Source organism: Ectopseudomonas toyotomiensis, from assembly GCF_017167985.1.
GTDB classification, from domain to species: domain Bacteria; phylum Pseudomonadota; class Gammaproteobacteria; order Pseudomonadales; family Pseudomonadaceae; genus Aquipseudomonas; species Aquipseudomonas toyotomiensis.
The window spans coordinates 3,281,246-3,336,352 of the sequence record NZ_CP070505.1; the positions used below are offsets into that span (position 1 = coordinate 3,281,246).

General features: G+C 64.1%; 51 protein-coding genes (2 of these 51 only partly in view). 24 read left to right on the forward strand and 27 right to left on the reverse strand.

Features of this window, described 5'->3' with window-relative positions; all coding sequences use genetic code 11:
* From JWV26_RS14990 to JWV26_RS15030, 9 genes are all read left to right on the forward strand, one after another.
* On the forward strand, window positions 1–542 hold the 3' end of the coding sequence (locus tag JWV26_RS14990; protein WP_206417219.1) for a PepSY domain-containing protein. Its footprint begins 1,987 nt before the window's first position; the window shows 542 of its 2,529 coding nt (coding positions 1,988–2,529); its start codon lies beyond the left edge, outside the window; the stop codon is at window positions 540–542.
* An 88-nt stretch (window positions 543–630) separates the two neighbouring features.
* Window positions 631–1,329: a response regulator transcription factor gene (locus JWV26_RS14995; RefSeq protein WP_206417220.1), complete on the forward strand. Its 699-nt coding sequence runs from the start codon at window positions 631–633 to the stop codon at window positions 1,327–1,329.
* Entirely contained in the window at window positions 1,326–2,660 is a 1,335-nt protein-coding gene (locus JWV26_RS15000) for a sensor histidine kinase (RefSeq protein ID WP_206417221.1), read from the forward strand. The genes JWV26_RS14995 and JWV26_RS15000 overlap by 4 nt, the downstream gene beginning before the upstream one ends.
* Window positions 2,661–2,748: 88 nt before the next feature.
* Window positions 2,749–4,698, forward strand: coding sequence for a TonB-dependent receptor domain-containing protein (locus JWV26_RS15005; RefSeq protein ID WP_206417222.1), 1,950 nt, complete (start codon window positions 2,749–2,751; stop codon window positions 4,696–4,698).
* Window positions 4,698–5,801: an ABC transporter substrate-binding protein gene (locus tag JWV26_RS15010; protein WP_206417223.1), complete on the forward strand. Its 1,104-nt coding sequence runs from the start codon at window positions 4,698–4,700 to the stop codon at window positions 5,799–5,801. The genes JWV26_RS15005 and JWV26_RS15010 overlap by 1 nt, the downstream gene beginning before the upstream one ends.
* Window positions 5,798–6,844: a FecCD family ABC transporter permease gene (locus tag JWV26_RS15015; RefSeq protein WP_241201223.1), complete on the forward strand. Its 1,047-nt coding sequence runs from the start codon at window positions 5,798–5,800 to the stop codon at window positions 6,842–6,844. The genes JWV26_RS15010 and JWV26_RS15015 overlap by 4 nt, the downstream gene beginning before the upstream one ends.
* Complete coding sequence (locus JWV26_RS15020; RefSeq protein WP_079784592.1) at window positions 6,841–7,638, forward strand: ABC transporter ATP-binding protein; 798 nt, start codon at window positions 6,841–6,843, stop codon at window positions 7,636–7,638. The genes JWV26_RS15015 and JWV26_RS15020 overlap by 4 nt, the downstream gene beginning before the upstream one ends.
* Complete coding sequence (locus JWV26_RS15025; RefSeq protein ID WP_206417224.1) at window positions 7,628–7,906, forward strand: DUF2218 domain-containing protein; 279 nt, start codon at window positions 7,628–7,630, stop codon at window positions 7,904–7,906. Before JWV26_RS15020 ends, JWV26_RS15025 begins: the two co-directional genes overlap by 11 nt.
* Before the next feature lie 382 nt (window positions 7,907–8,288).
* Window positions 8,289–9,452 (forward strand): type III PLP-dependent enzyme, encoded by a 1,164-nt coding sequence (locus JWV26_RS15030; protein WP_179545773.1) that lies wholly within the window; start codon window positions 8,289–8,291, stop codon window positions 9,450–9,452.
* Window positions 9,453–9,582: 130 nt separating this feature from the next.
* Here JWV26_RS15030 and JWV26_RS15035 read toward each other — a convergent pair whose 3' ends face one another.
* A complete protein-coding gene (locus JWV26_RS15035) occupies window positions 9,583–11,814 on the reverse strand; it encodes a TonB-dependent receptor domain-containing protein (RefSeq protein ID WP_206417225.1) in 2,232 nt (743 codons plus the stop codon).
* Between the two features lie 228 nt (window positions 11,815–12,042).
* On the opposite strand from JWV26_RS15035, the gene JWV26_RS15040 reads away from it, so the two are divergent.
* Window positions 12,043–12,786, forward strand: coding sequence for a 5-oxoprolinase subunit PxpA (locus tag JWV26_RS15040; RefSeq protein ID WP_206417226.1), 744 nt, complete (start codon window positions 12,043–12,045; stop codon window positions 12,784–12,786).
* Window positions 12,787–12,789: 3 nt separating this feature from the next.
* On the opposite strand, the gene JWV26_RS15045 is transcribed toward JWV26_RS15040, so the two are convergent.
* Entirely contained in the window at window positions 12,790–13,080 is a 291-nt protein-coding gene (locus JWV26_RS15045) for a DUF2218 domain-containing protein (protein WP_074918395.1), read from the reverse strand.
* A gap of 62 nt (window positions 13,081–13,142) precedes the next feature.
* Window positions 13,143–13,784 carry an NAD(P)-dependent oxidoreductase gene (locus JWV26_RS15050; RefSeq protein ID WP_206417227.1) on the reverse strand — a complete coding sequence of 214 codons (642 nt, stop codon included), beginning with the start codon at window positions 13,782–13,784 and terminating at the stop codon, window positions 13,143–13,145.
* A gap of 100 nt (window positions 13,785–13,884) precedes the next feature.
* On the opposite strand from JWV26_RS15050, the gene JWV26_RS15055 reads away from it, so the two are divergent.
* A complete protein-coding gene (locus tag JWV26_RS15055; protein WP_206417228.1) occupies window positions 13,885–14,772 on the forward strand; it encodes a LysR family transcriptional regulator in 888 nt (295 codons plus the stop codon).
* A gap of 87 nt (window positions 14,773–14,859) precedes the next feature.
* Complete coding sequence (locus JWV26_RS15060; RefSeq protein WP_017678870.1) at window positions 14,860–15,747, forward strand: PA4780 family RIO1-like protein kinase; 888 nt, start codon at window positions 14,860–14,862, stop codon at window positions 15,745–15,747.
* A 97-nt stretch (window positions 15,748–15,844) separates the two neighbouring features.
* Here JWV26_RS15060 and cueR read toward each other — a convergent pair whose 3' ends face one another.
* From cueR to JWV26_RS15075, 3 genes are all read right to left on the reverse strand, one after another.
* On the reverse strand, window positions 15,845–16,282 hold the full coding sequence (gene cueR / locus JWV26_RS15065; protein WP_206417229.1) for a Cu(I)-responsive transcriptional regulator: 438 nt from the start codon (window positions 16,280–16,282) through the stop codon (window positions 15,845–15,847).
* Complete coding sequence (locus JWV26_RS15070) at window positions 16,279–18,648, reverse strand: heavy metal translocating P-type ATPase (protein ID WP_206417230.1); 2,370 nt, start codon at window positions 18,646–18,648, stop codon at window positions 16,279–16,281. The genes cueR and JWV26_RS15070 overlap by 4 nt, the downstream gene beginning before the upstream one ends.
* 64 nt (window positions 18,649–18,712) lie before the next feature.
* A complete protein-coding gene (locus JWV26_RS15075) occupies window positions 18,713–19,105 on the reverse strand; it encodes a hypothetical protein (RefSeq protein WP_072423105.1) in 393 nt (130 codons plus the stop codon).
* Between the two features lie 112 nt (window positions 19,106–19,217).
* On the opposite strand from JWV26_RS15075, the gene JWV26_RS15080 reads away from it, so the two are divergent.
* Window positions 19,218–19,415, forward strand: a complete 198-nt coding sequence (locus JWV26_RS15080) for a heavy-metal-associated domain-containing protein (RefSeq protein ID WP_196446721.1) — start codon at window positions 19,218–19,220, stop codon at window positions 19,413–19,415.
* A gap of 12 nt (window positions 19,416–19,427) precedes the next feature.
* Here JWV26_RS15080 and JWV26_RS15085 read toward each other — a convergent pair whose 3' ends face one another.
* Entirely contained in the window at window positions 19,428–20,048 is a 621-nt protein-coding gene (locus tag JWV26_RS15085; RefSeq protein WP_072423103.1) for a TetR family transcriptional regulator, read from the reverse strand.
* A gap of 124 nt (window positions 20,049–20,172) precedes the next feature.
* Here JWV26_RS15085 and JWV26_RS15090 point away from each other — a divergent pair, with 124 nt between their 5' ends.
* The 3 genes from JWV26_RS15090 (at window position 20,173) to JWV26_RS15100 (ending at window position 25,727) form a co-directional block, all read left to right on the forward strand.
* Window positions 20,173–21,324 (forward strand): efflux RND transporter periplasmic adaptor subunit, encoded by a 1,152-nt coding sequence (locus JWV26_RS15090; protein ID WP_074918420.1) that lies wholly within the window; start codon window positions 20,173–20,175, stop codon window positions 21,322–21,324.
* A gap of 5 nt (window positions 21,325–21,329) precedes the next feature.
* On the forward strand, window positions 21,330–24,467 hold the full coding sequence (locus tag JWV26_RS15095; protein ID WP_196446723.1) for an efflux RND transporter permease subunit: 3,138 nt from the start codon (window positions 21,330–21,332) through the stop codon (window positions 24,465–24,467).
* A gap of 90 nt (window positions 24,468–24,557) precedes the next feature.
* A complete protein-coding gene (locus JWV26_RS15100; protein WP_196446724.1) occupies window positions 24,558–25,727 on the forward strand; it encodes a multidrug effflux MFS transporter in 1,170 nt (389 codons plus the stop codon).
* A 9-nt stretch (window positions 25,728–25,736) separates the two neighbouring features.
* Here the strand turns inward: JWV26_RS15100 and ypfJ are convergent, their stop codons facing one another.
* Window positions 25,737–26,597 carry a KPN_02809 family neutral zinc metallopeptidase gene (gene ypfJ, locus JWV26_RS15105; RefSeq protein ID WP_017678885.1) on the reverse strand — a complete coding sequence of 287 codons (861 nt, stop codon included), beginning with the start codon at window positions 26,595–26,597 and terminating at the stop codon, window positions 25,737–25,739.
* Between the two features lie 54 nt (window positions 26,598–26,651).
* Window positions 26,652–27,086 (reverse strand): DUF411 domain-containing protein, encoded by a 435-nt coding sequence (locus JWV26_RS15110; protein WP_074918426.1) that lies wholly within the window; start codon window positions 27,084–27,086, stop codon window positions 26,652–26,654.
* 129 nt (window positions 27,087–27,215) lie between these two features.
* Between JWV26_RS15110 and JWV26_RS15115 the strand changes: the two genes are divergently transcribed.
* A complete protein-coding gene (locus JWV26_RS15115; RefSeq protein ID WP_045734105.1) occupies window positions 27,216–27,599 on the forward strand; it encodes a DUF4345 family protein in 384 nt (127 codons plus the stop codon).
* A 59-nt stretch (window positions 27,600–27,658) separates the two neighbouring features.
* On the opposite strand, the gene trmA is transcribed toward JWV26_RS15115, so the two are convergent.
* A complete protein-coding gene (gene trmA / locus JWV26_RS15120; protein ID WP_206417231.1) occupies window positions 27,659–28,747 on the reverse strand; it encodes a tRNA (uridine(54)-C5)-methyltransferase TrmA in 1,089 nt (362 codons plus the stop codon).
* Window positions 28,748–28,993: 246 nt separating this feature from the next.
* Window positions 28,994–30,286, reverse strand: coding sequence for an NCS2 family permease (locus tag JWV26_RS15125; RefSeq protein WP_206417232.1), 1,293 nt, complete (start codon window positions 30,284–30,286; stop codon window positions 28,994–28,996).
* Window positions 30,287–30,485: 199 nt separating this feature from the next.
* On the opposite strand from JWV26_RS15125, the gene JWV26_RS15130 reads away from it, so the two are divergent.
* Window positions 30,486–31,037: a DJ-1 family glyoxalase III gene (locus JWV26_RS15130; protein WP_206417233.1), complete on the forward strand. Its 552-nt coding sequence runs from the start codon at window positions 30,486–30,488 to the stop codon at window positions 31,035–31,037.
* Window positions 31,038–31,133: 96 nt separating this feature from the next.
* Here the strand turns inward: JWV26_RS15130 and ada are convergent, their stop codons facing one another.
* On the reverse strand, window positions 31,134–32,156 hold the full coding sequence (gene ada / locus JWV26_RS15135; RefSeq protein WP_206419224.1) for a bifunctional DNA-binding transcriptional regulator/O6-methylguanine-DNA methyltransferase Ada: 1,023 nt from the start codon (window positions 32,154–32,156) through the stop codon (window positions 31,134–31,136).
* Window positions 32,157–32,327: 171 nt separating this feature from the next.
* Between ada and JWV26_RS15140 the strand changes: the two genes are divergently transcribed.
* Window positions 32,328–33,500 (forward strand): HD domain-containing phosphohydrolase, encoded by a 1,173-nt coding sequence (locus JWV26_RS15140; RefSeq protein WP_074918442.1) that lies wholly within the window; start codon window positions 32,328–32,330, stop codon window positions 33,498–33,500.
* Window positions 33,501–33,595: 95 nt separating this feature from the next.
* Here the strand turns inward: JWV26_RS15140 and JWV26_RS15145 are convergent, their stop codons facing one another.
* From JWV26_RS15145 to JWV26_RS15170, 6 genes are all read right to left on the reverse strand, one after another.
* Window positions 33,596–34,567 carry a peptide ABC transporter ATP-binding protein gene (locus JWV26_RS15145; protein ID WP_196456552.1) on the reverse strand — a complete coding sequence of 324 codons (972 nt, stop codon included), beginning with the start codon at window positions 34,565–34,567 and terminating at the stop codon, window positions 33,596–33,598.
* Window positions 34,567–35,541 carry an ABC transporter ATP-binding protein gene (locus JWV26_RS15150; protein ID WP_206417234.1) on the reverse strand — a complete coding sequence of 325 codons (975 nt, stop codon included), beginning with the start codon at window positions 35,539–35,541 and terminating at the stop codon, window positions 34,567–34,569. The genes JWV26_RS15145 and JWV26_RS15150 overlap by 1 nt, the downstream gene beginning before the upstream one ends.
* 102 nt (window positions 35,542–35,643) lie before the next feature.
* On the reverse strand, window positions 35,644–36,546 hold the full coding sequence (locus tag JWV26_RS15155; RefSeq protein WP_206417235.1) for an ABC transporter permease subunit: 903 nt from the start codon (window positions 36,544–36,546) through the stop codon (window positions 35,644–35,646).
* A gap of 117 nt (window positions 36,547–36,663) precedes the next feature.
* Window positions 36,664–37,674: an ABC transporter permease subunit gene (locus tag JWV26_RS15160; protein ID WP_055984019.1), complete on the reverse strand. Its 1,011-nt coding sequence runs from the start codon at window positions 37,672–37,674 to the stop codon at window positions 36,664–36,666.
* A 162-nt stretch (window positions 37,675–37,836) separates the two neighbouring features.
* Window positions 37,837–39,426, reverse strand: coding sequence for an ABC transporter substrate-binding protein (locus JWV26_RS15165; RefSeq protein ID WP_420890300.1), 1,590 nt, complete (start codon window positions 39,424–39,426; stop codon window positions 37,837–37,839).
* A 178-nt stretch (window positions 39,427–39,604) separates the two neighbouring features.
* Entirely contained in the window at window positions 39,605–40,171 is a 567-nt protein-coding gene (locus JWV26_RS15170; protein ID WP_021488045.1) for a cupin domain-containing protein, read from the reverse strand.
* Between the two features lie 187 nt (window positions 40,172–40,358).
* On the opposite strand from JWV26_RS15170, the gene JWV26_RS15175 reads away from it, so the two are divergent.
* On the forward strand, window positions 40,359–41,588 hold the full coding sequence (locus JWV26_RS15175) for a M24 family metallopeptidase (RefSeq protein ID WP_206417237.1): 1,230 nt from the start codon (window positions 40,359–40,361) through the stop codon (window positions 41,586–41,588).
* A 53-nt stretch (window positions 41,589–41,641) separates the two neighbouring features.
* Here the strand turns inward: JWV26_RS15175 and JWV26_RS15180 are convergent, their stop codons facing one another.
* The 3 genes from JWV26_RS15180 to JWV26_RS15190 all read right to left on the reverse strand — a co-directional run bounded on the left by JWV26_RS15180 (window position 41,642) and on the right by JWV26_RS15190 (window position 45,835).
* Window positions 41,642–43,237: an ABC transporter substrate-binding protein gene (locus JWV26_RS15180; RefSeq protein ID WP_206417238.1), complete on the reverse strand. Its 1,596-nt coding sequence runs from the start codon at window positions 43,235–43,237 to the stop codon at window positions 41,642–41,644.
* Window positions 43,238–43,297: 60 nt separating this feature from the next.
* Window positions 43,298–44,896: an ABC transporter substrate-binding protein gene (locus JWV26_RS15185; RefSeq protein ID WP_072423088.1), complete on the reverse strand. Its 1,599-nt coding sequence runs from the start codon at window positions 44,894–44,896 to the stop codon at window positions 43,298–43,300.
* Window positions 44,897–45,121: 225 nt separating this feature from the next.
* Window positions 45,122–45,835 (reverse strand): SIMPL domain-containing protein, encoded by a 714-nt coding sequence (locus JWV26_RS15190; protein WP_206417239.1) that lies wholly within the window; start codon window positions 45,833–45,835, stop codon window positions 45,122–45,124.
* A 186-nt stretch (window positions 45,836–46,021) separates the two neighbouring features.
* Between JWV26_RS15190 and JWV26_RS15195 the strand changes: the two genes are divergently transcribed.
* The 3 genes from JWV26_RS15195 to JWV26_RS15205 all read left to right on the forward strand — a co-directional run bounded on the left by JWV26_RS15195 (window position 46,022) and on the right by JWV26_RS15205 (window position 48,928).
* Window positions 46,022–47,275 carry an ATP-binding protein gene (locus JWV26_RS15195; protein ID WP_017678902.1) on the forward strand — a complete coding sequence of 418 codons (1,254 nt, stop codon included), beginning with the start codon at window positions 46,022–46,024 and terminating at the stop codon, window positions 47,273–47,275.
* Between the two features lie 15 nt (window positions 47,276–47,290).
* Window positions 47,291–47,851: a response regulator transcription factor gene (locus JWV26_RS15200; RefSeq protein ID WP_004424835.1), complete on the forward strand. Its 561-nt coding sequence runs from the start codon at window positions 47,291–47,293 to the stop codon at window positions 47,849–47,851.
* Between the two features lie 135 nt (window positions 47,852–47,986).
* Window positions 47,987–48,928, forward strand: coding sequence for an AEC family transporter (locus tag JWV26_RS15205; RefSeq protein WP_206417240.1), 942 nt, complete (start codon window positions 47,987–47,989; stop codon window positions 48,926–48,928).
* Window positions 48,929–49,004: 76 nt separating this feature from the next.
* Here the strand turns inward: JWV26_RS15205 and JWV26_RS15210 are convergent, their stop codons facing one another.
* The 6 genes from JWV26_RS15210 to gatC form a co-directional block, all read right to left on the reverse strand.
* Window positions 49,005–49,391, reverse strand: coding sequence for a carboxymuconolactone decarboxylase family protein (locus JWV26_RS15210; RefSeq protein WP_206417241.1), 387 nt, complete (start codon window positions 49,389–49,391; stop codon window positions 49,005–49,007).
* Between the two features lie 2 nt (window positions 49,392–49,393).
* On the reverse strand, window positions 49,394–50,488 hold the full coding sequence (locus JWV26_RS15215) for a calcium/sodium antiporter (RefSeq protein ID WP_072423084.1): 1,095 nt from the start codon (window positions 50,486–50,488) through the stop codon (window positions 49,394–49,396).
* A gap of 91 nt (window positions 50,489–50,579) precedes the next feature.
* On the reverse strand, window positions 50,580–50,954 hold the full coding sequence (locus JWV26_RS15220; protein WP_394327915.1) for a septal ring lytic transglycosylase RlpA family protein: 375 nt from the start codon (window positions 50,952–50,954) through the stop codon (window positions 50,580–50,582).
* A gap of 120 nt (window positions 50,955–51,074) precedes the next feature.
* Window positions 51,075–52,523, reverse strand: a complete 1,449-nt coding sequence (gene gatB, locus JWV26_RS15225; protein ID WP_021488052.1) for an Asp-tRNA(Asn)/Glu-tRNA(Gln) amidotransferase subunit GatB — start codon at window positions 52,521–52,523, stop codon at window positions 51,075–51,077.
* A 14-nt stretch (window positions 52,524–52,537) separates the two neighbouring features.
* On the reverse strand, window positions 52,538–53,989 hold the full coding sequence (gene gatA, locus JWV26_RS15230; protein WP_196456570.1) for an Asp-tRNA(Asn)/Glu-tRNA(Gln) amidotransferase subunit GatA: 1,452 nt from the start codon (window positions 53,987–53,989) through the stop codon (window positions 52,538–52,540).
* Between the two features lie 15 nt (window positions 53,990–54,004).
* Window positions 54,005–54,292: an Asp-tRNA(Asn)/Glu-tRNA(Gln) amidotransferase subunit GatC gene (gene gatC / locus JWV26_RS15235; protein ID WP_021488054.1), complete on the reverse strand. Its 288-nt coding sequence runs from the start codon at window positions 54,290–54,292 to the stop codon at window positions 54,005–54,007.
* A 239-nt stretch (window positions 54,293–54,531) separates the two neighbouring features.
* Between gatC and mreB the strand changes: the two genes are divergently transcribed.
* On the forward strand, window positions 54,532–55,107 hold the 5' portion of the coding sequence (gene mreB / locus JWV26_RS15240) for a rod shape-determining protein MreB (RefSeq protein ID WP_013714086.1). 462 nt of this gene lie beyond the right edge of the window; the window shows 576 of its 1,038 coding nt (coding positions 1–576); the start codon lies at window positions 54,532–54,534; the stop codon falls past the right edge of the window.

The following is a 55,107-nucleotide window of genomic DNA, read 5'->3' on the forward strand; positions in this document are numbered from 1 at the left end:
TGCGTCAGGCCGTGCAGGCCGACGGCAGTCTTGGCCTCGGTTCCGGCTGGCTGACCGAGCATCTGCCTGCAGGCGGGCAACTGCTGGCGCGGGTGCGGCGCAACGGCGGCTTTCATCTGCCGGACGACGACCGCCCGCTGATCCTGATCGGCAACGGCACCGGCCTGGCCGGACTGCGCTCGCTGCTGCGCGCAAGGGCGCTGGCCGGGCAGGGGCGCAACTGGCTGCTGTTCGGCGAGCGCAACCGCGCTTGCGACTTCTTCTGTGGCGACGAGCTGCAGGCGGCGCATGCCGCAGGCGAGCTACAGCATCTGGATCTGGTGTTCTCCCGCGATCAGGCGGAGAAACGCTATGTTCAGGATCTGCTGCGTGAGCAGAGCGAGCGCCTGCGTGCCTGGCTGGCCGAGGGCGCGGCGATCTATGTCTGTGGCAGCCTGCAAGGCATGGCCGGTGGCGTGGATGCGGTGCTGCGTGAGCTACTTGGCGATGAGGCGGTGGACGATCTGGTCGAGGAAGGGCGTTACCGCCGCGACGTGTATTGAGGGTGATCGACCGGGCCGCGCGGGCAGCAGTTGCCGAAGTGATTTTTATATATGAGAATCATTCGCCTTAATTGCCTGGGTAACCCACATGACCGCCAGCCTGGCTCGCATCCTGATCGTCGAGGACGATCGCACCCTGGCCGCCCAGCTCGGCGAGCTGCTGCGTGGTCAGGGTTATGCCACCAGCGCCTGTCACCTGGGTGAGGCGGGGCTGGAGACGGCGCTGCGCGAGGCGCCGGACCTGCTCCTGCTTGACGTAATGCTGCCGGACGTCAACGGCTTTTCCGTGCTGCGCCGCCTGCGCGAGCAACAGCAGACTCCGGTGATCATGCTCACCGCATGCGGGGCTGAGGAGGAGCGCATTCGCGGCCTGCGCCATGGTGCAGACGATTACCTGCCCAAGCCTTTCAACATCACCGAACTGCAATTGCGCATCGACGCCGTGTTGCGCCGCACGCGCCCGCAGGAGAGTGCGCGCGTCGGCCAGGCGGTCCAGTTGCAGGTCGACGAACTGCAACTGGACCGCCACGCCCAGCAGGCGCGTGTCGCAGGCTGCGACCTGGCGCTGACGCCACTGCAGTTCCGCCTGCTCTGGTTGCTGGTCAGCCATCGCGGTGAGGCGCTGAGCAAACCCTACCTGTACCGCATGGCGCTGGAGCGTGAGTACAGCCAGTACGACCGCAGCCTGGACATGCACATCAGCCGTATCCGTCGCCGTCTGGGCGAGGCTGGCCTGGGCGCCGACCGGCTGCAGACTCTGCACGGCCGTGGTTACGCCTTCACATGAATAACCGTCTGTTCTGGAAGCTGTGCCTGGTCATCGGCCTGGGCAGCGTACTGCTGTTCTGGATCATCGCCCGCGTAGCCTGGCAGACCGAGGAGCGCATGAGCTTCATCGATGCCGAGCACCAGCGCACCTTGCGTCACTACGGCGAGCAGGCCGAGGCGATGTACCGCGCTGGCGATCATGAAGCCCTGGCGCGCTGGCTTACTACCCTGCAGCAGCAAGAGCAGACCTGGGCGGCAGTGGTCGAATCCGAGGTGCGACCGTTGGCTGGCAGCGTGCTCAACGAGCGCTTCTACGAGGGCTTCGGCCTGGGCCGCGACGTGAGCTGGAAGATTCACCTCTACTTCCAGGAAAACCCCATCATGGATCTGCCGTTCGCCGACGGCCGGACCCATTTCCTGATCATCCTGCCGCAGCGCATGCGCCCCGGACTCAACTGGCATTACGCCAAGCTGCTGCTGCAACTGGTGGTGCCGCTGGTGCTGATGCTGATCGTCTGCCTGGTGCTCTACCACCATCTGATGCAGCCGCTCGGTCGTCTGGAGCAGGCCACCCGGCAGTTCAGCGATGGTCGCCTGGATGTGCGCGTGCGCTCGCTGCTGGGCTCGCGCAACGACGAGCTGGCGCGCCTGGCCGAAACCTTCGACGCCATGGCCGCGCGCACCGGGCAACTGATCATCGACCAGCGTCAGCGTCTCGCGGATATGTCCCACGAGCTGCGCACGCCGCTGACGCGCATCGAGATGGCGGTGAGCCTGGCCGAGCAGGATGGCGGCCAGCGCCAGTTGCTCGAACGTATCCGCGACGACTGCGCCGGCATGCGCCGTTTGGTCGAGGATGCCCTGACCCTGAGCTGGCTGGAGAACGAGCGACCCGAGCTGCGTGACGAGAACCTGGACCTGTCCGAACTGCTCGACAGCATCCTCGACGATGCGCGTTTCGAGTACCCGGATCGGCAGATTCTCTGCCAGATGCCCGACAGCGCGCCGCTGCATGGCAGCAGCAATCGGGCGCTGGGCCAGGCCATCGAGAACGTGGTGCGCAATGCGCTGGACCACACCCCGGCGGGCGGCCAGGTGCAGGTGAGCCTGAGCGAGGAGGGCGATGCCTGGTTGTTGCAGGTTGCCGACCAGGGCCCGGGCGTAGCCGAGCAATGGCTGGAGCGCATCTTCCAGCCGTTCTTCCGTGGTGGCAGCGAGCGTGCCGGTTTCGGCCTTGGCTTGGCGCTGGCGCAGCGCCAGGTCAGTGCCACCGGCGGCAGCATTCGCGCGAGCAATCGCGCCGGTGGCGGTTTGCTCATGGACATCCGTCTGCCACGCACGGCGATGTAACAGTTGTAAAAGTGATTCCCTGCTCAGGTGCTTGTGATGAGAATTCGCAAATGCGAAATATTCACATCTTTCCTGGGGAGGATCGATCATGCCGCACTGCCCTTATCGCCTGAGTCTGCTCGGCGCCATTACCTTCGGTAGTCTGCTCGCCGCGCAGGCGCATGGCGCCGATGCCGCGCTGGAGTTGCAGGCGCAGGAGATCACCGCCGCTGCCATCGACCGCAACGAAAGCGTCGAGGCCGAGCAGCTGCAGCGCTACCAGGCCAGCGACCTGCAGGAAGTATTCGAGTCCAACCCCGAGGTGTCCGTGGCCGGCGGCCCTGGCGTGGCGCAGAAGCTCTACCTGCGCGGCCTGGAAGACACCCTGCTGAACATCAGCATCGATGGCGCCAGCCAACCCGGGCAGACCTTCCACCACACCGGCCGCATCGGCATCGAGCCGGAGCTGCTCAAGCGCGCCGAAGTGCAGGCCGGCACTGGCGATGCCACTGCCGGGCCCGGTGCGCTGGGTGGCGCGATCCGCTTCGTCACCAAGGACCCGGACGACCTGCTGCGCGAAGGCGAGCAACTCGGTGCGCTGCTCAAGACCGGCTATTTCAGCAATGGCGAAGGCTACAAGAGCAGCGCCAGCGTGTTCGGTCGCTTCAATGAAAACTGGTCGGCGCTGGCCATGACCACCTACCAGGATCAGAACGACTTTGAGGACGGCAACAACGACGACGTGCTGGGTACGGCGGCACGGCAGAAGCTCGGCTTCGCCAAGCTGGTGGGCAAGCTGACGGACGAGCAGACCCTGCGCCTGAGCTACGAAAAGCGCATCGACGAGGGCGAGCGCAGTCAGCGCCCGCAGTGGATACCGAGCAGCTTCAACCGTCTGTATCCGCTGAGTACCGAACGTGAGACTTGGACGCTCAACTATGCCTGGCAGCCGGTGAACAACGATCTGCTGGATGTCGAGCTGACCACCTACCACACCACCAACGAGCTGGAGCAGGACGGCCGCTTCGGTCTTTACTTCGGCGATACCCGCAGCACCGGCTTCGATCTGCGCAACACCAGTCGCCTCGGCGCGCATCAGCTGACCTATGGCGTCGACTACCGTGATGATCGCACCACCCTCGGTCCAGAAGGTGATCGAGAGCTGGATCACGAAGACGGCGAAGTGCTCGGCGTCTACCTGCAGGACCGCTACCAGATCACCTCGCGTCTGCAGCTCGACGCCGGACTGCGTTACGACCGCTACAAGCTCGATGACCGCGACAAGCAGAACTTCACCGAGGAAGGCATCAGCCCCAACCTGGGGCTGCGCTACCAGTTGACACCTGAACTGGCCGTTTTCGCCGGCCAGGCGCGGGCACTGCGCGGCCCGCAGGTGCGTGATGCCTTCAAGCTCGATGTGTCCGGCAACGACCCGGATCTGAAGGCGGAGAAGGCGCGTACCGACGAGGTCGGGTTCGACTACCGCGACGGTGGCTGGGAGCTGAGCGGCAAGGCCTACGTCACCCGGATCAAGGATGCCATCGCCGATCCCATCGGCCGGCCCAATCTGTATGAGAACTTCGGCGACCTGAAGAGCAAGGGTGTGCTGCTCAGCACCGCCTACCACTGGCAGCAGCTCAGCCTGGGCTTGAGCTACCACCGCAACGACGCGCGTCTGGATGGCGAGCGCCTCAACGTCTACGAATACAACGGTCTGGGCACTAGCCTCGGCGACACCTGGACCAGCTTCGCCGACTACCGCGCCAGCGATAACCTCACTCTCGGCTGGCAGGGCCGTTTCGTGCGCGGCATCGACACCCTGCATACCGGTGTCGGTGATGTGTCCAAGCCTGGCTATGGCGTGCATGACCTGTATGCCGAATGGCAGGCCGTGCCTGAGAGCCTGACGGTGACCCTGACGCTGAAGAACCTGCTGGACAAGCAGTATCTGGATCACGCCAGCAACGAGGACTTCGAGCACATTCCGGACTACGAGGGTATCCGTGGTTCCTACGAGCCAGGTCGTGAGCTGCGTCTGGGCCTGGCATGGCGAATCTGATGGGGCGAGCAGTCGTTGCAGTACTGCTGGGGCTGGCGCTGCTGGCCCCGGTGCAGGCGCAGGTGTTGACCGATCTGGCCGGGCGTGAGGTGCGGGTACCCGAGCGTGCCGAGCGCATCGTGTTGGGCGAGGGCCGTCTGCTGCCGGTGCTGGCCATTCTCGAAGGCGAGCAGTTGCTGGAGCGCCTGGTGGGCATGCCTGCCGATCTGGCGCTGGTCGATCCCGGCAGCGCGCGGCAATACCAGCAGGCCTTTCCCGCGCTGGCCAAGGTGCCGCGTATCGGCCAGGGCGCGGCCGATAGCTTCAGCCTGGAGCAGGTACTGACGCTGCGCCCGGACCTGGCCATCTTCAGCCTGTCCGGGCATGGCCCGGACAGCACCCAGGGTCGGCTGATCGAGCAGTTGCAGCGCGCCGGAGTGGCGGTGCTGTTCGTCGACTTTCGCGAGCAGCCGCTGACCAATACGCCGCGCAGCATGACCCTGCTCGGCCAGGCGCTGGGTCGTGAGGTGCGTGCCGAGGCGTTCAACGCGGCGCATGCCGAGGCGCTGGCTGCGGTGCGTGAACGCTTGCCACAAGGCGCCGCGCCCAAGGTGTTTCTGCACAGTCGCGCCGGCCTCGGCGATGGCTGCTGTGAGAGCATGGCGCGCGGTATGTTCGCCGATCTGCTGGCCGAGGCCGGTGGCGACAATATCGCCCGCGAGCGCCTGCCGGGTCATGCCGGCACTATCAGTCTGGAACTGTTGCTCAGCCAGCCGCCTGAGCTGTATATCGCCAGCGCCGTGGGCTCGGCCGACAGCCTGGCCGAGGGCGCGACCTATATCGCCCTGGGGCCGGGCGTGGCGGCGGATGCGGCGCAGGCCTCGCTCAGGCGCCTGCTTGGGCGTGGCGGTCTGCAGCATCTGAGCTCCGTGCGCGAGGGCAGGGCGCATGCCATCTGGCACGGCTTCTACAACAGCCCGTTCAACGTGGTGGCGGTGCAGGTATTCGCCAAGTGGCTGCATCCCGAAGCCTTTGCCGATCTCGATCCGCAGCGCACGCTGGAGCGCTTCTACGGTGAGTTCCAGCCAGTGGCGCTGGACGGCCAGTACTGGATCAGCCTGTGAGTGCGCAGCAGGTGTTACGTCTCGGTTATCGGCGTGCCGTGCTGCGGCGTTGGGCCTGCCTGGGCGCGTTGGCGGCATTGCTGCTGGCCAGTTTCATCGCCGATCTGGCTACCGGCCCGGCTGGCCTGAGCTGGTGGGACGTGGCGCGCGGCCTGTTGCAGCCGCAGCGCCTGGACGCCGCGCAGGCGGTGATCATCCTGGAGATCCGCGTGCCCTACGCCTTGATGGCGCTGGTGGTGGGCGCCAGCCTGGGCCTGGCCGGCGCGGAGATGCAGACGGCACTGAACAACCCCCTGGCCAGCCCCTTTACCCTCGGCGTCGGCGCGGCGGCGACCCTCGGCGCGGCGCTGGTGATCCTGCTGCGGCCCAACCTGGCCGGGCTCGGCGCCGACTTGCTGCTGCCGCTGGCGGCTTTCGTCTGCGCCTTCATCTCCTGCCTGCTGCTGCTTCTGGTGGCGCGGGTGCTGGGCGAGGCGCTGCATACCCTGGTGCTATTCGGTATCGCCATGCTGTTCGGGCTCAATGCGCTGGTCGGGCTGCTGCAGTTTCTCGCCGATGCCGATGCACTGCAGCAGATCGTGTTCTGGACCCTGGGCAGTCTGGCGCGTGCCGATCTGCAGCGGGTGGCGTTGGTGACGGTGGTGCTTGCCCTGTGCCTGACCCTGGCGCTGCGCCAGGCCTGGGCCATGACCAGCCTGCGCGGCGGCGAGGAGCAGGCGCGCAGCCTGGGCATTCGCGTCGGCCGCCTGCGCACCTTCGTGCTGCTACGGGTCAGCCTGTTGACTGGCGTTGCCACGGCCTTCGTTGGCGAGGTCGGCTTTATCGGTCTGGTCGGCCCGCACGTGGCGCGTCTGTTACTGGGCGAGGATCACCGCTTCTATTTGCCCGGCAGTGCGCTGGCTGGCGCCTTGCTGTTGTCGCTGGCGTCCCTTGCCAGCCGCGCGCTGCTGCCCGGGGTGATCCTGCCGGTGGGGCTGGTCACTGCGGTGGTCGGTGTGCCGCTGTTTATCGGCCTGATCCTGGCTCGGGGGCGCAGCCTATGAGCCTGTTGATCGAGGGGCTGGGGCTGAGCTATGGCGCGCGCAGCATCCTGCAGGATCTGACCCTGCCGGCCGTGGAAGCCGGCAGCCTGGTGGGCGTGCTCGGCCCGAACGGCGTCGGCAAGTCCTCGCTACTGCGCGCCATTGCCGGTTTGCAGGCGTGCCAGGGAAAAGCGCGGTTGGGTGATGCAACGCTGAGCGGCGTGCCGCCCTGGCGTCAGCAGGCGCAGGTGGCCTACCTGCCGCAGCAATTGCCGCAGGCGGTGTCGCTGCTGGCCTACGAAAGTCTGCTGGCGGCGGCGCGGGCGCGTTGTCCACAACTTGCGTCGCACGAGCTGACTGCGCGGGTCGAAGCGATTCTGCAGCGCCTGGGCATCGAGCATCTGGCCCTGCAGCGCATGGATCGTCTATCCGGCGGTCAGCGGCAACTGCTCGGCCTGGCGCAGGCGCTGGTAGGCGAGCCGCAACTGTTGCTGCTCGACGAGCCCACCAGCGCGCTCGACCTGCACTGGCAGCTGCGCGTACTCGATTGCGTTGCCGAGCGCTGCCGTAACGAGCAGGCGATTGCCTTGGTGGCTTGTCATGATCTCAATCTGGCGCTGCGCTTCTGCACTCACCTGCTGTTGCTGGCGCCCGGCGGCGCTTACCGCTTCGGCACGCCCGCCGAGGTGCTGGACGCGGCCTGGCTGCGCCGCGCCTACGCCATCGAAGCACGTATTGAACACTGCTCGCTCGGCCAGCCGTTGGTGCTGGCCGATAGCCCTCTGCTCAAGGAAGCCCCACCTCATGCCCAATAGCCACAGCCGTTTCCCCAGCAGCCAGGCGCCACGTCTGCTTGGCCGCCTGTGCAAGCACTTCTCGCACAAGATCGAGGCGCGCTGGAGCGAGCATGAGGGCCTGCTGCGTTTCTCCATTGGCGAGTGCGTGCTGCAGGCCGATGAGCATGCCTTGCATCTGGCCTGCACCGCGCCGAGCGCAGCCGAACTGGACGAGTTGCAGGAGGTGATCCGGCGCCATCTGCAGGGCTTCGCCCAGGTGGACGAACTGGTGCTGCAATGGCACTGAAACACGGCTGCGCCAAACTGGCTGAAAGGCCCGCCTGTTCAGCATTTCAGAACGTTTTGTGTGATATCCGGAACGAGATGAAATTAGGAAGAATTTCCGGTTGATCTGAGGGGCGCATGGTCTTAAAGTCCGCGCCCGAACGTCCATGCTGGAAACGATCCATCCGGCTCAAGTACTGACGACGAGAGGTTGCCGGCCGGCGAATGGTCGGTACCGGTGATGCTCGGCGACATGCCTTGGGAAGTAGGCGAACCAAAGTGGGGAAACTGTCAGACGTTCAGGCCAGCGTTTAGCGCGGCCAGCCCCGACACGTAGCGGAACCTGTAAGCGGTTCTGCTGCCCGAATCAATGTGTTCCCGGTTTTGCCATTGGAGTCCCCAGCATGTCGATCAAGGTCGAAGACTATTACGCACCCGCCACTTTCCAGCGCATGAAGGCGTTCGCCGATCAACACGAAACCCCATTCGTGGTGATCGACCGACAGATCATCGCCGATGCCTACGATCAACTGGGCAACTGCTTCCCGTTCGCCAAGATCTACTACGCGGTCAAGGCCAACCCGGCCACCGAGATCATCGAGCTGCTGCGCGACAAGGGCTCGAGCTTCGACATCGCCTCGATCTACGAGCTGGACAAGGTGATGGCCACCGGCGTTGGACCGGAGCGCATCAGTTACGGCAACACCATCAAGAAATCCCGCGATATCCGCTATTTCTTCGACAAGGGCGTGCGCCTGTTCGCCACCGACTCCGAGGCCGACCTGCGCAACATCGCCAAGGCCGCGCCGGGCTCGAAGATCTACGTGCGCATCCTCACCGAAGGCTCCACCAGCGCCGACTGGCCGCTGTCGCGCAAGTTTGGCTGTCAGCCGGACATGGCCCTGGACCTGCTGATCCTGGCCAAGCAACTGGGCCTGGTGCCTTATGGCATCTCCTTCCATGTCGGCTCGCAGCAGCGCGATATCGACGTATGGGATGCGGCCGTCGCCAAGGTCAAGGTAATCTTCGAGCGCCTCAAGGAAGAAGACGGCATCACCCTGCAGATGATCAACATGGGCGGCGGCTTCCCGGCCAACTACATCCAGCGCACCAATGATCTGGAAACCTACGCCGAGGAAATCACCCGCTTCCTCAAGGAAGACTTCGGCGACGAACTGCCGGAAATCATCCTCGAGCCGGGCCGTTCGCTGATCGCCAACGCCGGCGTGCTGGTCTCGGAAGTGGTGCTGGTGGCGCGCAAGTCGCGCACTGCAGTCGAGCGCTGGGTGTATGCCGACGTCGGCAAGTTCAGTGGCCTGATCGAAACCATGGACGAAGCCATCAAGTTCCCGATCTGGACCGAGAAGAAGGGCGAGATGGAAGAAGTGGTGATCGCCGGGCCGACCTGCGACAGCGCCGACATCATGTACGAGAACTACAAGTACGGCCTGCCGCTCAACCTGGCCAGCGGCGACCGACTGTACTGGCTGTCCACCGGCGCCTACACCACCAGCTACAGCGCGGTGGAATTCAACGGCTTCCCGCCGCTGAAGTCCTACTACCTGTAAGGCAGCTAGAGGGGCCAGGGTGCATTTGCCTCGTCCCATCCTGCGTACCACTCGATAGTTCTGGTGCGCACGGCGGTCCAGAAACAAAACGCCAGCCCTAGGGCTGGCGTTTTGCTTTACGCGGTTGTGGTCAGAACTCGATAACCGTCGACAGCCACAGGCGTCGGCCTTCTTCGAGGGTGCCGCTGGTGGACTGCGCGATCTGCGTGTAGTCGGAAGCCCAGCCGGTAGCACCGGTGTTGGTGGTGTAGTAGCTGCCGCTCGTGAAGTCCTTGTCGAACAGGTTGTAGATCGTGGCGCTGAACGTCACGTTCTCCGAGGCCTTGAACGAGCCACCGAGGTGGAAGACCTCATAGGCCTTCAGGTCGCCAGCGGCGTCATACAGGACCTTGTTTGCCGCCGTCAGGTTTTCGTAGCGGTCGGTAAAGCGAGCACGTTCGCCGCGGTATTCCCCCTTGAACCACAGCGTCAGGCGATCATTGGCTGCCCAGCTCAGGCGGGCGTGAGCCATGTGCTCCGGTGTATTGGTCAGTGGCGCGCCCTTGTTGATGCCACTCTTCTGCTCGCTGTCGGTGTAGGTGTAGTTGACGGCCAGTGCCCAGGCCGGGGCGAATTCCCAGCGACCTGCAACCTCGACACCCTTGGTGACGGCTTCGCCGATGTTCACGCTCTGGGCGAAGTTCTCCTGAGTGAAGCCCGAGCCATAGCTGACGCAGCCTGGCTGGTTCGGATTAGCAGCGTAGAAGCAGTTGGCCAACGGCGTGCCGTCGTCGATCTTGTCCTTGAACTTGTTGTGGAACAGGGTGACGTTGGCGTTGAAGTCGGAGAGGTTGTCGTAGTACGCACCAATCTCGGTGTTGGTGGTGATTTCCGGATCCAGGTCGGGGCTGCCGATGGTAATGGTCGAGCCCTGGCCGGTCACGCCGTTGATGCCACTATGCAGTTGATTGAGTGTCGGGGTCTTGTAACCGCGGCTTACGCCGCCCTTCAGGGTCCAGGTGTTTGTTGTGTTCCACACCAGGTAGGCGCGCGGGCTGACATGGCCACCAAAGGCTTCATGATCCTCGTAGCGCGCGCCCAGGGTGAGCGCCAGGTCTTCACGCAGGCGCCACTCATCTTCGGCGAACAGCGCCCAGGACGTCTGCTGGAAATCTTCATCGGCGATGCCGTCGGTGACCTTGGCATCCCACCACTGCGCGCCGACGGTGGCGATATGAGCGTCGCCCACCGGGGCTACCAATTTGGTGTCGACGACCAGGTCGGTCGACTTCAGCTTGCGGTCGTCTCCGATGATGATCGACGGGAAACCGGTGTAAGCGTTGCCAATCGGGTTGCCTGGAATGGTACGGCCGAAGGTTTCCGTGGTGTTGTGGGTGATGCTGCTTTCCAGCGTACCGAAGCTCAAACGCCCAATATGGCTGAGGGCGATCTGATCACGCTCGAAGCGCAGTTCATCCTTGTAGCCATTGGCACGTAACGGGGCGTTGGTGGTGCAGCCGTCGGTGGCGCTGCCACCATTCTTGCCGTCGAGATTGCCCAGCTGGCAGTCGTCATTGTTGTAGACCTGGCGGCCTCGCTCGAAATCGAGAACGAAGTCATGGGCGTCATTCGGGGTCAGTGTCAGGCGGGTGCCGAAGGTGGTGTTGCGCCCCTCGACAGGTGATGCACCGCGCTTGCTGACGGTACTGTCGTTGTCGAACTGCAGGTTCGACTCGCCGCGGTCATACAGGCTGCCACGCACGGCGAGGCCCAGCAGACCGTCGATCAGCGGGCCGCTGGCATAGAGGCTGGTGTTGCTGGCTTCACCGTAATCGCGGTTTTCCTGGAAGGTATGGTCCAGGCTCAGGCTGGCGCCCCATTCCTTGGCCACCTTGCGGGTGATGATGTTGACTACGCCCCCCATGGCGTCGGAGCCGTAGAGCGTGGACATCGGCCCGCGGATCACTTCGATACGCTCGATCGCGGACATCGGCGGCATGAAGCTGGTGGCAGTTTCGTTGAAGCCATTTGGCGTGACGTTGCCTGCCGTGTTCTGGCGACGGCCGTCGATCAGAATCAGGGTGTAGTCGCTGGGCATGCCGCGAATGCTGATATTCAGACCGCCAGTCTTGCCGGTGCCCTGGCGTACGTCGATGCCTTCCACGTCTTCCAGTGCCTGCGCCAGGTTGCTGTAACGCTTCTGCTGGAGTTCTTCGCGGCTGATCACGCTGATGCTGGCCGGGGCTTCGGTGATCTTCTGTTCGAAGCCGGAAGCACTGACTACCACATCGCCCAGGGCGATAGGCTCGTTGGCCTGGGCGCCGAAACTGGCGGCCAGAGCAATGGCGCTGGCCAAAGCGGTGCGGGAATTGAGGGCGGACATCGATCTACTCCTGGCAGTAAGAGGGTGCAGGCGGAACGGTTGCAAACGGCCGGGATGATAGTGATTTGCATATAAGGTTCAATTGCGGATGATATCGATGGGCATGGCAACCGGCTGGAGAGGCCGCGGTGGTTGGGCTGCAGGCAGGTGTAAATTTTGTAAATGCGATTAATTCTCGAGTGTTGCTCGGGCTTTACGCAGGCTTTCCAGGCGCTCTAAGCTGCCGGCATGAACCCTATTCTTCTCAACTGCGACATGGGCGAGGGCTTCGGTGCCTGGCGCATGGGCGACGATGAACTGGCCATGCCGCTGATCGATCAGGCCAACCTGGCGTGCGGCTTCCATGCCGGCGATCCGCTGATCATGGCGCGCAGCGTCGAGCTAGCGGTGGCGCATGGCGTGAGCATTGGCGCGCATCCTTCCTATCCGGATCTGCAGGGCTTTGGTCGGCGCCATCTGCAGTGCTCGCCGGAAGAGGTTCGCGCGCTGGTGCTGTATCAGGTGGGGGCGCTGGATGCCTTTTGCCGAGCGCGCGGCTGTCAGCTGGCTTACGTCAAACCGCATGGTGCGCTGTACAACGATCTGGTTCGTGATGATGCGCTGCTCACCGCAGTACTCGATGCCTGTGCCAGCTACCGCAAGGGCTTGCCGCTGATGGTGCTGGCGCTGGCTGACAACGATCGGGAGTTGCGTCTGGCCGACGAGGCCGATGTGCCGCTGATGTTCGAGGCGTTCGCCGACCGCGCCTATCTGTCAGATGGGCAACTGGCGCCGCGCCGGCTCAGCGGCGCGGTGCACCATGATCTCGAGCGAATTCTGGACCAGGCGTTGGCCATTGCCAGCGGCGAGTCCTTTGCCGACATCGATGGCAAGCCGCTGCGGCTGCGGGCTGACAGCCTCTGCGTGCATGGCGACAATCCCGAGTCGCTGGCGGTGTTGCGCCGTTTGCGCGCTCGGCTGGATGCGCTTTGAGGGTCAGATTGGCTGCCAGTCCAGGGTCAGCTCCTCCTGCCAGGCGAAGCGCTCGAAGTGACTGCCGACCACGCCCTCCAGGCGTTGCAGGTCTTCGCTGCTGGCGCTTTCCACCTGTAGGCGCAAGCCCTGGTTCTCTGCCTTCAAGGTCGCCACACCGGCGCCGAACTCGATACGGCCCTGGTGCTCGTCGAAGCTGACTGGAATCTTGTGTGCGAAGTGCTTGCACAGACGACTGATATAGCGCGCCGGGGTATCGGTAGCGACGAAGGCACTGCTGCTGAATAGGGTCATGCAAAATCCTCTTGGGCTGTGTATTTCCGTGTGGCTGCCGTGTTGCGACAGCGCGGCGTGGTTCAGTACGCCAGGGTAAAGCGTTGGCGAATGTGCTGCGGCTGCTCGACTTCGTCCAGCAGTGCTACGGCCAGGTCGGCCACCGAAATGCTGCCCGGCTCATTACCGTTCATCAGCAACTCGTCCCGGCCCAGGCGGAACTTGCCGGTACGTGGGCCTGGTACGAGCAGCGCGGCTGGTGAGAGAAAGGTCCACTCCAGATCCTGTTCGCCGCGCAGGATTTCCAGCGTCTGGCGCGCACCCTCGGCGCCTTCCTTGTACTCGGCCGGAAAGTCCGGTGTATCGATCAATTGCACGTTGGGGGCGACGTACAGACTGCCGGCACCACCGACCACCAGCAGACGTTTGACGCCTGCCTGCTTGCTCGCCGCGATGATCGAGCGGCTGCCGGCGATGAACTGCTCGCGAATCTCCGCCACGCCCCAGCCTGGGTTGAAGGCGCTGATTACCGCGTCGTGGCCGTGCAACTGCTGGGTCAGTGCTGCGCTGTCGTGAACGTCCGCCTCAACGACGGTGAGTTGCGGGTGTGCGTTCAGCTTTTTTGGCTGGCGTACCAGTGCGGTGACCTGATGACCGCGACTCAGTGCTTCTTGCAGCAGCGGCGCGCCGACATAACCAGTGGCACCGATCAGTGCGATTTTCATTGGGGTAATCTCCAATAGTGACGATGAACACATGATCGCTGCTGGATAAACCCCGGAAAAAGTGGCCTGATGCACATAGATAATTAAGTGGGGCTTCATAATGGAGCAGCTAAAGCGCATGGCGTTGTTCGCCACCGTGGTGCAGAAGGGCTCGATGGTCGCGGCTGCCGAAGCCATGGGCATGACGGCTTCGGCGGTCAGTCAGCAGATACGTCGACTGGAGGAGGCTACTGGCGTCACGCTGCTGCATCGCACCACCCGCAAGCTGACCCTTAGCGAGGCGGGTGCGCAGTTCTATGAAAGCTGCCGACAGATAGTCGAACTGGCCGAGCAAGCCGAGCAGCGCCTGGCAGAGCAGCGTGATGCGCCGGTAGGCGAGTTGCGTGTCGCTGCCCCGGTCGGGTTTTCCGGACCGCTGCTGAGCGAAGCGCTGGCGCCATTGCTCAGTGCTCATCCGGGGTTGAGCCTGAGCCTGTTCTTTCACGATGAACAGATCGACCTGATCGAGTTGCGCATCGATCTCGCCATCCGTGTCGGCCGCCAGGAGGACTCCAGCCTGGTAGCCCGTTACGTGACCGATTGGCGGATGATCCTGTGCGCCGCTCCGGCCTACCTGGCACGCGTCGGTTTGCCAATCGAACCGTCGCAATTGCTCAAGCTCGACTGGATCGGCCTACATCTGGAACGCAGCCAGCACCTGACCTTGCTTGGCCCCGGTGGAGTGCAGCAGCGCCTGCGGCTGGAGACACGCATCAGCTGCAACAACATCCTGGCCGCGCGTCAATTCACCCTGGCGGGTATGGGCGTGTCGCTGCAGCCGGAGCCGGAAGTCCGTGAACTGCTGGCTCGCGGCGAACTGTTGCCGCTGCTGCCGGATTGGCAACTCGAGCCTATCGGCCTGCATATCGTCACGCCACGGCGCGATGCGCAACCGGCCAAAGTGCGCTATGCCATCGAGGCGCTCAGGCGTCATCTGGTCAGTGCATGATGATCAATTGTCGGCATACGCCTCTGGCTATGCGAGGATGGCGCCATAATCATTTTCTCCGTCAGAAAGGACCCGTGATCCACACCGATGAAGACGCCCAAACGTATTGAACCCCTGGTCGAGGATGGCCTGGTGGATGAGGTGCTGCGACCACTGATGAGTGGCAAGGAAGCAGCGGTCTATGTGGTGAGGTGTGGCGACGAGCTGCGCTGTGCCAAGGTCTACAAGGAAGCCAATAAACGTAGTTTTCGCCAGGCTTCCGAGTATCAGGAAGGCCGCAAGGTGCGTGGCAGCCGTCAGGCGAGGGCCATGGCCAAGGGCAGCAAGTATGGGCGCAAGGAGCAGGAGCAGGCCTGGCAGAATGCCGAGGTCGCTGCGTTGTTTCGCCTGGCCAATGCCGGTGTGCGTGTTCCCAAGCCCTACGACTTTCTCGACGGCGTGCTGCTGATGGAGCTGGTGGGTGATGGCGAGGGCGATGTTGCGCCGCGGCTCAATGACGTCGACCTGCACCCGGATGACGCGCGTGAATTTCACGCTTTCATGATCCAGGAGATCGTCAAGATGCTCTGCGCCGGCCTGGTGCACGGTGACTTGTCGGAGTTCAATGTGCTGCTCGGCCCCGAAGGCCCGGTGATCATCGATCTGCCGCAAGCCGTGGATGCCGCCGCCAACAACCATGCCTTCAGCATGCTCGAACGTGACGTACGCAACATGGCCGAGTACTTCGGCCAGTTTGCCCCGGAGCTCAAGTACACCAAGTACGCCAAGGAAATGTGGGCGCTGTACGAGGCTGGCAAACTGCTGCCCGATACGGCGTTGACCGGCGAGTTCGCTGAGCCCGAGGACGCTGCCGACATCGACGCGGTGATGCGCGAGATCAAGGCCGCTCTGGCCGAGGAAGCGAAAAAGCAGGCCCTGCTCAACGCCGAAGACGAACCCAAGGACGCCGAACCGATACCGCCCTGGATGCGCTGAGAGGGCTCCACTCCGTAGGGTGCGCCGCGCGCACCTGGCTTTGTGGGCCTCGCTGCGCCCGAAAATGACGCTCGCATTCCCCCGGATTGCATCCGGGCTACGAAACGCCCTCACTCCCATGCGAGCAGCTTGGTGCGCCACAGCTTATGCCCTGCTCGATGCCCTTCAGGATCGGGCAGTCTGGCCGGTTGTCGCCCTGGCAACTGTTCGCCAGATCCACCAGCGTATCTCGCAAGGCGCTCATCTCGGCGATCTTGCGTGAAAGCATGGCGATATGCTCCTCGGCCAGCGCCTTCACATCGGCACTGGCGCGCTGCTTGTCCTGCCACAGCGCCAGCAGCTTGCCGACTTCTTCCAAAGAAAAGCCCAGATCCCGCGCCCGCTTGATAAAGGCCAGGCGGTGCAGATCACCCGCGTTGTACTGCCGGTAACCACTCTCCGACCGCCCAGCATGGGGCAGCAGGTCGATGGACTCGTAGTAGCGAATCATCTTGGCACTGAGGCCGGTGTGCTTGGCGGCTTGGCCGATGTTCATGCTCGCGGTCTCCAGCGATTGAGCAGCAACGCATTGCTCACCACACTGACGCTGGACAGCGCCATGGCGGCGCCGGCGAACATCGGGTTGAGCAGGCCAGCGGCAGCCAGGGGGATGCCGATCAGGTTGTAGATGAAGGCCCAGAACAGGTTCTGGCGGATCTTGGCATAGGTGCGCCGGCTGATCTCCAGCGCGGCCGGTACCAGACGCGGGTCACCGCGCATCAGGGTGATGCCGGCCGCGTGCATGGCGGCATCGGTGCCGCCGCCCATGGCGATGCCGACATCCGCAGCGGCCAGCGCCGGTGCGTCGTTGATGCCGTCGCCGACCATGGCCACGGTACCGTGCTGGCGTAGTTCACCGATCAGCTGCGCCTTGTCCGCTGGTAGCACCTGGGCGTGTGGCTTATCGATGCCCAGAACGCCAGCCACTGTTGCAACGCTGCCCTGGTTATCGCCACTGATCAGGTGGCTGGTGATGCCCTGCTCGCGCAGCTCGGCGATGGCTTCGGCGGCGCCGTCCTTGAGTTGATCACCGAACGCCAGCAGGCCAAGCAGGCGTGGCGTGCTGCCGGTTTCGATCAGCCAGGACAGCGTGCGGCCTTCGGCTTCCCAGGTGTGCGCGGATGCAGTCAGCGCGTCGGCCTGCAATTGGTTTTCCTCCAGCAGGCGGCTGCTACCCAGTTGCAGGGAGCGACCCTCGATTTCGCCGGCGATACCGCGCCCGGCCAGCGCGCGGCTGTCGCTCAGCGCCGGCAGCGTGATGTGCTGTTCGGTGCAGCGCTGCAGCACGGCCTTGGCCAGCGGGTGCTCGCTGCCCTGTTGCAGACCGCCGGCCAGGCGCAGCAGTTCGTCCTCGTCGGCTGCGCCCAGGCCGATATGGACGATGCGCGGCTTGCCTTCGGTGAGAGTGCCGGTCTTGTCGAAGGCGATGTGCCGCACGGCGTGCGCCACTTCCAGTGCTTCGGCGTCCTTGATCAGGATGCCATGACGCGCGGCGACTCCAGTGCCGGCCATGATCGCGGTCGGCGTGGCCAGGCCCAGCGCGCAGGGGCAGGCGATGACAAGTACGGCGACGGCGTTGAGCAGGGCGTTTTCCAGTGATGCGCCGAACGCCAGCCAGCCCAGCAGCGTGGCCAGGGCGACCAGTAGCACCGCCGGGACGAACACCTGACTGACCTTGTCCACCAGTTTCTGGATCGGCGCCTTGGCAGCCTGGGCGTCTTCGACCAGGCGGATGATTCGTGACAGCACGGTTTCGGCGCCGAGGGCAGTGGTTTCCACCAGCAGGCGACCTTCACCGTTGATGGCGCCAGCCGTGACCTTGTCGCCTGGCTGTTTGGCCACCGGCAGGCTTTCACCGCTGATCAGCGCTTCGTCGGCATGGCTGTTGCCTTCCAGCACCTGGCCGTCGACCGGGAAGCGTTCGCCGGGCTTGACCAGAATCCGGTCGCCCAGTGCCAGCGCGTCGATGCCGACGCGTTCTTCACGACCCTCCACCAGGCGCACTGCGTGATCGGGGCGCAGTGCCTGCAACGCGCGGATGGCGCTGGCGGTCTGGCGCTTGGCGCGGCTTTCCAGGTACTTGCCGAGCAGGATCAGGCTGATGATCACCGCTGAGGCCTCGAAATACAGGTGTGGCATCTGCCCGGCTGGTGTCACGGCCCATTGGTACAGGCTCAGGCCGTAACCGGCGCTGGTGCCGATGGCCACCAGTTGATCCATGTTGCCGGCACGGGCCTTCAGCGCCTGCCAGGCGGCGCGGTAAAAACGCGCGCCGAAAATGAATTGCACCGGCGTGGCGAGCAGGAATTGCACCCAGGCCGGCAGCATCCAGTGCAGGCCGAAGGGCTCGACCAGCATCGGCAGCACCAGCGGCAGAGTCAGGGTGATAGCGGCCAGCAGCGTCAGGCGTTCCCGCTGTAAACGGCGTTGTGCCCGATCCGCGGCCGGGCTGTTGTCCAGCAGGCTGGCCTTGTAACCGGCGGCGGTCACCGCCTTCAGCGCCTGTTGCGGATCGAAACCGGCGAATACCTGCAGGCGCGCCTTCTCATCGGCGAGATTGACGGCGACCTGGCTGATACCCGGCAGTTTGCCCAGCGCGCGTTCGATACGACCGACGCAGCTGGCGCAGGTCATGCCCTCGATGGCCAACTCCAGCGGCTGGCTGGGCACGCTGTAACCGGCTCCTTCGATGGCGCTGATCAGCAGGGGCAGACTGGCTGCGGGGGCTTCGACGCGTGCCTGCTCGTTGGCCAGGTTGACGCTGGCGCTGCTTACCTGCGGCAGCTTGTTCAGCGCGCGCTCGACACGACCGGCGCAACTGGCGCAGGTCATGCCCTGGATGGGTAGGTCGAAGGTGGTCATGGTTTGGTTCCCTGTAGCGTCGTGGCTACAGGATCAACCTTGCCCCCATGGCAAGGTCAAGTCTTCAGTTCAGCATCGGCGCGGCATGCAGTCGCAGGCCATCGCTGCCCATGGCGATGCGATAGCGGCGCACCTCGCCGGCCTGCAGTTCCAGCGACTGACCGGCGAGCTGGTTGATACCGTCCTGACAGGGACCGGTGCCGGTCAGGCCAAGGCGCAGTGAGACGCGGCCAGGCGGCAGGTTGAAGGACACCGACTGGCCCTGATGCAGGCGGGCGGCCATCTGATCGTGCACATACAGCGCCACCTCACAGGTGGTGGCCACCTCCAGGCGTTCGCGCGAGACGATCAGCACCGCGTAGCCTTCTCCCTGGCTGGTCGAGGGCAGCGGTGCCAGTGGTTCTGCCTGAGCCAGAGGCACCAGCAGCAGGGCAAGGGCGGGGCAGAGCAGGCGCATGGCAAGGTCCTCATGCAGAAAACGGCGCGGGTGACATGAAGCAAGGGCTTGACCTTGCCATCGTGGCAAGGTCGAGACTACGCCCATCGACCACTGATTCAAGGAGTCAGCAATGCAACAATTCAAGGTTAGCGGAATGTCATGCGGTCATTGCGTGCGGGCTGTCACCCAGGCGATCCAGGCGCTGGAGCAGACGGCCAGAGTCGAAGTCGATCTGGCCGCGGGCCTGGTGCGAGTGGAGGGCAACCTGGATGCCGCGCAGATACAGGCCACCATTCGTGAAGAGGGTTACGAGGTTGCCCCCGCGTAGAGCTCGGGCCTGCTAAGGCCACTGCCGCAGCAGGCCGCGAAAGCAGCTGTCGATCATCGCCGGGGTATCGGTCTGGGCATCGAACAGATTGGGATCGCGCAGCCAGTCACTGAACAGGCCGACGAGTAGTGCATGCAAGGTGCGTGAGGCCAGGCGCGGGGTGATGCCCGGCTGCAGGTATGGCTGCACGGTCGACAGGGCGAACTGCTGTTCGCACAGGTCGATGAACTGATTGACGAAGGTCTCATGACGCTCCTCGGCCTCGCGCAGTTCCTCGGTGAACTCGCAGCGGCGCAGCAGCACGGTGAGGATGCGCCGGCGCTGTTCGTCGAGCACCAGATTGGCCATGGCTTCTATGCACAGATCGCGCAGCAGCTGCAGCGATGACAGGCCATCGACCGCCGCCAGTTGCTGGGCCAGCGGCTCCAGCGGCAGGCGTACCTGATTGAGCATTTCGTGGAACAGGTGCGCCTTGTTCTGGAAGTGCCAATAAACCGCGCCGCGCGTAACCCCGGCATGTCTGGCGATATGCTCGAGGCTGGTATGGGCGACCCCACGCTCGAGGAACAACTGTTCCGCAGCAGCGAGGATGGCGCAGCGGGTTTTCTCCGCATCTTCTTTGGTTCTACGCATGGCGATCCGGTTAATTGGAACTAGGCTCAGATTGTGCCGAGTTTACCGATTTTGCCCCGCCTGCTGGTGGCGGGCTTGGTTGTCCTGCTTCTGTCCCGTGTCTAGCCAAGGAGAGGAATGCCTCATGCCCTTCGTTCGTCTGGTCGGTTTCTGCCTGCCCTTCAGCCTGGTCCTGCTGGCCGCGAGCATCGAGGCTGCCGACGCGCCACCAACAGCGGTGACGGTCGAGCAGATCAAGGCCGGCGAACTGCCCATCGTGCTGGAATATCCAGCGCGAACCACCGGTTACCGAGAGGTGCAGGTTCGGGCCCAGGTCGGCGGCATCCTGCAGGAACGCACCTATCAGGAGGGTAGTCGGGTGCAGAAGGATCAGGTGCTGTTTCGCATCGATCCACGCCCTTACGAGGCTGCCCTGGCCCGTGCCAAGGGCGCGCTGGCGCAGGAACAGGCGCGTTTTCGCCAGACCGATCGCGACCTCAAACGCATCCGTGAACTGCAGAAGAAGGGCTTCGCCAGCGAGAGCGAACTGGACAATGCCATCTCCAATTTCGAGCAGAGCAAGGCCAATATCGAGGCGGCCCAGGCCGAGGTTCAGTCGCGCCAGATCGACCTCGACTACACCACGGTCAAGGCGCCGATCACCGGCATCACCAGCAAGGAAAGCGTCTCCGAAGGCAGCCTGATCGTCGCCGGCGACCCTAGTGCCAGCCTGCTGACGCAGATCACCCAGCTCGACCCGATCTTCGTCAACTTCGCCTACCCGGACGCCGAGGCCGAGCGCCTGCGCCGTGAACTGTCCGAAGGCAGCCTGGTGCCACCGAGCAGCGGCAAACTCAGTGTCGAGGTGTATTTCGGTGATGGCTCGGCCTATCCGACAGCGGGCGAAGTGGATTTCACCGACAGCCTGATCGACCGCGGTACCGGCACCGTCAGCGCCCGGGGCGTGGTGCCGAACCCCGAGCAGAAGCTGCTGCCCGGGCAGTTTGTGCGCGTGCAGGTCAAGGGCTTGACCCGTCCCAACGCCATCACCGTACCGGAGCGCTCCGTCGCTCAGGGGCCGCGTGGCACCTTCGTCTATGTGGTGGACGAGCAGAGCGTCGCGCGCATGCGCCAGGTCACCACGGGCGATACGGCTGGCGGCCGCTGGGTGATTCTGGCCGGTGTCAGCGATGGTGAGCGGGTGATAGTTGACGGTCTGGCCAAGGTACGACCGGACAGCCCGGTGCAGGTCGAGGAGGCGAAGGCAGCCACGCCAGCCAGTCCGGCGCAGGAGTAACGACCATGATCTCGCGCTTCTTCATCGACCGTCCGGTGTTCGCTACCGTCATCTCCATCGTCATCGTGCTCGCCGGCCTGGCTGCGATGCGCGCGTTGCCCATTGCTCAGTACCCGGAAATCCTGCCGCCGCAGGTGTCGGTGAGCGCCGCTTACCCTGGCGCCAGTTCGCAGGTCATCGCTGAAACCGTGGCGGCGCCGCTGGAGCAGGCGATCAACGGCGTCGAGGACATGATCTACCAGCTGTCCAACTCCTCCAGCAGCGGGGCGATGAGTCTTACGGTGTACTTCGCGGTCGGCACCGACCCGGACCAGGCCACCATCAACGTCAACAACAAGGTGCAGGCGGCATTGGCCAAGCTGCCCGAGGAAGTGCGCCGCCAGGGTGTGAAGGTGGAGAAGAAGTCGTCCGACATTCTTCAGGTGATCACACTCTATTCGCCGGATGATTCGCGCGACCCGATCTTCATCAGCAACTACGCGCTGATCAACGTCATTGACGAGCTCAAGCGCCTCAAGGGCGTTGGCGATGCCAGCCAGTTCGGTTCCAAGGACTATTCCATGCGCATCTGGCTGCGCCCGGACAAGCTGGCGCAGTACAACCTGACACCGACCGATGTGGTCAACGCCATTCGCGAGCAGAATTCGCAGTTCGCCGCCGGCAGTTTCGGCCAGCAACCGTTGAAGGAACCGCAGGACTTCACATACACAGTCACCACGCAAGGGCGATTCACCGATCCGAAGGAGTTCGAGAGCGTCATCCTGCGTACCGACGATACCGGTGCCAGCCTGCTGCTCAAGGACGTGGCGCGGGTCGAGCTGGGTGCGCAGGACTACTCGCTGGTCACCACCCTCAATGGCCAGCAGAACGCCGCTTTCGGCATCTACCTGCAGCCCGGCGCCAACGCCCTGGACACCGCCGAGGCGGTCGAACGCACCATGCAGCGCTTGGCCAAGCGCTTCCCCGAGGGCATCGCCTACAAGATCCCCTATGACACCACCAAGTTCGTCCAGGTCTCGATCACAGAGGTGATCCACACCTTCTTCGAGGCGCTGGTGCTGGTGGTGCTGGTGGTGTTCATCTTCCTGCAGAACTGGCGCGCCACGCTGATTCCGGTGCTGGCCATTCCGGTGTCGCTGGTTGGCACTTTCGCCGGCATGTACATGCTGGGTTTCTCCATCAACCTGCTGACCCTGTTCGGCATGGTGCTGGCCATCGGCATCGTGGTGGACGATGCCATCGTGGTGATCGAGAACGTCGAGCGGGTGATGCGCACTCAGGGGCTGAATGCGCGCGAGGCCTCGATCAAGGCGATGGAGGAGGTCACTGGGCCGATCATCGCCATCGTCCTGGTGCTCTGCGCGGTGTTCGTGCCGGTGGGTTTTCTCGGCGGCCTGGCGGGGCAGATGTACAAGCAGTTCGCGATCACCATCGCGGTGTCGGTGGTGATTTCCGGCATCGTCGCCCTGACGCTTTCGCCCGCACTCTGCGCCTTGTTGCTCAAACCTGGCCACCATGAACCGGCTGCGCCATTTCGCGCCTTCAACCGCTTCTTCGACAGGGCCACCGAGGGCTATGGCGCGGGGGTGCGTTTCTTCCTCAAGCGTTCGCTGGTCGGCCTGCTGCTGTTCGGCGGCATGATCGCGCTGATCATGCTGCTGTTCTCACGGGTGCCCGGCTCGCTGGTGCCCGATGAGGATCAGGGCTATGTGATCAACGCCTATTACCTGCCGCCGGCCGCCTCGCTCAATCGCACCGAGGCGCTGAGTGGGGCGGTGAGTCAGCAGCTGATGGAGCATCCGGCAGTCGAAGACGTAGTGACCTTCGCCGGTTTCGATGTGCTCACCTTCGGCGTGCGCAGCAACGCCGGGGTGTCCTTCGTGCCGCTCAAGGACTGGAGCGAGCGCACCACGCCCGAGCTCGATGCGCGCAATCTGACGCGCGAGTTCATGGGTATGGGCGCCGCGCAGAAGGATGGCCTGGTGTTGTCGTTCAACCCACCGCCGATCACCGGCATGAGTACCACCGGTGGCTTCGAGTCCTTCATTCAGGATCGTTCCGGTGGCAGCGTCGAGCAGCTCGGCGAGAAGGTCCAAGCCTTCGTCGAGGCCGCCAGCAAGCGACCGGAGCTGGCCGGCATTCAGAGTACCTTCAGCGCCAACGTGCCGCAGTACTACATCGATCTGGATCGGACCAAGACGCGGGCACTGGGCGTCAGCGTCAGCGATGTGTTCACCGCGATGCAGGCCACCTTCGGCAGTTACTACGTCAACGATTTCACCCTTTACGGACGTACCTGGCAGGTCAGCCTGCAGTCGGAATCGGAGTTCCGCCGCAAGCCGGAAGATCTTGGCCAGGTCTACGTACGCTCCAGCAGTGGCGATCTGGTGCCGCTGTCGACCCTGTTGCGCGTGCGGCGCATCCTCGGGCCGGACTCCTATGACCGTTTCAACGTCTATCCCTCGGCCAAGGTCCTCGGTGGCCCGGCACCGGGTTACAGCTCCGGGCAGGCACTGGCGGCGATGCAGGAAGTGGCCGATGAGGTGCTGGGTGAGGACTACAGCCTGGGCTGGATCGGCTCGGCCTACCAGGAACTGGCGACTCAGGGTTCGGGCACCCAGGCCTTCGTCTTCGGCCTGATTCTGGTCTTCCTGATTCTTGCCGCGCAGTACGAGCGCTGGACGCTGCCGTTGGCGGTGGTCACCGCCGTGCCGTTCGCGGTGTTCGGGGCGATTCTCGCAGTGTGGCTGCGCGGCATTCAGAACGACGTGTACTTCCAGGTCGGCCTGGTCACCCTGATCGGTCTGGCGGCGAAGAACGCCATCCTTATCGTCGAGTTCGCCGTGCTGCTGCGCGCCGAAGGCAAGGGCATCTTCGACTCGGCGCTGGAGGCGGCCAAGCTGCGTTTCCGCCCCATCGTGATGACTTCGCTGGCCTTCATCCTCGGTTGCGTGCCGCTGGCCATCAGCTCCGGTGCGGGTTCGGCCAGTCGCCACTCCATCGGCACCGGGGTGATCGGCGGCATGCTCGCGGCCACGCTGTTGGCCACCTTCCTCATCCCGATGTTCTACCTGCTGGTGGAGTCGGCGGCGCAGCGGGTGAGCCAGCGCGGCAAGGCCAGGGAAGAACAGCCGCCGCATTGATAAGCGCGAACCGTCGTTCGGCGATCCGCGCTTTCATCTGCGGCCTGGTCGGTGAGATGATTAGCCGGCTAACAATTTTGCGGATTATTCATGAACCTGCGAACCCTGCTGATCCTGGGCGCGCTGTGCGCCTTTGGCCCCTTGGCCATCGATTTCTACCTGCCAAGTTTCCCCACGCTGGCCCAGCAATTCGGCACCGACGTCGAACATATTCAACTGTCGCTGGCGGCCTATTTCGTCGGTATCGCCATTGGCCAGCTGTTCTACGGGCCGTTGGCGGATCGTTTCGGTCGCCGCGTGCCGCTGTTGGTCGGGGTGGCGTTGTTCACCGTGGCATCGCTGGCTTGTGCCCTGGCACCGAACCTGGAATGGCTGGTGACGGCACGCTTCGTCCAGGCCCTCGGCGGCTGCGCCGGGATGGTGATCACCCGTGCGGTGGTGCGCGACCTGTGCGATCCACTGGCTTCGGCCAAGGTGTTCTCGCAACTGGTGCTGGTGATGGGCCTGGCGCCGATTCTCGCGCCTCTGGGGGGCGGGCTGCTGCTCAACACGCTGGGCTGGCCGTGGATCTTCCATAGCCTGGCGATTTTCTCCGGCCTGTGCCTGCTGGCCGTGCTGTTGTGGTTGCCGGAGACCCGTCCGCAGCATCTGCAACCGGCGCCGCTGAGCGGCGCCTTCGGCCAGTACCGCGCGCTGTTGGGCAATGCACCGTTCATGGGCTACAGCCTGGCCGGCGGTGTGGCGATGGCCGGCATGTTCGCCTATATCGCCGGCTCGCCCTTCGTGTTCATCGAGCTGTACGGCGTGCCGGCCGAGCATTATGGCTGGCTGTTCGGCAGCAACGCGGCAGGCTTCGTGATCATGGCGCAGGTCAATGCGCGTCTGGTGCTGCGCGGCGGCCCGGCGCTGTGGCTGCGGCGCATGGTGCTGGTGTACCTGACCAGCGGCCTGTGCCTGCTGGCGTTGGCGCTGTGGCAACCGGCGCAGCTGTGGCCGCTGCTGATTCCGTTGTTCATCTGCGTCGCCAGCCTCGGTTGCGTGTTGCCCAATGCCACGGCTTGCGCCATGGCCGGGCAGGGCCGGCATGCCGGCAGCGCTTCCGGGCTGCTGGGTAGCATGCAGTTCAGCGTGGCGGCCAGCGCTTCGGCGCTGGTAGCTTTCCTGCACGATGGCTCGGCCATGCCCATGGCGCTGGTGATCGCCCTGTGCGGCGCTGCTGCCTGCGGCTTTGCCTGGTGGAGCAAGCGCTTCGTGGTGTGAGCCGGCGGGTTACAGTCGCGCGACCTTGAAGGTGTCGCAACGGCCCGGCTGACCACTCTCGAAGCCGGTGCTGAACCAGCGTACGCGCTGCTGCGAGGTGCCATGGGTGAAGGCGTCCGGCACTACCTGACCACGCGACTGCTTCTGCAGGCGGTCATCACCGATGGCGCTGGCCGCGTTGAGGGCTTCTTCCAGGTCGCCGGCCTCGAGCCAATCGTGGCGTCGCTGCGCATGATGGGCCCAGACTCCGGCCAGGCAGTCGGCCTGCAGTTCCTGGCGCACCAGCAGGCCGCCATCGCCTTCGACCCGCTCGCCGCGCTGGCGCGCCGCGTTGACTTTGGCCGATACGCCCAGCAGGGTCTGTACGTGATGGCCGACTTCATGGGCGATCACGTAGGCCTGGGCGAAGTCGCCGGCAGCGGAGAAGCGTTGCTCCATCTCGCGGAAAAACGCCATGTCCAGATACACGCGCTGATCACCGGGGCAGTAGAAGGGGCCAACCGCCGAACTGGCGAAACCGCAGGCGGAATTGACGCCGCCGGAGAACAGCACCAGTTGCGGATCGCGATACTGCTGGCCGGCCTGCTGGAACAGCTCGCGCCAGGTGTCTTCGGTGTCGCCGAGGATGGCGCGGACGAACTCGCTCTGCTCGTCATTCGCCGCTGGCGCGCTCTGCGTCTGGGTAACCTGCGGCTGGGTGGCCTGGCCGGCGATCTGGCCGAGAATCTGCAGCGGGTCCTGGCCCATCAGCAGGCCGACAATGACGATCACCGCTACGCCGCCGAGGCTCAGGCCGCCGCCTAGGCGCCTGCCGGAACGGCCGCGCGCATCCACCACGTTGTCACTACGTCTACCGCGTTGCCAGCGCATGGCGGCACTCCCTGGTTGCTGATCGCTGCAGTGTAGCTGCCCCCCGTGCCCGACTCAGTTGGCCGGGTAGTCACTGAGCAACTGATCCTGGCGCTCGCGATCCAGGCCGATGACCTGATAGGCATCGACACGGTCGCCATACTCCATACCGGGCGAGCCCACGGGCATGCCGGGTACGGCAGCGCCGATCAGATCCACGCGCTCACGCAGTTTGAGAATGTCGGCGGCCGGTACATGACCCTCGACGAACTTGCCGTCGATCACGCCGGTGTGACAGGAGGCCAGGCGCGGCGGCACGCCCAGTCGCTGCTTGAGCGCACTCATGTCGGCCTCGACATGATCGTTGACGGTGAAGCCATTGTCCTGCAGATGGCTGATCCAGGCCTTGCAGCAGCCGCAGTTGGCATCGCGGTGCACATCGATGGTCAGGGGCTCGCTGGCATGAGCCAGGCTGGTGAAGAGGCAGAGGGCGAGCAGGGAACGACGCATGGCAAGGCTCCAGATAATCGAGCGCTCAGCATAGCGCCGACATAGCGGCTGCCCAAGCCATTGCGACTATGCGTCGCGACCAGTGGCGGCCTATGCTGGCGGCAGCCACTCATTGCCTGGAAGCCGCCGATGCTGTTTGCCCGAATCGTCCTGTCGATCCAGATCGCTGCCTTGCTCGTGTTGGGGCTGGCCTACTTCATACGGCCCGAGGAAATGGCCAGCTTCAGCGGCGCGTTGCTGATGGGCAATGCGGCGGTGACCGAAGTGCGTGCCTATTATGGCGGGCTGCAACTGGGCCTGGCGGCTTATCTGGCGATGGCGCTGCTGCGCATGGATTTGCTGCGCCCGGCGCTGCTTTTGCTGGTGCTGCTGTACAGCTCGCTGGCGCTGGCGCGCATTGCCGGGCTGTGGCTGGACGGCGGCGCACAGCAGACCTTCAACCTCTACGCGTTGCTGCTCGAAGTGGTGTCGGCCGGGCTGGCCTGGTGGGCGTTGCGCGGCTTGTCACGCTGAGCCGTTCGGCCACTGGGCAGCAGGCAAACCCGGATTGCATCCGGGCTACGAGGGGCGGTTCAGCGCCGCTCCAGCAGCACACCCGCTTCCATATGGTGGGTGTAGGGGAACTGGTCGAACAGCGCGCTGCGCGTCACCTTGTGAGTATCGTTGAGCTGGGCGATGTTGGCGGCCAGGGTCTCCGGGTTGCAGGAAATATAGAGGATGCGCTCGAAACGGCGAGTCAGCTCGCAGGTGTCCGGGTCCATGCCGGCGCGCGGCGGGTCGACGAAGACGCTGCCGAACTCATAGCTCTTGAGGTCGATGCCGGCCAGGCGGCGGAACGGGCGCACCTCATTCAGCGCCTGGGTCAGCTCCTCGGCGGAAAGGCGCACCAGCTCGACATTGTTCACACCGTTATCAGCCAGGTTGGCCAGGGCGGCGTTCACTGAGGTCTTGCTGATTTCGGTGGCCAGTACGCGGCGTACGTGGGTGGCCAGCGGCAGGGTGAAGTTGCCGTTGCCGCAGTACAGCTCCAGCAGGTCATCGTCGCGCTGACCAAGGGCGTCATAGGCCCAACCCAGCATCTTCTCGCAGACCTTGCCGTTGGGCTGGGTAAAGGCGCCTTCCGGTTGGCGATAACGGAAGCTGCGCCCGGCTACGGTCAATTCTTCTTCCACATAGTCGCGACCGATCACCAGGCGCTGACCGCGGGAGCGGCCGACCAGGCTGACGTTCAGCTCGGCGGCCAGCTTTTCCGCCTCGGCTTGCCAGACGTCGTCCAGCGGGCGGTGGTAGGCCAGAGTGATCAGCGCATCACCGGCCAGGGTGGTGAGGAACTCGACCTGGAACAGTTTGAACGACAACGCTTCGCTGGCCTGCCAGGCAGCGCGCAGGCGCGGCATCAGCTCGTTGATGCGCAGGCTGGCGATGGGGAAGTCGTCGAGCAGGATCGGCGTGTGTTTGTCGCCCGGGGCGAACATCGCGTAGTGGCGCTGGCCGTCTTCACGCCACAGGCGGAACTCGGCTCGCATGCGGTAGTGCTCGCGCGGCGAGTCGAACACCGCAGGCTCCGGCGCGCCGAAGGGCGCCAGCAGTTCGACCAGAAGGGCCCTCTTCTCGGCGAGTTGGGCGTCGTAGGTGGCGGGGTCGAATGCGGGGCGGCTCATCGGTCACTCATGGGGCAGAAAAACGGGGCGCCATTGTAGCGGAGGCGATGCTGCCGTGCCCGGCTGGCGATAATTGGTGTGCGGGACGCGGAGCGTCCGGGGAGGCGTTCCCACGCGTAGCGTGGCAACACTCATGACGAGCGCTGACGGTGGGCTGAAGCGGAACGCCGCCCGGCCCACCCTACGCAGATGGTCCGGGGTGCAGCGTAGGGCGTACTCGCGAAGCAGTACGCCGTTATCGGTCGATCAGGCGAAGTAGGCCAGTTTGACGATGAACAGGGCCGAGAGCACCCACATCGCCGGGTTCAGTTCGCGCCAGCGGCCGGCCAGTACCTTGACTGCGGTCCAGGCGATGAAGCCGAACGCGATGCCGTTGGCGATGGAGAAGGTCAGCGGCATGGCCAGTGCGGCGACCACCACCGGGGCGGCTACGGTCAGGTCGTCCCAGTCGATCTGCGCCAGGCTGCTCATCATCAGCACGGCGACGAACAGCAGTGCAGGCGCGGTGGCATAGGCCGGCACGGCGCCAGCCAGTGGAGCGAAGAACAGGGCCAGGAGGAACAGCGCGGCGACCACGCAGGCAGTCAGGCCGGTACGCCCGCCGGCACTGATGCCGGCAGCGGATTCGATGTAGCTGGTGGTGGTGCTGGTGCCCAGCGCGGCGCCGGCCATGGTCGCGGTGCTGTCGGCCAGCAGGGCGCGGCCCAGGCGCGGCATCTTGCCGTCCTTGTCCAGCAGGTCGGCCTTTTGCGCCACGCCGACCAGGGTGCCGGAGGTGTCGAACAGGTCGACGAAGAGGAAGGCGAAGATCACGCTGATCAGGCCGATATCCAGCGCGCCGGCAATATCCAGCTGCAGCAGGGTCGGCATCAGCGACGGTGGCATCGACACCACGCCCTGCAGCTCGGACAGGCCGAGGACAATGGACAGGCCGGTGACCAGCAGGATGCCGATCATCACCGCGCCGGTGACCTTGCGATAGGCCAGGGCGGCGATTACGAAGAAGCCCAGGCAGGCCAGCAGCGCGCCGCCCTTGCTCATGTCGCCAAGGCTGACCAGGGTGGCCGGATGATCGACCACGATGCCGGCGTTCTTCAGTGCGATGATCGCCAGGAACAGGCCGATGCCGGCGGCGATCCCGGCGCGTAGCGCCAGGGGGATGCTGTTGATGATCCACTCGCGGATCTTGAAGATCGACAACAGGAAGAAGATCGCGCCGGAGAGGAACACCGCGCCCAGAGCGGTCTGCCAGCTGTAGCCCATGGTCATCACCACGGTGTAGGTGAAGAAGGCGTTGAGGCCCATGCCCGGCGCCAGGGCGATCGGGTAGTTGGCCAGCAGGCCCATGATCAGCGAGCCGATGGCGCCAGCCAGGCAGGTGGCGACGAACACCGCGCCGTGGTCCATGCCGGTCTTGGCCAGCATTTCCGGGTTTACGAAGAGGATGTAGGCCATGGTCAGGAAGGTGGTGATCCCGGCCAGTACCTCGGTGCGCACCGTGGTGTTATGGGCTTTGAGTTGGAACAGTCTTTCCAGCATGGTGGCTCCCCGAGGCGCGAGCGCGCCGAAATTGATCTGCACAAAGCAAAGCACATCCGTCCATGCAGGCCGGAAAATTGCTCGATCTGGCAAAAGCCGCGCATCATACCAGCAAGGTTTTGCCGGGTGAATTTACGGTCTGTCGTGTCTTTTTATGACCAGTTGGACAGTTTCATTTTCTGTCTGAAGGAGTGGTGAGATGAGCAAGCGAGCACTGATTGCAGTCGCCGATGGTGTCGAAGATCTCGAATGCGTGACGCTGATCGACGTGCTGCGCCGCGCCGATATCGAGGTACTGGTAGCGAGTATCGAAGAGCGCAGGATGATCACCTGCGCCCGCGGCACCCGACTGACCGCCGATGCCATGCTGGTTGACGTGTTGGCGCAGGACTTCGACCTGATCGTCCTGCCCGGTGGCATGTCGGGTGCGCAGCATCTGGCTGACTTCGAACCGCTGGCCGAGCGCGTTCGCAAGCAGGCCAAGGCGGGCGAGCTGTTCGCCGCGATCTGCGCTGCGCCCGCGTTGGCCTTGCAGAGCTACGGGGTGCTCAGGCAGCGGCGCATGACCTGCTATCCGGCGTTCAGTGATCGACTGAGCGGTTGCACCTTCGTCGATGAGGCGGTGGTGGTCGATGGCAACTGCATTACCAGCCAGGGCCCGGGAACGGCATTGGCGTTTGCCCTGACCCTGGTGGAGCAACTGGTCGGGCGCGGCACGCGCACCGATGTGGCCAAGGCGATGCTGGTATAGAAGCCCCAGGAGCACTGGTGCGCACGGCGCACCCTACGGCCGTTTGTGCGCATCGAAGGGTAGGGTGCGCCGCGCGCACCGCGAATCCGCGACACCCTACGACTGTTCCTGCTCCAGCAATTGGCGCTTGCGCTGCAGTCCCCAGCGGTAGCCGCTGAGGCTACCATCGCTGGCCACCACGCGATGACAGGGCAGCAGCAGGCCGATGGCATTGCTGGCGCAGGCACGGGCAATCGCCCGTGGGTGACTGTGCAGTTGTCCGGCCAGATCGGTGTAGCTGCGGGTCTCGCCACTGGGAATGTTCTGCAGCGCCTGCCAGACCCGTTGCTGAAAGGCCGTGCCGCGAATGTCCAGGGGCAGATGGGCGGCGCGCTCGGGTTCTTCGAGTTGCGCCAGCACTTGCTGCAGCCAGTTGCGCAGACCCTGTTCATCTTCTTCGAGCTGGGCGGCGGCGAAGCGCTGTTGCAGTTCGACGCGTAGCGTTTGCGGCTTATCGCCAAACAGCAGGGCGCAAACGCCCTTGTCGCTGGTGGCCAGCAGCACCTGGCCGAGCGGGCAGGGAGCAATGCTGTAACGCAGGCGCTCGCCAGCGCCGCGTTGGCGACGTTGCGCGGGGCTCATTGCCTGAGGCTGTTCATACAGCGCACGGGTCCCAGAATAGCCGGCAGCCAGGGCAGCATCGAGCACATTGTCTGCCTCTGGCAATTGAGCATCCAGGCGTTGGCGGCGCTGCGCCGCCGCCCAGGCATTGGGCGTCATCCCGGTGCGCGCCTTGAACGCCCGGGCCAGATGCGATGGCGACAGGCCGATGCGTGCCGCCAGCTGCGGCAGCGTCAGGCGTTGCTCGCCACTCAGAAGCGCACAGGCAGCTGCAACCAGCGCATCGAGTTGCTGCGCTGGGCTTTGCCCCTGCGGTGAGCAGCGCTTGCACGGGCGAAAGCCGGCTGCCTCGGCACTGGCTGCATCGGCATGGAAGCTGACGTTGTCGCGCCGTGGTCGCCGCGCAGGACAGTTCGGCCGGCAGTAAATACCGGTGCTGCGTACGGTGAAAACGAAGCGCCCGTCGAACGCCTCATCACGTTCGCAAACGGCCTGCCAACAGCGTTCCTGGTCAAGCATGGAGCAGCCCTTGTGCTGACGATCTTGCTGACGATTGTCGACTGCGTTCACCGCTCTGCCAATCCGCATTGCACTTTCAAAGCCCTGTCGAGGTCATTTGTATGACGGCCTGAGCGCAACTGCGGCCCAGCGCCTTTAATGATGGATAGGCAAGTGCCAACGGAGATCGCCATGCGCGGGATGCTCGATAGACCGGAGCAGGAACTGATTCTGGTTGTGGACGATGCAGTCGACGCGCGCCAGCGCCTCGGCGCGCTGTTGGCCGACCGCTACCAGGTAAGGCTGGTTGGCAGCGAGGAGGCGCTGCACGCCGCCAGGTCGCGACCGCAGCCAGACCTGATTCTGCTGGGCTGGCAGGACGACTACGCGCTCTGTCGTGGGCTCAGGACCGATCCGCAGACCCGCCATATCCCGCTGATCCTGGTCACCGGTCGCAGCGATGCCGCTGACGAGCAGTTGGGCTTCGACCTCGGCGCTGCCGACTACATCACCAAGCCGGTCAGTGCGCCCATCGTGCTCGCGCGTGTTCGAGCGCAGCTGCAGCTCAAGGCGGCCACCGATTACCTGCGTGACAAGAGCGAGTATCTGGAGCTCGAGGTCAAGCGCCGTACGCGCGATATCCAGAACCTGCAGGATGTCACCATCGAGGCCATGGCCAGCGTTGCCGTCATGCGTGACAACCCGAGCAGTCGTCGCCTGGAGCGTATCGAGCGCTACATGACCTGCCTGACCGCAGCGTTAGCGCGGCAGCAGCCTGCCTTGTCGGAGTCTCTGAACGAGGAACGCATCGCCCAGTTGGGCAAGTCGGCCATGCTGCATGTGATCGACCGACTGACCCTGCCGGATCGTGTGCTGCTCAGCCACGGCGAGCCGGATGAAAATGACCTGCGTCTGCTGAGCGAGGGGGTGATCGCCGGCCGGGACGCGTTGGAGCGAGCCGAGCGCAAGCTGGGCAGCGTCACCAACTTTCTCTCCGATGCCAAGGATATCGTCTATGGCCAGCACGAGCGCTGGGACGGCAAAGGCTATCCGCAGGGGCTGCTCGGCGAGCAGATTCCGCTTTCGGCGCGGCTGATGGCGCTGGTGGGGCACTTCGAAGAGCTGAGCTGTCGGCATCCCTACCTGCCACCCATCAGCCCGGCGCAGGCGGTGGCGCAGATCAGCGCGGCCAGCGGCACGCGCTTCGACCCCATGGTGGTGCTGGCCTTCGTCGAAGCTACGACGGAGTTCCTGCATATCGCCGAAACCCTGGCCGACGACGCCGCCGCGGTCGGCGTGGAGTTGCAGCGGTTGGAGGATTCGTTGGCCGAAAGCATCGAGTTGACGCTGCCGCCGACGCCATGATGTAGCGCCGCTCAATCCATCGCTTGGGACCGGTGGCTGGCATTTGACCTGTAGGGTGTGCCGCGAGCCCCTACCGCGCGGCGCGCCATGGCCTGCTAGTCGACGATCCGCTCCACATGATGGCAGGCCACCTGCCGCGTATCGATCAGGCGCAGCTCAGGGCGTTCGCCGCGGCAGCGTTCGTCGGCATGCGGGCAGCGCTTGTGGAAGGCACAGCCGGATGGCGGGTTCAGCGGATTGGGCAACTCGCCACTGATCTTCATCCGTGGCTTGTCCGGATCGGGATGAATCGCCGGCGTTGCCGACAGCAGGGCGCGAGTGTAGGGGTGCAGCGGGCGGGCGTAGAGCGCCTCGGCCGCGCCCATCTCCACCGGGCGGCCTAGGTACATCACCAGCACGTCGTCGGCGACATGGCGCACCACCGCAAGGTTGTGCGAGATGAACACGTAGCCGGTCTGGTACTGCTCCTGCAGGTCCATGAACAGATTGAGCACCTGCGCCTGGATCGACACGTCCAGCGCCGAGGTCGGCTCGTCCGCCACCAGCACCTTGGGCTGCAGCATCATGGCGCGGGCCAGGGCGATGCGCTGGCGCTGACCACCGGAGAACATGTGCGGGTAGCGCTGGTAGTGCTCGGGGCGCAGCCCCACCTGCTGCATCATCGCCTGCACCTTCTCACGGCGCTCGGCACGCGACAGGTCGGTGTTGATCAGCAGCGGTTCGGCCAGCTGGTCACCGATCTTCTGCCGCGGGTTTAGCGAGGCGTAGGGGTTCTGGAACACCATCTGCACGTCGCGGCGCAGCTGTTTGCGCTCGGCATGGCTGGCGCCGGCCACCTCGCGTCCGGCGATTTGCAGGCTACCGGCGCTGGGCTCTTCGATCAGGGTCAGGGCGCGGGCCAGGGTGGACTTGCCGCAGCCGGACTCGCCAACCACCGCCAGGGTCCTGCCGGCCTCCAGGCTGAAAGACACGCCGTTGAGCGCCTGCACCAGTGCCGCGGGTTTGAACAGGCCGCGCGAGACGCTGTAGTGGCGGGTCAGCTCACGGGCTTGAAGTACGGTGCTCATCAGGCCACCTCCGCCGGGGGGACAAGAGGAAAGAAGCAGCGCGCGGCGCCTCGCTCGTGTGCGTCCAGGGTTGGGCGCTCGTCGCGGCAACGCGGCTGCACATAGGGGCAGCGTGGTGACAGCAGGCAGCCCTGTGGGCGGTCATAACGGCCGGGCACGATACCGGGCAGGGTCGCCAGGCGGCTGGCACCGGCGCTGTGTTCGGGGATCGCCTTGAGCAAGGCTTCGGTATAGGGATGACTGGGCGCATCGAACAGAGCTGGCACCTGGCCCAGCTCCACCGCTTGCCCGGCGTACATCACGCAGACACGCTGGGCGGTTTCAGCCACCACGGCCAGGTCGTGGGTGATCAGCACCAGGGCCATGCCCTGGTCGCGCTGCAGATCCAGCAGCAGCTCCATGATCTGCGCCTGGATGGTCACGTCCAGCGCAGTGGTGGGTTCGTCGGCGATCAGCAGCTTGGGTTCGGCGGCAATCGCCATGGCGATTGCCACGCGCTGGCTCATGCCGCCGGAGAGCTGATGCGGGTAGGCATCGAGCCGACTGGCAGCGCCAGGTATCTCGACCCTTTCCAGCAGCTCCAGGGCGCGAGCGCGCGCCGCTTTGCCTTTCAGACCGAGGTGCTGATGCAGCACTTCCTCGATCTGGAAGCCTACGGTGTAGCTGGGATTGAGCGCGGTCATCGGGTCCTGGAAGACCATGGACAGGTCCTTGCCGACGATACGCCGACGCTGCCGGCCCTTCAGACGCAGCATGTCGGTGCTGTCGAACTGCATGCAATCGGCCTGGACGATACCGGGCGCGTCGATCAGGCCCATCAGCGCCATCATGGTCACCGACTTGCCGGAGCCGGACTCGCCGACGATGGCCAGCACTTCACCTTTTTCCACACTCAGATCGAGCCCGTCGACCACCGGCACGGCGTCGGCCGCGCCGAAACGTACGGAGAGGTTGCGGATATCCAGCAGGCTCATCGGGCGCCCTCCGTGCGTAGGGTGAGCGATGCTTCTCCCGTCCACGCTGCGCAGCTGTGGTGCGCCATGCGCACCGAGATCATCTTGTGCATATGGCCCTCCTCAGATGGCGTTCTTCAGTTTCGGGTCGAGGGCGTCGCGCAGGCCGTCACCCATCAGGTTGATCGCCAGTACGCTAAGCAGAATCGCCAGGCCAGGCAGGGTCACCACCCACCAGGCGCGTTCGATATAGTCGCGCGCCGAGGCCAGCATGGTGCCCCACTCGGGTGTCGGCGGTTGTACGCCGAGGCCGAGAAAACCCAGCGCGGCGGCGTCGAGAATCGCCGAGGAAAAGCTCAGGGTGGCCTGCACGATCAGCGGCGCCATGCAGTTGGGCAGCACGGTGAAGAACATCAGCCGGGGCAGGCTGGCGCCGGCCAGTTGCGCAGCGGTGACGTAGTCGCGGTTCAACTCGCCCATCACGGCCGCGCGGGTCAGGCGTACGTAGGAGGGCAGCGAGACGATGGCGATGGCGAAAATGGTGTTGATCAGCCCTGGGCCGAGGATGGCGACGATGGCCACCGCCAGCAGCAGCGAGGGCAGCGCCAGCATGATGTCCATCAGGCGCATGATGCCAGGGCCGAGCAGGCGCGGGAAAAAACCAGCGACCAGGCCCAGCAGGATGCCGGGAAGCAGCGACAGCACCACCGAAGCCAGGCCGATCAGCAGCGACAGGCGTGCACCGTGGATCAGGCGCGAGAGCAGGTCGCGGCCCAGCTCGTCAGTGCCGAGCAGGAAGCGCCACTGACCGCCGTCCAGCCAGACCGGCGGGGTGAGCAGGAAATCGCGATACTGCTCGCTGGGATGGTGCGGCGCGAACCAGGGCGCGAACAGCGCGCAGAACACCATCAGCAGCATGAAGCCGAGGCCACAGACGGCACCCTTGTTATGGCTGAAGGCTTGCCAGAATTCTTTCAGCGGCGAGGGATAGAGCAGGCTCTGGTCGAGGCTGGTAGCTGCAGTCATGGGCATACCCCCTGGGTAGGGTGCGCTGTGCGCACCGATGGTTGGTCGCCGCTATTGGGGCGCACGGCCTGGGCGGCCCCGCGCGCCCCTAGGGTCTGTCGATTCATCACGCCTTCCTCACTTCTGATGGCGAATACGTGGATTGGCCAGGCCATAGAGGATGTCCACGGTGAAGTTGACCAGGATCACCAGGCAGGCGATCAGCAGGATGCCGTTCTGCACCACCGGGTAGTCGCGGGCGCCGATGGCTTCGATCAGCCACTTGCCGATGCCCGGCCAGGAGAAGATGGTTTCGGTCAGCACTGCGCCGGCCAGCAGGGCGCCAACCTGCAGACCGAACACGGTCAGCACCGGGATCAAGGCATTGCGCAGGCCATGCACGAAGACCACCCGCGTCGGCGACAGGCCCTTGGCGCGCGCGGTGCGGATGTAGTCCTCGCGCAGCACTTCGAGCATGGCCGAGCGGGTCATCCGCGCGATCACCGCCAGCGGAATGGTGCCGAGCACGATGGCCGGCAGGATCAGGTGGCGCAGTGCGTCGACGAAGGCACCTTGCTCTTCGGAAAGCAGGGTGTCGATCAGCATGAAGCCGGTGACCGGCGGAATGTCGTAGAGCAGGTCGATACGCCCGGATACCGGCGTCCAGCCCAGGCCCACCGAGAAGAACATGATCAGCAGCAGGCCCCACCAGAAGATCGGCATCGAATAGCCGGTCAGCGAGATGCCCATCACCCCGTGGTCGAACAGCGAGCCGCGCTTGAGTGCAGCGATTACCCCGGCGATCACGCCGAGGGTGCCGGCGAACAGCAAGGCAGCCAGGGCCAGTTCGACAGTGGCGGGAAACAGGGTGAGAAACTCTTTCCACACGCTTTCACGCGAGCGCAGTGACTCGCCCAGGTTGCCGCTGGCGAGCTGGCCGATGTAGTCGAAATACTGCGCATACAGGGGCTTGTTCAGCCCCAGGCGTTCCATGGCCTGAGCGTGCATTTCCGGATCGACGCGGCGCTCGCCCATCATCACCTCCACCGGGTCACCGGGGATCAGGCGGATCAGCGCGAAGGTCAGCAGGGTGACGCCGAAGAAGGTGGGGATCAGCAAGCCCAGGCGGCGTGCAATGAAGCTCAGCATGGCGGTGGGTAACTCCTAATCAGAACGGTATCGAACAGCCTGGAAATCTGGCGATTCCTTCGAGCATGTTGCAGGTTAGCTGTTCGATCACGACGTGCCCCGGGCGTTTGCCCGGGGCGTCGTTCAACGGCGCTCGCGCAGCGGCGGTCGCGCAACGGGCTATCAGTTGTTGCTGACACCGATGAAGCTGTTGCGCCCGAAGGGGCTGATCTGGAAGCCTTCGACGCTGCTGCGCATCGGTTGGTAGACCGTGGAGTGAGCGATCGGCGTGATCGGCACTTCGCGCTTGAGAACGACCTGGGCCTGACGATACAGCTCGCTGCGTTGCTCCTGGTCGGTGACGCGCTTGGCGGCGACCACCAGCTTGTCGTATTCGCTGTCGCACCACTTGGAGAAGTTGTTGCCGTCTACCGAGGCGCAGCCGTACAGGGTGCCGAGCCAGTTGTCCGGGTCACCGTTGTCGCCGGTCCAGCCGATCAGCATGGCGTCGTGTTCACCGGCATGGGCGCGTTTGATGTATTCGCCCCACTCGTAGCTGACGATGCGCGCCTTGATACCCACCTTGGCCCAGTCGTTTTGCAGCATCTCGGCCATCAGCCGCGCATTGGGGTTGTAGGGCCGCTGCACAGGCATGGCCCACAGGGTGATCTCGGTGCCTTCCTTCACGCCAGCGGCCTTGAGCAGCTCCTTGGCTTTCTCCGGGTCGTAGGCGGCATCCTTGATCGACTCGTCGTAGGACCACTGGGTCGGTGGCATGCCGTTCACGGCCAGCTGGCCGGCGCCCTGGTACACGGCGTCGATGATGGCCGCCTTGTTCACGGCCATGTCCAGCGCCTGACGCACTTCGCGCTTGTCGAACGGCGCGCGGGTGACGTTGTAGGCGATGTAGCCGACGTTGTAGCCAGGCTCGGTCGGTACATTGAGATTCTTGTCGGCCTGCAGACTCTGCAGGTCGGCAGGGCGCGGGTTGAGGGTGACGTGGCATTCGCCGGCGCGCAGCTTCTGTGCGCGCACCGAGGCGTCGGTGTTGATGGAGAAGATCAGGTTGTCGATCTTGACGTCATCGGGTTTCCAGTAGGCCTGGTTGCCCTTGAAGCGGATCACCGCGTCCTTCTGATAGCGGCTGAACACGAACGGGCCGGTGCCGATGGGTTTCTGATTGATGTCGGCGGCCTTGCCTGCCTTGAGCAACTGGTCGGCGTATTCGGCCGAATGTATCGCGGCAAAGCTCATCGCCAGGTTCTGCACGAAGGCGGCGTCGACGGCATTGAGGGTGAAGACCACGGTCATGTCGTCGGTCTTCTCGATCTTGGCGATGTTCTTGTCCAGGCCCATATCGGTGAAGTAGGGAAATTCGCTGGGGTAGGCCTGGCGGAACGGGTGGTTGCGATCGAGCATGCGCTGATAGGTGAACAGCACATCGTCGGCGTTGAAGTCGCGAGTCGGCTTGAAGTAGTCGGTGGTATGGAACTTGACCCCTTCGCGCAAGTGGAAGGTGTAGGTCAGGCCGTCCTCGCTGATGTCCCAAGAGGTAGCCAGTGAAGGTTGTGCCTTGGTGCCGCCGCGCTCGAATTCGGCGAGGCGATTGAAGATGGTTTCCGAGGCCGCGTCGAAATCGGTGCCGGTGGTGTACTGGCCAGGGTCGAAACCGCCCGGGCTGCCTTCGGAACAATACACCAGGTTGCTGGCGTGGGCGAACGAAGCACTGGTGAGCAGTCCTGCGGTAAGCAGGGCCTTGCACAGGGGAGACATACGCATGCGAACCTCTTTTTTCTTTTTGTTCGCGCCTCGGTGCAGCGCGAGCTCGGTATGCGGTGAAGGCGGGTAGCCCACCGGGTCGGGCTCGAAATTAAGTCATGCTGAAATTGTGGTCAACAAAAATTAAGCAGCACTAACATTGCGCATATTCGCCCTGAATTGGGGCAAAAAATCACTCGCTGGCGGGGTGATCGCCGAAAAGCGCCATGGTGGTCATGGTCAGCACTTCGGCCGGGGCATCGGCGGTATTGGCCAGGCGATGCAGCTTGCCGGCATCGAAATGCACCGAGTCGCCGGGGCCGAGGGGGTAGTCGCGACCCTCGATGGTGTAGACGATCTGCCCGCTGAGCACGTAGGAGAATTCCACGCCCTCATGCGCGATCAGTTCAGACTGATAACCCACCGGAATGTTCATCTTCACCGCGTTGATCGAGTTGCCGGGAAATGAGCTGGACAGGCGCTCGTAGGCCAGCAACTGACCGCCTACGGTGTAGCGCACCCGTTCGTTGACGTGAGAATCCGGTTGCGCCTGGGTGGGCTGATCGAACAGCACGTTGAGCGGTACATCGAGTGACTTGGCGATGCTCGCCAGCGACGATAGCGATACGCCGGTCAGGTTGCGTTCTGCCTGGGACAGGAAGCTGGCGGTCAGGCCTGCGTCTGCCGCTACCTGATTGAGGGTCTTGCCGGCGGCCCGCCGGTAGCGGCGCAAGCGTTCGCCAATGCGATCTGCGGTCATGGAGGTGGCTCGCTGTTCGGGTCAGCGCAGTATACCCATGAGGCGCAGGGACTTCAGCCCGATGCCGGCGCGCTTTTTAAGTACAGCTGAAAAAATCTTTGACCGAAATTTAAGTTGCACTTAAATTTTGCCGCAGCAAATTGCCCGGTGACGATGGTCGTCGTGGGCGCCAGACGAGGATGCGCAGATGACACTGGGAGTGGGTGGCAGTACGCCGGAGCAGGCTTTGGCGCGCCTGCAGAACATGATGGCCGGCGCTGAACCGATCACTGAGGCTGAATACCAGACGCGCATCGACCGCGCTCAGGCGTTGATGCGCGAGCAGGATATCGCCGCGCTGTTTCTGGCTGCCGGCAGCAACCTGCAGTACTTCACTGGTGTGCAGTGGCATCCCAGCGAACGTATGGTCGGGGCGATTCTGCCGGCCAGCGGTGCACTGGAGTATCTGGCGCCGGCGTTCGAGGAAGGCACGGTGCGCGATTTCCAGGTGGTGCCCGGCGTGATCAATACCTGGCAGGAGCACGAAAGCCCCTATGCGCTGCTTCTGGATTGCCTGAAGCGCCTGGGAATATTGCCCAATGATGGTGCGCCGCCGAAGGTAGGTCTTTGTTCTTCTTTGCCTTTTTTCATGTTTGAAGGCATTCGCCAACTGACCAGCGGTTATCGCTTCGTCGATGCTGGCGGCATCACCACGGCTTGTCGCCAATGCAAATCGTCTGCCGAAATCGCCCTGATGCAGCGCGCCAAGGACATGACCCTGGAAGTGCACAAGGCCGCTGCGAGCATCCTCCATGAAGGTATCAGCACCACCGAAGTTGCCGAGTTCATCCACCAGGCGCATCGCCGTGTCGGTGCGCCTGGCTCGACCTTCTGCATCGTGCTGTTCGGCGCAGCCAGTGCCTTTCCGCATGGGGTCAAGCATGCGCAGCGTCTCAAGGACGGTGACATGGTGCTGATCGACACCGGCTGCAAGGTGCACAGTTACCTGTCGGACATCACCCGCAGCTACGTTTTCGGCACGCCCAGCGCGCGTCAGCGCGACTTCTGGAGCAAGGAGAAAGCCGCGCAGCAGGCGGCGTTCGAGGCAGCCATCCTGGGGGCGCCCTGTTCGTCGGTGGACGCCGCGGCCCGGCGTAGCCTGCAGGCCGCAGGGCTTGGGCCTGGCTACAGCTTGCCAGGCTTACCGCATCGTACCGGTCACGGTATCGGCCTGGACATTCACGAGGGGCCTTACCTGGTTGGCGGCGATGACACTCCGCTGGCAGAGGGCATGTGCTTCAGCAACGAGCCGATGATCTGCGTGCCGGGCGAGTTTGGTATCCGTCTCGAAGACCACTTCTACATGACCGCCGACGGCCCGCGCTGGTTTACCCAACCCAGCCATTCGGTGGACGACCCCTTCGGTCTGGGCGTTTAACCAGGCCTAGGTCGGGCCGTAAGCTCTTTTCATCGGGATCGAGCCATGGCCGTTCATGGCACGTTCACCCTGGAAAAGTTGTTCGAGCCCATCGGGCTGAGCACGAAGCCTTCGACGCCCTTGCGCAGCGCTGCGAACTGCTTGGGGTGGGCGAGGGCAATCCACGGCGTCTGCTCATGGAAGATCGCCAGCGCCTGGCGATACAGCGCGGCGCGTTTGCTCTGCTCGGGCTCGCGGCGTGCCTGGGTGATCAGGGCATCGAAGGCCTTGTCGCACCAGCCTGCCTGGTTCTCGCCGCTCTCGGCCGCGGCGCAGGACAGATTGGGGGTGAGGAAGTTGTCCGGGTCGCCGTTGTCGCCGGCCCAACCCATGAACACCAGGTCGTGCTCGCCATTCTTGGCGCGCTTGATCAGCTCGCCCCACTCGAATACGCGAATGTCGCTGCGAATGCCGATGGCGGCGAGATCGGCCTGCAGCATCTGCGCGCCGATACCCGGGTTGGGATTGGTCGGTCCGCCGCCGGGGCGGGTCCAGATCGACAGGGCAAAGCCATCAGCGTGACCAGCCTCGGCCAACAGTTGGCGGGCCCGCTCGGGATCGTGCGGCCAGTCGGTGAGCGCGGGGTCATGGCCCCAGAGCGTCGCCGGGTAAGGCGCCACGGCCGGTGTGGCGTTGCCTTCGCCATACTGCGCGCGAATGTAGGCGGCTTTGTCGAACGCCAGATTCAACGCCTGACGCACACGCACATCGTCCAGCGGCGGGTGGCGGGTGTTGATGCCGATATAGGCGGTCAGCAGCGAATCCAGTTCCAGTACCTGCAGTTTCGGGTCGGCCTTCAACGCCGGGATATCCACGGGGCGCGGGTAGAGGGCGATCTGACAGTCGCCGGCTTTCAGGCGTTGCTGGCGCACGTTGGGCTCGGGGGTGATGGCCAGTATCAGTCGCTCGACTTTCGGCGCGCCGCCCCAGTAATCCAGGTTGCCGCGAAAGCGTACCTGGGCGTCCTTGGCGTAGCGCTCGAAAACGAAAGGCCCGGTGCCGATGGGCGCATTGTTCAGGCGTTCGGGTTGGTTCGTTGCGAGCAGATGGTCGGCATATTCGGCCGAGTAGATCGAGGCGAAGCCCATGGCCAGGTTGGCCAGGAAGGGCGCCTCCGGGTGTTTGAGGACGAAGCGCACGCGGTGTCCGTCGAGCTTTTCCACGCGCTTGATCAACTGCGCCAGGCCCATGGCCTCGGCATAGGGGAAACCGCGCAGCGACAGCTTGTGCCAGGGGTGAGCCGGATCGAGCTGGCGCTGGAAGCTCCACAGCACGTCGTCGGCGTTGAATGTGCGGCTTGGCGTGAAATCCTTGTTAGCGTGGAATTTCACTCCCTTGCGCAAGGTGAAGGTGTAGCTCAGGCCGTCATCGGCTATTTCCCAGCTTTCTGCCAATGCCGGGACGATTTCGGTGCTGCCAGGGGCGAAGGCCACCAGGCGTTCGAACAGGGTTTCCGCCGTTGCATCGGCGGTGGTAGCTGCGGTGTATTGAACGATGTCGAACCCTTCCGGGCTGGCTTCACTGCACACCACCAAGTTGGCCGCCTGGGCCTGAGCAGCGAGCAGCGCGGCAAACAGCAGACCGCCGCGCAGTAGGGGCAAGGTAGGCATGGTGACTCCTGGTTGAACGACCTGCAATCGGCGCCCCTTTCAGGGCGCCGATGCGGTTTGTTACTTGCCGATACCTACACCATAGAACGAGTTGATGCCGAACGGGCTGATGCGGAAGTCCTGCACTTCCTTGCGCATCGGCTGGTACACGGTGGAGTGGGCCAGCGGCGTGATCGGCACCTCACGCTTGAGGATCACCTGCGCCTGCTTGTACAGCTCGGTGCGTTCGGCCACGTCGGTGGTGCGCTTGGCGGCCTTGACCAGTTTGTCGTAGTCCTCGAAGCACCATTTGGAGAAGTTGTTGCCGTCGACCGCGTCGCAGCCATAGAGGGTGCCGAGCCAGTTGTCCGGGTCACCGTTGTCACCGCTCCAGCCGATCAGCATGGCGTCGTGTTCGCCGGCCTTGGCGCGCTTGAGGTACTCGCCCCATTCGTAGCTGACGATGCGCGCCTTGATGCCGATCTTGGCCCAGTCGGCCTGCAGCATTTCAGCGATCTGCCTGGCGTTGGGGTTGTACGGACGCTGTACCGGCATGGCCCACAGGGTGATCTCGGTGCCTTCCTTGACGCCTGCAGCCTTGAGCAGCTCCTTGGCCTTTTCCGGGTCGAAGGCCGGGTCCTTGATGTCTTCGTTATACGACCACTGGGTCGGCGGCATGCCGTTGACCGCGAGCTGCCCGGCATTCTGGTAAACGGCATCGAGAATCGCCTGCTTGTTCACCGCCATGTCCAGCGCCTGGCGCACTTCCAGTTTGTCGAACGGCGGGTGGGTGACGTTATAGGCGATGTAGCCGACGTTGAAACCGGCCTGCTCGGGCATCTGCAACTTGGCGTCCTGCTGCAGCGAGGCGATGTCGGCCGGGCGCGGGAACAGGGTGACGTGGCATTCGCCGGCACGCAGTTTCTGCATGCGCACGGACGAGTCGGTGTTGATGGCGAAGATCAGGTTGTCGATCTTCACGTCATCGGGTTTCCAGTAGTCCTGGTTGCCTTTGTAGCGGATCACTGCGTCCTTCTGGTAGCGGCTGAACACGAAGGGGCCGGTGCCGATAGGTTTCTGATTGATGTCGGCGGCCTTGCCGGCCTTGAGCAACTGATCGGCGTACTCGGCGGACTGGATCGAGGCGAAGCTCATCGCCAGGTTCTGCACGAAGGCTGCGTCCACCTCGTTGAGGGTGAAACGCACGGTCAGGTCATCGAGCTTCTCCAGTTTGGCGATATTGCTGTCCATGCCCATGTCGGTGAAGTAGGGGAACTCGGTGGGGTACGCCTTGCGAAACGCATGGTCCTTGTCGAGCATGCGGCCGAAGGTGAACAGCACGTCGTCGGCGTTGAATTCGCGGCTGGGTTTGAAGTACTCGGTGGTGTGGAACTTCACCCCGGGGCGCAGCTTGAAGGTGTAGACCAGGCCATCCTCGGACACTTCCCAGCTTTGCGCCAGGCCGGGCTCGACCTTGGTGCCGCCCCGCTCGAACTGGGTCAGGCGGTTGAAGATGGTTTCCGCGGCGGCGTCGAAATCGGTGCCGGTGGTGTACAGGCCGGGGTCGAAGCCGGCGGGGCTGCCTTCGGAGCAGAACACCAGGTTGGCGGCGCTGGCGAGGGGAGCGCTGGCGATCAGCCCAGCGGTAAGTAAAGCCTGGAGAATGGCGTTCTTGCGCATCTTGACCTCATCGTTGTTGTGGTTGTGGTCCTTGAGGAGCCTCTTGTGGAGACCACCGCCGAAACTATGCAGGCCTTGTGCCCGAGGCAAGAGGGGCGCTGTACGGGAAATGGTTAGCGCTACAGTGCTGTAATTTGCTGTCGCATTTATGAAAATGTTGCAGAGAAAAGATGGCGAAACGCCGTTATCTGGCGATAACGGCGCTGCTTTGTTGCGGAGCGTGATTCAGGGCATCTGCACTTCGATGACGCCGTCGGCGCTGACCGTGACCTGGCTGGTACCGGCTTCGATTTCTGGCGCAGGCGCTGCTTCCATCATCGCCATGCCCTTGGCGGCGTAAGCGCGCATCGGCATCGGCGGCTGGAAACCGCCGGTGTTGAGGTTCAGGCTGACCAGCTTGTAGCCCTTGCCGCCAAGCGCTTCGGTGGCCAGCTGCGCGCGTGCCCTGAAGGCATTCACGGCGTCCTTGAGCATGGCGTCCTCGCGGGTCTTGCGGGTGTCGGTGGCGATGCTGAAATCCATGCCGGCCATCTTCATCGATTGCAGCAATTCACCGGTCAATGCGGAAAGCCGGGCGAAGTCGGCGCTTTCCAGGCGCACCTCGGCGCGCTCGCGCCAGGCGGTGATCTTCTGGCCCTTGTCGTCATACACCGGGTAGCTGTGGCGGCTGCCGAGCTTGACCGAAACACCACGCACCTGGCGCACTTGTTCCAGCGTCTTGTTGAGGGTGGTGGTGATCTTGGCGGCCAGCTTGGCCGGGTCGGTGTGCTGCGCTTCGGTATAGAGGGTGACGTGCATCAGATCGTGTGCCACTTCCTGGTTGACCTCGGCGCGCAGGGCGATCTGGTTGTAGCGCGCCTCGGCGGCCAGCAGGCCGGTGCTGGCCAGGCTGGCGGCGGTGAGGGCGAGGGCGGTGGCGATACGGGTCATGGTGCGCATGGTGCGGTTCCTTTTTCGATGGCCTTTTGGCCGTTTCCCGAGGTTAGACGAAGCCGAGTCGCGATCCGGGTTAACGCCGCTACAACTTTTTTCATCTAGGGCGTTGGTCAGGTGTGCGTCCGGTTGCCGCAGCGGCGGAAGGCCGCGCCAGGCTTGGTTATACTCGGCGCAACCAATGGAGTCGCCATGCTCGAACCCGTGCAGTTACTCTCCGCCAGTCGCCAGAATCTCTGGCGTCTGACCCTTATCCGTATTCTGGTGCTGGCCGCTCAGGCTGGCTCGGTCGGTCTCGCCTACAAGTCGGGCATGCTACCGCTACCCTGGTTGCAATTGTCGGTCACCCTCGGCGTTTCTCTGCTGCTGTGCCTGGGTACTGCCATGCGCTTGCGTGGCCCCTGGCCGGTGACCGAAGTCGAGTACGCCGTGCAGCTGGGCTGCGACCTGATCATTCACAGCGTGCTGCTGTATTACTCGGGCGGTTCGACCAACCCCTTCGTGTCCTATTATCTGGTGCCGCTGACCATCGCCGCGGCAACGCTGCCGTGGATGTTCACCATCGTCCTGGCCGGCCTGGCCTTGGCCGGTTACACCCTGCTGTTGGTGTGGACCCATCCGCTCGAGCTGCCGGCAGCGCGTGAGAGCCTGTTGGTCTACGGCATGTGGCTGAGCTTTGCCCTGTCTGCTGCGCTGATCACCTTCTTCGTTGCCAAGATGGCCGAGGAGCTGCGTCGCCAGGACGAGCTGCGCGCCGAACGCCGCGAAGAAAGCCTGCGTGACCAGCAACTGCTGGCCGTGGCCACTCAGGCCGCTGGCGCCGCCCATGAGCTGGGTACGCCGCTGGGCACCATGAGCGTGCTGCTCAAGGAGCTGCGCCAGGAGTATCGCGACAAGCCGGCGCTGCAGGATGACCTGGCCCTGCTGCAGGAGCAGGTCAAACTGTGCAAGTACACCCTGCAGCAACTGGTGCGTGCCGCCGAGAACGATCGGCGTCAGGCAGTGGTGGAGCAATCCTGTGTCGAATGGCTGGAAACCACTCTGAATCGCTGGCATCTGATGCGTCCCGAGGCCAGCTACCGCTATCAGTGCCTGGGCCGCGGCACGCCGCCGCGCATCATGCCACCGGCCGATCTCACCCAGGCGCTGCTCAACCTGCTCAACAACGCTGCCGACGCCTGCCCGGACAAACTCGACATTCGCCTGGACTGGGACCACCAGTGGCTGCGCCTGAGCATCCGCGACCACGGTGCCGGCGTGCCGCTGGCCATCGCCGAGCAGCTTGGCCGGCCCTTCTTCACCACCAAGGGCAAGGGGTTCGGCCTGGGGCTGTTCCTCAGCCAGGCCAGCGTGACCCGTGCTGGTGGCACGGTTAAGTTGTATAACCATGAAGAAGGCGGCACCCTCACCGAATTGAAGTTGCCGCGAGCCTATGGCGTGGCCTGACAAGGAAAACCCAGCATGAGCGACGAATCCCTGTTCGAAGGCGAAGAGCAGCCCCATCTGCTGCTGGTCGATGACGATCCCACCTTTACCCGCGTGATGGCGCGTGCCATGAGCCGCCGCGGTCTGCGCGTATCTACCGCCTCCAGCGCCGAAGAAGGCCTGGCCCTGGCCAAGGACGACCTGCCGGATTACGCCGTGGTCGACCTGAAGATGGAGGGCGACTCCGGTCTGGTGCTGCTGCCCAAGCTGCTGGAGCTGGACGCCGAGATGCGTGTGGTGATCCTCACCGGCTATTCCAGCATCGCCACCGCGGTGGAGGCGATCAAGCGTGGCGCGGCCAACTACCTGTGCAAACCGGCCGATGCCGACGACGTGCTCACCGCGCTGCTTTCCGAGCATGCCGACCTCGACAGCCTGGTGCCGGAAAATCCGATGTCGGTGGACCGCCTGCAGTGGGAACACATCCAGCGCGTGCTGGCCGAGCATGAAGGCAACATCTCCGCCACCGCCCGTGCCCTGGGCATGCATCGCCGCACCCTGCAGCGCAAGTTGCAGAAACGCCCGGTTCGCCGCTGAGGTCGTTGTAACCCGGATGCAATCCGGGGGGCAGCCGCGCCCCGGATTACGGATGCCGACTGCGCGGATTTTGCCCATAGCAGATAAATGCTTAGCCAGCTAACATAGGTCGTCAGACAACCTGCTGGTGTCGTCATGCTCGCCGTCGCTGCACAAACCCTTGCCATCACCGCGCCCGTGTTCGCCATGCTGTTTCTCGGCGTGGTGCTCAAACGCTTGCACTGGATCGATACGCCCTTCATCGATACCGCTTCGAGCCTGGTGTTTCGCGGCACCATGCCGACCCTGCTGTTTCTCGGTGTGGTCAAGGCGGACCTGGATGCGGCCATGCAGCCGCAGTTGCTGAGCTACTTCTTTCTCGCCACCACCGCGTCGTTCTTCGTTGCCTGGGCCTGGGCGATCTGGCGGGTGCCGTTCGAGGATCGTGGTATCTACACCCAGGGGGCCTTCCGCGGTAACAACGGTATCGTCGGCCTGGCACTGGCCACCAGCATGTACGGTGACTACGGCCTGTCGGTCGGCTCGTTGCTCGCCGCACTGGTGATCCTCTGCTACAACGCGCTCTCGGCGGTGGTTCTGGCCATCTACAGCCCGGGCGTGAAACCCGGTGCCAAGGCCATCGCGCGCAGCATCGTGACCAACCCGATGATCATTGGCGTGCTGCTGGCGGTACCGATTGCCTACTGGAAGATCCCGCTACCGCAGTGGTTCCTGACCTCGGCCGAGTACTTCGCGCAGATGACCCTGCCGCTGGCGCTGATCTGCATTGGCGGCACCCTGAGCCTGGCGTCGTTGCGCCGCAGCAGCGGCACAGCCATCGGCTCGGGCATGATGAAGATGGTCTGGCTGCCGCTGCTGAGCACCTTCGGCGCCTGGCTGTTGGGCTTTCGTGGGGCGGATCTGGCGATCCTGTTTCTCTATTTCGCCAGCCCGACGGCGGCGGCCAGCTTCGTCATGGCCCGCGCAGTGGGCGCCAACCATGAGCTGGCGGCAGCGATCATCGTCATCACCACCCTGGCGGCAGTGGTCACCACCAATGTCGGTTTATTGCTGTTGCAATGGGGTGGTTGGATCTAGGAGAGGGCGGCTACCAGCCTGTGTAGGGTGCGCCGTGCGCACCGATGGCGGTGATGGTTGGTGCGCACGGCAAATCCTACGAACTGGAGTTGCTCTGGTACTCGTCGATCACTTCCTGTGCCGCGCGGAAGGCGTCGATGCTGGCCGGCACGCCGGCATACACCGCACAGTGCAGCAGGGTTTCGCGGATTTCTTCGACCGTACAGCCGTTGTTCAGCGCGCCGCGCACGTGGCCCTTGAGTTCCTGCGGGCATTTCAGTGTGGTCAACGCAGCCAGGGTGATCAGGCTGCGGGTCGCGCGCGGCAGGCCGCTGCGCGTCCACACGCCGCCCCAGGCATGCTCGTTGACGAAATCCTGCAGCGGCTGGGTGAACTCGGTGGCGTTGCCCAGGGCGCGGTCGACGAACGCGTCGCCCATCACCTCACGGCGCACCTGCACACCGCGATCATGGTTATCACTCATGCTCATACCTGCTCGCCGCGTTGTTTGTGCCAGGCACGCCCGGCAATGATCACCAGGGTGATGGCGGTAAGCGGCAGTGCGTAGCCGATCATCGCGTCACCGAAGGTCTGAGCCAGCGGTCGGCCCGTGCTGAACATCACCAGATACAGGGTGTAGGCCACGTAGTAGCCCACGAACAGCAAGCCTTCCCAACGGTTGATGCGGTAGCCGCTGAAGAAGATCGGCAGGCAGGCCACGGCCACCGCGATCATTACCGGGAAGTCGAAAGCCAGCGCATTGGCGGCCACTGGAATGGCTGCCGGCGACACCAGCGAGGCCAGGCCCAGCACGCAGAGCAGGTTGAAAATATTGCTGCCGACGATATTGCCCACGGCGATGTCGCGCTCGCCCTTGAACGCCGCGATGATCGAGGTGGCCAGCTCCGGCAGTGAGGTGCCGATGGCGATCACGGTCAGGCCGATCACCAGCTCGGACAGGCCCAGTGCGCGCGCCAGCTGCACGGCGCCTTCGACCAGGAAGTTGGAACCCACCACCAACAGCACCAGGCCCGCGATGATAAGGCCGAGGTTGATCGCCCAGGCATAGGGCTTGGGCGCCTCGTCGAGACCGAATTCCTTGGCGAATTCGTCATCGTCGCCGCCCTTGTCCTTGCGCGCGCTGTAGATCAGGAAACCGGTATAGGCCAGCACGCCGGCGAACAGCAAGGCACCATCGAAACGGCTCAGTTCACCATCCCAGGCCAGGCCGAAGGTGACCAGGCTGGCGCCGATCATGATGGGTACGTCGAGGCGAATGAGCTGGCGTGAGACGACCAGTGGTGCGACCAAGGCGGTCACGCCCAGAATCAGCAGAACGTTGGCGATGTTGCTGCCGATCACGTTGCCGATGGCCAGGTCGCCGCTACCGTTGAAGGCCGATTGCACGCTGACCGCCGTTTCCGGCGCGCTGGTGCCGAAGGCCACCACGGTCAGGCCGATCACCAGTGGCGGAATGCCGAACTGTGCGGCCAGCTTGGCGGCGCCGCGTACCAACACCTCGGCGCCGGCAACCAGCAGCACCAGGCCGGCGATCAGGTAGACATAGGTCATCAGGGTCATTGCAGGGTAGCTCCGAAAAAAGTGCGGCTAGTGTAGCGATGACATTATTGGCCGCCAGGGGCCGCAGAAAGATTTTGTTGCCAATTGTTCCTCAGTCCAGCGCCTCGACCCTGACCGGCACCACGCCTGCGCGCAGCATGTCGAGGCGCACGGCGGCGGCGCGGGAAACGTCGATGACGCGACCGCGCACGAAGGGGCCGCGGTCGTTGATGCGCAGCACCACGCTGCGCTCGTTGTTCAGGTTGGTGACCCGTACCCGTGTGCCGAACGGCAGGGTGCGATGCGCCGCGGTCAGCGCGTTCTGATCGAAGCGTTCGCCGCTGGCGGTGCGCTGGCCGTGGTGGCGGTCACCGTAATAGGAGGCCTTGCCGGTTTCGCTGCTGCCTGAGCCGCCGCCGAAGGTGGAGCAGCCGCCCAGCAGGGCGAGCGCACCGAGCAGTGCCCATGTCTGTAGTCCGGATGCCATTCGGGGCAGTGAAGGTTCCCGGATTGCATCCGGGCTACGCATCGTCATGTTCGCGGTCTCCATGAAAAACGCCGGGCGAGCCCGGCGTCGTTGCAGCTAGCGTGAGCGAGCCGGCCTGGCTCAGCCTTCGAGCTTCTTCTTCAGCAGTTCGTTCACTTGCCCCGGGTTGGCCTTGCCCTTGGAGGCTTTCATGGCCTGGCCGACGAAGAAACCGAACATCTTGCCGCGCTTGGCTTCATCGCTGGCGCGGTATTGCTCGACCTGCTCGGCGTTGGCGGCCAGCACTTCATCGAGCATGGCTTCGATGGCGCCGGAGTCGGTAACCTGCTTGAGGCCCTTGTTCTCGATGATCTCGTCGGCGCTGGCGCCTTCACCGGCGGCCAGGGCTTCGAAGACCATCTTGGCGATCTTGCCGCTGATGGTGTTGTCCTTGATGCGCAGGATCATGCCGCCCAGTTGCTCGGCAGACACTGGCGACTGCTCGATCTCCAGGCCTTCCTTGTTGAGCAGGCTGGACAGCTCACCCATCACCCAGTTGGCCGACAGCTTGGCATCGCCGCAGGTCTTCTCCACCGCCTCGAAGTAATCGGCCAGTTCGCGGCTGGCAGACAGTACGCTGGCGTCGTAGGTGGACAGGCCGAACTGGCTTTCGAAACGCTCGCGCTTCTGCGGAGGCAGTTCGGGCAAGCCGGCGCGCAGTTCGTCGAGGAAGCTACGTTCGATCACCACCGGCAGCAGGTCCGGGCAGGGGAAGTAACGGTAGTCGTTGGCTTCTTCCTTGCTGCGCATGGAGCGGGTCTGATCCTTGTTCGGATCGTACAGGCGGGTTTCCTGCACCACCTTGCCGCCGTCCTCGATCAGTTCGATCTGGCGCTGTACCTCGTGGTTGATGGCCTTCTCGATAAAGCGGAACGAGTTGACGTTCTTGATCTCGGCGCGGGTGCCGAACTCTGCCTGGCCTTTCGGGCGCACCGAGACGTTGCAGTCGCAGCGCAGCGAGCCTTCGGCCATGTTGCCGTCGCAGATGCCCAGGTAACGCACGAGGGCGTGGATGGCCTTCACATAGGCCACGGCCTCCTTGGCCGAGCGGATGTCCGGCTCGGAAACGATCTCCAGCAACGGCGTGCCGGCACGGTTCAGGTCGATGCCACTCATGCCGTGGAAGTCTTCGTGCAGGCTCTTGCCAGCGTCCTCTTCCAGGTGCGCACGGGTGATGCCGATGCGCTTGACGGTGCCATCTTCCAGGGTGATGTCGAGGAAGCCCTTGCCGACGATGGGGTGATCCATCTGGCTGGTCTGATAGCCTTTGGGCAGGTCCGGGTAGAAGTAGTTCTTGCGCGCGAAGACGTTACGTTCGGCGATCTCGGCGTCGATGGCCAGGCCGAACTGGCAGGCCATGCGCACGGCTTCGGCGTTCAGCACCGGCAGGGTGCCGGGCATGCCGAGGTCGACCAGGCTGGCCTGGGTGTTGGGCTCGGCGCCAAAGGTAGTGGCGCTGGCCGAGAAAATCTTCGATTGGGTGCTGAGCTGAGCGTGGATCTCAAGCCCGATCACGGTTTCCCATTGCATGTCTTGATCCTTCCTCAGAAGCCGCTCGGTGCGTGTTTATGCCAGTCGCTGACCTGTTGGTACTGGTGCGCGACATTGAGCAGACGACCCTCCTGGAAATAGTTGCCGAGCAACTGCACGCCCACCGGCAGACCATCGACGAAGCCGGCTGGCATCGACAGGCCGGGGATGCCGGCCAGGTTGGCGGTGATGGTGTAGATGTCTTCCAGGTAGGCGGACACCGGGTCTGCGTTCTTCTCGCTGAGCTTCCAGGCCAGATTCGGCGTGGTCGGGCCGAGGATCACGTCGACGTCCTTGAAGGCGGCGACGAAGTCGTTCTTGATCAGCCGGCGAATCTGCTGGGCCTTGATGTAGTAGGCGTCGTAGTAGCCGGCGGACAGCGCGTAGGTGCCGACCATGATGCGCCGTTTGACCTCGGCACCGAAGCCTTCGCCGCGCGAGCGCTTGTACAGGTCCTGCAGGTCTTTCGGGTTCTCGCAGCGGTAGCCGAAGCGCACACCGTCGAAGCGCGACAGGTTGGAGCTGGCCTCGGCCGGTGCGATCACGTAGTAGGCGGGGATCGCGTGCTGCATGTTCGGCAGGCTAATGTCCTTGACGGTGGCGCCGAGCTTTTTCAGCTCTTCCACCACGGCCATCACCTTCTCACCGATGCGTGCATCGAGGCCGGCGCCGAAGTACTCCTTCGGCAGGCCGATGCGCAGGCCGGCCAGCGGCTGGGCGAGGGCGGCCAGGTAGTCATCCACCGGCTGATCGACACTGGTGCTGTCCTTGGTGTCAAAGCCGGCCATGGCTTGCAGCAGCAGCGCACAGTCTTCGGCAGTACGGGCCAGCGGGCCGCCCTGATCGAGGCTGGAGGCGTAGGCGATCATGCCCCAGCGCGAGACTCGGCCATAGGTCGGCTTGATGCCGGTGAGGTTGGTCAGCGCAGCCGGCTGACGGATCGAGCCGCCGGTGTCGGTGCCGGTGGCGGCCGGCAGCAGTCGTGCAGCGACCGCTGCGGCCGAACCACCCGAGGAGCCGCCCGGTACGCGGCTGGTGTCCCAGGGGTTCTTCACCGGGCCGTAGTGGCTGGACTCGTTGGCCGAGCCCATGGCGAATTCGTCCATGTTCAGCTTGCCCAGCGTGACGGTGCCGGCGGCCTTGAGTTTTTCCACCACGGTGGCGTCGTAGGGGGCCTTGAAGCCGGTAAGGATCTTCGAGCCACAGGACGTCAGCACGCCGTTGGTGCAGAACAGATCCTTGTGGGCGATCGGTGCGCCGAGCAGCGGGCTGTTTTCGCCGGCAGCACGACGGGCGTCCGCGGCCTTGGCCTGTTCGATGGCCAGATCTGCGGTGACGGTGATGAAGCTGTTGAGCTGCGGGTCGAGCTGCGCGATGCGCGCCAGCAGGCTGCGGCTCAGCTCTTCGGCGGAGAATTGCTTGTCGGCGAGGCCACGGGCGATCTCGGCCAGGGTCAGTTGATGCATGTCGAGCCCTTTCCTTTATTCGATGACTTTCGGCACGAGGTACAGGCCGCTTTCCACAGCCGGGGCGATGGCCTGGTAGGCGTCGCGCTGGTTGCTCTCGGTGACCACGTCGGCACGCAGGCGCTGGGTCGCTTCCAGCGGGTGGGCCAGGGGTTCGATGCCCTGGGTGTCGACGGCCTGCATTTGGTCGATCAGACCGAGAATGCTGTTCAGGGTCTCGGTGGTTTGCGGAATATCGCCTTCGTTCAGACCCAGGCGGGCCAGGTGGGCGATTTTTTCCACCTCGGAGCGTTCAAGCGCCATCGGGGGTTCTCCAGTGGAAGTGTGACAGAGGGGCATCGGTAAGCGGCTGCAGGGAACGGATGTCGCGAGCCAGCGGTCAAAGGCCGCGATGCGCAGCTACAAGGCCCGGAGAAACAGGCAATCTACCATATTGCCGCCTTGCTCAAAATCCCTGCCGTTGTTAGAGTTTGCCGCACTTTTTACCTGCGCGTTTTTCCGCGCCTGGCCTTCACCCACGCGTTGCCTAGGGTCCCTTCCTAATGTTCAAGAAACTGCGTGGCATGTTTTCCAGCGATCTGTCGATCGACCTGGGGACTGCCAATACCCTTATTTATGTGCGCGAGCGCGGTATCGTCCTGAATGAGCCGTCCGTGGTCGCGATCCGTACCCACGGCAACCAGAAGAGCGTCGTGGCCGTCGGCACCGAGGCCAAGCGCATGCTCGGCCGTACGCCTGGCAACATCTCCGCGATTCGCCCGATGAAGGACGGCGTGATCGCCGACTTCAGCGTCTGCGAGAAGATGCTGCAGTACTTCATCAACAAGGTTCACGAGAACAGCTTCCTGCAGCCGTCGCCGCGCGTGCTGATCTGCGTGCCGTGCAAGTCGACCCAGGTCGAGCGCCGCGCCATTCGTGAATCGGCCCTTGGTGCCGGTGCCCGGGAAGTGTTCCTGATCGAAGAGCCGATGGCCGCTGCCATCGGTGCCGGCCTGCCGGTCGAAGAGGCGCGCGGTTCGATGGTCGTCGACATCGGCGGTGGTACCACCGAGATCGCCCTGATTTCCCTGAACGGTGTGGTCTATGCCGAATCCGTGCGTGTCGGCGGCGACCGTTTC

What these genes read in the sequence shown, in the direction of transcription:
- JWV26_RS14995 (WP_206417220.1), top strand. Translation starts at nt 631, where the DNA reads ATGACCGCCAGCCTGGCTCGCATCCTGATCGTCGAGGACGATCGCACC.
- JWV26_RS15000 (WP_206417221.1), top strand. Translation starts at nt 1,326, where the DNA reads ATGAATAACCGTCTGTTCTGGAAGCTGTGCCTGGTCATCGGCCTGGGC.
- JWV26_RS15005 (WP_206417222.1), top strand. Translation starts at nt 2,749, where the DNA reads ATGCCGCACTGCCCTTATCGCCTGAGTCTGCTCGGCGCCATTACCTTC.
- JWV26_RS15010 (WP_206417223.1), top strand. Translation starts at nt 4,698, where the DNA reads ATGGGGCGAGCAGTCGTTGCAGTACTGCTGGGGCTGGCGCTGCTGGCC.
- JWV26_RS15020 (WP_079784592.1), top strand. Translation starts at nt 6,841, where the DNA reads ATGAGCCTGTTGATCGAGGGGCTGGGGCTGAGCTATGGCGCGCGCAGC.
- JWV26_RS15025 (WP_206417224.1), top strand. Translation starts at nt 7,628, where the DNA reads ATGCCCAATAGCCACAGCCGTTTCCCCAGCAGCCAGGCGCCACGTCTG.
- JWV26_RS15030 (WP_179545773.1), top strand. Translation starts at nt 8,289, where the DNA reads ATGTCGATCAAGGTCGAAGACTATTACGCACCCGCCACTTTCCAGCGC.
- JWV26_RS15035 (WP_206417225.1), bottom strand. Translation starts at nt 11,814, where the DNA reads ATGTCCGCCCTCAATTCCCGCACCGCTTTGGCCAGCGCCATTGCTCTG.
- JWV26_RS15040 (WP_206417226.1), top strand. Translation starts at nt 12,043, where the DNA reads ATGAACCCTATTCTTCTCAACTGCGACATGGGCGAGGGCTTCGGTGCC.
- JWV26_RS15045 (WP_074918395.1), bottom strand. Translation starts at nt 13,080, where the DNA reads ATGACCCTATTCAGCAGCAGTGCCTTCGTCGCTACCGATACCCCGGCG.
- JWV26_RS15050 (WP_206417227.1), bottom strand. Translation starts at nt 13,784, where the DNA reads ATGAAAATCGCACTGATCGGTGCCACTGGTTATGTCGGCGCGCCGCTG.
- JWV26_RS15055 (WP_206417228.1), top strand. Translation starts at nt 13,885, where the DNA reads ATGGAGCAGCTAAAGCGCATGGCGTTGTTCGCCACCGTGGTGCAGAAG.
- JWV26_RS15060 (WP_017678870.1), top strand. Translation starts at nt 14,860, where the DNA reads ATGAAGACGCCCAAACGTATTGAACCCCTGGTCGAGGATGGCCTGGTG.
- cueR (WP_206417229.1), bottom strand. Translation starts at nt 16,282, where the DNA reads ATGAACATCGGCCAAGCCGCCAAGCACACCGGCCTCAGTGCCAAGATG.
- JWV26_RS15070 (WP_206417230.1), bottom strand. Translation starts at nt 18,648, where the DNA reads ATGACCACCTTCGACCTACCCATCCAGGGCATGACCTGCGCCAGTTGC.
- JWV26_RS15075 (WP_072423105.1), bottom strand. Translation starts at nt 19,105, where the DNA reads ATGCGCCTGCTCTGCCCCGCCCTTGCCCTGCTGCTGGTGCCTCTGGCT.
- JWV26_RS15080 (WP_196446721.1), top strand. Translation starts at nt 19,218, where the DNA reads ATGCAACAATTCAAGGTTAGCGGAATGTCATGCGGTCATTGCGTGCGG.
- JWV26_RS15085 (WP_072423103.1), bottom strand. Translation starts at nt 20,048, where the DNA reads ATGCGTAGAACCAAAGAAGATGCGGAGAAAACCCGCTGCGCCATCCTC.
- JWV26_RS15090 (WP_074918420.1), top strand. Translation starts at nt 20,173, where the DNA reads ATGCCCTTCGTTCGTCTGGTCGGTTTCTGCCTGCCCTTCAGCCTGGTC.
- JWV26_RS15095 (WP_196446723.1), top strand. Translation starts at nt 21,330, where the DNA reads ATGATCTCGCGCTTCTTCATCGACCGTCCGGTGTTCGCTACCGTCATC.
- JWV26_RS15100 (WP_196446724.1), top strand. Translation starts at nt 24,558, where the DNA reads ATGAACCTGCGAACCCTGCTGATCCTGGGCGCGCTGTGCGCCTTTGGC.
- ypfJ (WP_017678885.1), bottom strand. Translation starts at nt 26,597, where the DNA reads ATGCGCTGGCAACGCGGTAGACGTAGTGACAACGTGGTGGATGCGCGC.
- JWV26_RS15110 (WP_074918426.1), bottom strand. Translation starts at nt 27,086, where the DNA reads ATGCGTCGTTCCCTGCTCGCCCTCTGCCTCTTCACCAGCCTGGCTCAT.
- JWV26_RS15115 (WP_045734105.1), top strand. Translation starts at nt 27,216, where the DNA reads ATGCTGTTTGCCCGAATCGTCCTGTCGATCCAGATCGCTGCCTTGCTC.
- trmA (WP_206417231.1), bottom strand. Translation starts at nt 28,747, where the DNA reads ATGAGCCGCCCCGCATTCGACCCCGCCACCTACGACGCCCAACTCGCC.
- JWV26_RS15125 (WP_206417232.1), bottom strand. Translation starts at nt 30,286, where the DNA reads ATGCTGGAAAGACTGTTCCAACTCAAAGCCCATAACACCACGGTGCGC.
- JWV26_RS15130 (WP_206417233.1), top strand. Translation starts at nt 30,486, where the DNA reads ATGAGCAAGCGAGCACTGATTGCAGTCGCCGATGGTGTCGAAGATCTC.
- ada (WP_206419224.1), bottom strand. Translation starts at nt 32,156, where the DNA reads ATGCTTGACCAGGAACGCTGTTGGCAGGCCGTTTGCGAACGTGATGAG.
- JWV26_RS15140 (WP_074918442.1), top strand. Translation starts at nt 32,328, where the DNA reads ATGCGCGGGATGCTCGATAGACCGGAGCAGGAACTGATTCTGGTTGTG.
- JWV26_RS15145 (WP_196456552.1), bottom strand. Translation starts at nt 34,567, where the DNA reads ATGAGCACCGTACTTCAAGCCCGTGAGCTGACCCGCCACTACAGCGTC.
- JWV26_RS15150 (WP_206417234.1), bottom strand. Translation starts at nt 35,541, where the DNA reads ATGAGCCTGCTGGATATCCGCAACCTCTCCGTACGTTTCGGCGCGGCC.
- JWV26_RS15155 (WP_206417235.1), bottom strand. Translation starts at nt 36,546, where the DNA reads ATGACTGCAGCTACCAGCCTCGACCAGAGCCTGCTCTATCCCTCGCCG.
- JWV26_RS15160 (WP_055984019.1), bottom strand. Translation starts at nt 37,674, where the DNA reads ATGCTGAGCTTCATTGCACGCCGCCTGGGCTTGCTGATCCCCACCTTC.
- JWV26_RS15165 (WP_420890300.1), bottom strand. Translation starts at nt 39,426, where the DNA reads ATGTCTCCCCTGTGCAAGGCCCTGCTTACCGCAGGACTGCTCACCAGT.
- JWV26_RS15170 (WP_021488045.1), bottom strand. Translation starts at nt 40,171, where the DNA reads ATGACCGCAGATCGCATTGGCGAACGCTTGCGCCGCTACCGGCGGGCC.
- JWV26_RS15175 (WP_206417237.1), top strand. Translation starts at nt 40,359, where the DNA reads ATGACACTGGGAGTGGGTGGCAGTACGCCGGAGCAGGCTTTGGCGCGC.
- JWV26_RS15180 (WP_206417238.1), bottom strand. Translation starts at nt 43,237, where the DNA reads ATGCCTACCTTGCCCCTACTGCGCGGCGGTCTGCTGTTTGCCGCGCTG.
- JWV26_RS15185 (WP_072423088.1), bottom strand. Translation starts at nt 44,896, where the DNA reads ATGCGCAAGAACGCCATTCTCCAGGCTTTACTTACCGCTGGGCTGATC.
- JWV26_RS15190 (WP_206417239.1), bottom strand. Translation starts at nt 45,835, where the DNA reads ATGCGCACCATGACCCGTATCGCCACCGCCCTCGCCCTCACCGCCGCC.
- JWV26_RS15195 (WP_017678902.1), top strand. Translation starts at nt 46,022, where the DNA reads ATGCTCGAACCCGTGCAGTTACTCTCCGCCAGTCGCCAGAATCTCTGG.
- JWV26_RS15200 (WP_004424835.1), top strand. Translation starts at nt 47,291, where the DNA reads ATGAGCGACGAATCCCTGTTCGAAGGCGAAGAGCAGCCCCATCTGCTG.
- JWV26_RS15205 (WP_206417240.1), top strand. Translation starts at nt 47,987, where the DNA reads ATGCTCGCCGTCGCTGCACAAACCCTTGCCATCACCGCGCCCGTGTTC.
- JWV26_RS15210 (WP_206417241.1), bottom strand. Translation starts at nt 49,391, where the DNA reads ATGAGTGATAACCATGATCGCGGTGTGCAGGTGCGCCGTGAGGTGATG.
- JWV26_RS15215 (WP_072423084.1), bottom strand. Translation starts at nt 50,488, where the DNA reads ATGACCCTGATGACCTATGTCTACCTGATCGCCGGCCTGGTGCTGCTG.
- JWV26_RS15220 (WP_394327915.1), bottom strand. Translation starts at nt 50,954, where the DNA reads ATGGCATCCGGACTACAGACATGGGCACTGCTCGGTGCGCTCGCCCTG.
- gatB (WP_021488052.1), bottom strand. Translation starts at nt 52,523, where the DNA reads ATGCAATGGGAAACCGTGATCGGGCTTGAGATCCACGCTCAGCTCAGC.
- gatA (WP_196456570.1), bottom strand. Translation starts at nt 53,989, where the DNA reads ATGCATCAACTGACCCTGGCCGAGATCGCCCGTGGCCTCGCCGACAAG.
- gatC (WP_021488054.1), bottom strand. Translation starts at nt 54,292, where the DNA reads ATGGCGCTTGAACGCTCCGAGGTGGAAAAAATCGCCCACCTGGCCCGC.